Raw genomic sequence first — 47,681 nt, 5'->3', positions numbered from 1 at the left:
CGCGGCTGAGCCCATCCGGGGTCGCGCGGGACCGCGGCGGCCGCGCCGCTCCGCCGGGCGGCGCCCGCGCGCGGCCCGACCCGCGGGTCCCCTCAGCCCGTGGTCGCGGGGGCGCCGGGGACGAGCTCCGGCGGCAGGCGCTCGAAGAGGTCGGTCAGCATCCGCCCCGTCGCGCCCCACACGACGTGGTCGTCCACGACGTAGGCGTCGGTGGTGAAGGGGACGCCACGCCGGACGAGCCGGCGGCGCTCGTAGCCGGCCCGCAGCGCGCCGAGCTCGAGCTCGAGGACGACGTCGACCTCGCGGGGCGACAGCTGCCACTCGCCGGGGTGGTCGACCCAGCCGACGACGGGGTACACCGCGAAGCCGGTGACGAACGTGCCCACGGGGGAGAGGGCGCCGAGGATCTCGACGTTCTCCGGCGGCAGGCCGACCTCCTCGTGCGCCTCGCGCAGGGCGGTCGCGGTCGGCGAGGCGTCCTCGGGGTCCGAGCGGCCGCCCGGGAACGAGATCTCCCCGGCGTGGCGCCGCATGTCGCTGCGCCGACGGGTGAGGACGACGTGGATCCGCCCGTCGAGCTCGACGAGGGGCACGAGCACGGCCGCACGCGTGGATCCGTGGGCGGCGAGCTCGGCGGCGTCCTCCGTCGGGAGGAGCCGGCTGCGGATGCGCTCGCGCGCGTCAGGCGACGTGGGCAACCCGCTCGACGCGCTCGTCGAACATGACCTCGCCGTCGAGGACCCGGTGCACCGGGCACTTCGTCGCGATGACGCGCAGGCGCTCGAGGTGCTCGTCGGTGATCGCGCCGTCGACGCGCATGACCAGCTCGAAGCGGGTCGGGCAGCCGCGCTCCGGGGCGGGCTTGTATGTGCACTCGACCTCGATGTCGCCGATGTCCCAGCCCTTGCGGTCCGCGTACATCTGCAGCGTGATCGCCGTGCAGGACGCGAGGCTCGCGGCCATCAGCTCCTGCGGCGTGGGGCCGGCGTCGTCGCCACCCATGTCGGCCGGCTCGTCGACGGTGGTGCTGTGGTGCCTCATCCGCACGGTGTGGCGGAGATGATCGTCGCGGTTGGCGCGAGCGTTGACCTGCATCGTCATTCCCCTGGGTTCCGGGATCGAGGCCGAGAACCCAGTATGCCACCGCCGCGGCCGCCGCCCGCCGCGGCGCCCGACGGCCGCCCGCCGGCACCGCCGAATCGCCCTGCGGCCCCGGTCTGCCCCTATACTCGGCCGGCAACCACGGGGCGTGGCGCAGCCTGGTAGCGCACCGACTTTGGGTGTCGGGGGTCCCCGGTTCGAATCCGGGCGCCCCGATCGTTCGTCAGCACGACGGCGGGCGGGACCGGGCGGGAGTCCGGGACCACCGCCGTCCTGGCGGCCCCCGACGCGCGCGACGATCGACCCGCTCCCGTCCGACCGCCGGGAGCGACCTGCGAAGATGAACAGGTGTCGACCGACGTGCAGGACCCACCCGCGACCCCCTCGCCGGTGACCCGGACGGACGTGCTCCGGGCGTCCCCGCCGATGTTCCGGACGCCGGCGGTGGACCGCGTGACGCGGGTCCACCCCCTCGTCCCCGTGCTGATCTTCGTGCCGGCCATCGTCGTCGTGGCGCTCCTGGCGGAGCACCGCGTCGGCGTGCCCGCGTTGCTGGGCCTGGCGGTCGCCGGCTGGGCCTTCTGGGGTCTCGTCGAGTACTGGACCCACCGGGTCCTCTTCCACATCGAGCCGGAGGAGGGCTTCGGCGCCCGCCTGCACTGGATGGTCCACGGGGTCCATCACGACCACCCGAACGACCCGCTGCGGCTCGTCATGCCCCCGGCCGTCTCGGTGCCCGGGTCCGCCGCGTTCGTCGCGGTCTTCGTCCTGCTCGTCGGCCTGGGGTCGGGCCTGGCGATCGGCGTGGGCTTCCTCCTCGGCTACCTCGTCTACGACATGACCCACCACGCGCTGCACCACCACACCCCGCGCACGGCGTTCGGTCGTCGGCTGCGGGAGAAGCACATGCGCCACCACTTCCAGGACGACACCCGCGGCTTCGGCATCAGCGCGCCGTGGTGGGACCTCGTGTTCCGGACGGCGCCGGGGCGACCGGGCTCCCGCGCGCGCTAGGTTGGCGGACGCACGCCCCTGTAGCTCAGCTGGATAGAGCAGCGGCCTTCTAATCCGCAGGTCCTTGGTTCGAATCCAAGCGGGGGCGCTCTCCGCATCGCTCGCGCTCGTCGCGGGCGGAGCCCTCGTCGGCTGTGGCGGGTCGGACGGCGGGCCGCGGCCGGCGCGGGACGACCTGCCGACGGTCACCGAGGGCGGGCGGGTCTCCGCGCCGGACGTCGCGGCCGCCGACGTCCTGTGCCGCCGGTACCAGCGCCGCCCGCCCACCGGGGTCACCGAGGTGCGCATCCGGATCGCGGGCAGCCCGTCGGTCACGTGCGTCGTGCGCTGAGCGGGGCACGGGGGAGCGGGACGGCGGGGGAGGGACGGCGGAGGGCCACGCTCCCGGGGAACCCGGTACGCTCCGGAGCGCGCGGCGGACGTAGCTCAGTTGGTAGAGCTCCTGGTTGTGGTCCAGGCGGTCGCGGGTTCGAGCCCCGTCGTTCGCCCCTCGCGCAGACGGCGTCGCTGCCCCGCAGCGGCGCCGTTCGTCGTCCCGGGGCACCGCCCCGCCGGAGTCGCTCCGGGGGAGCGGCCCGCCACGCCGGGCGGCCGGTTGCACCATCCAGGCATTTCGCGCCGGACCGCAACTCCGTCGTCCCCGCCCGGTTGGTTCCGGTGTACCGCATCCCCCAAGCACAGGAGACACCCCCATGTCCCGCATCACCAACGCCTTCTCCGGCCGCCCCACGGGCCGCGTCGTCACCGTCCTCGCCGCCGCCACCGTCTCGGCCGCGATTGCGGCCCCGATGGCCATCGGGTCCAACGAGGGCGAGCCCATGAAGGGCGGCCAGCGCAACGGCACCTACAGCTCCGAGACGAAGGTCATCGCGAACAACTCCGTCTTCGGCACGCGCCAGTCCAACCTGGGCGGCGGCGGCGGCGCGATCTACGGCTGCCGCGCCGCGACCGGCGCCGAGGGCTGCATCGAGGCCTCGAACCTGAACAACGGCCAGGCGTTCAACTTCCGGTTCAACGGGGCGCTCGGCGGCTCCATCAACACGGACCTGGCGAAGAAGGACGACGCCCGCCCCTTCACCACGAACGCCACCGGCGTCGCGACCGGCCTGAACGCCGACCGCGTCGACGGCAAGGACGCGCAGCAGATCCAGGACGAGACCCTCGCCGCGGCGAAGGCCGGCACGAAGACGACGATCGTCACGTCGCAGGGCGCCCTGGCCAACCAGCGCGGCTTCACGGCCGCCGCCCGCGAGGCCGAGGGCAAGTACCTGGTGACGGCCGACGCCGACATCTCGAAGTGCATCCCGCAGGTCACGGTCTACGGCACGGACGCGACGCCGGGCTCCAACGCCACGGTCGAGGCCGTCTCCGCGAACCAGATCCGCGTCCGCACGCAGAGCGCCGGCACCGCCGACACGAACCCGGCCCCGGTGGACCGTCAGGTCGCCCTGACGGTCACCTGCTGAGGCGACCCGAGCACCTCGCCGCGTTGACCGCGGCGGGCACCGGGGCGGCCGATCGGGCCGCCCGCAGCACGAAGGACCACGCGGCGCCCTGACGGGCGCCGCGGCCGTTCCTGCGGGGTCGGTGGCACGACGACCGGATCCGTCGACGGTCGGCGCCGGGACGACCCGAGGACCGGTGGATCCGGGGTCAGGCGCCGCGTCGCCCGGTCAGGCGGGCCCGGACCCGCCGCGCGAGGATCCCGGCGACGGTCGGGCCGACCTCCAGGGCCGTGCCGACGAGATGCCCGAGCGGTCCGGAGACGAGGGCGAGGACGGCGCGGTCCAGCCGCGTGGGAGCCCCGGGGCGCATCGCGACGCTATCGTTGCCGATTCTCATGTCCGCTGTCTCCACGACCGTCACCGAACTCCCCGATTCCCGCGTCAAGGTCGAGGCCGAGGTGACCACCAAGGCTGTCGAGCAGGCGATGCTCGACACCGCCAAGGTGCTCGCCCGCGACCTCCGCATGCCGGGCTTCCGTCAGGGCAAGGTCCCGCCCCCGGTGGTGATCCGGCGCTACGGCCGGGAGACGGTGCTCGACGAGACGCTCCGCCGCACGATGGGCACGTGGCTCGTCGCGGCGATCGAGGAGGCCGGCATCAAGACCGTCGGCGAGCCCGAGGTCAACATCGGCGAGGCGCCGGCCGCCGGCACGCCGCTGACCTTCGACTTCGAGATCAGCGTCCGCCCGACCGCGACGCTCGGCTCCCTCGAGCCGTTCGAGGTCGGCCGCCGCGAGGCCGTCGCCGACGCCGAGCGCGTCGACAAGGAGCTCGAGTCCCTGCGCGAGCGCCAGGCCAAGCTCACCGCCGTGGACCGGGAGGCGAAGGAGGGCGACACCGTCCTCATCAGCTTCGTCGGCCGCATCGACGGCGAGGAGTTCGACGGCGGCGCCGGCCGCGACCAGCTCGTCGAGCTCGGCTCCGGCCGCCTCGTCCCCGGGTTCGAGGACCAGCTCCAGGGCGCCAAGGGCGGCGAGGACCGCGACGTCACCGTGCAGTTCCCGGACGACTACGGCGCCGAGCAGCTCCAGGGCGTCGAGGCGATCTTCTCCGTCACCGTCCACGAGGTGCAGGAGAAGCAGCTGCCCGAGCTCGACGACGCGTTCGCCGAGGAGGCCGCCGGCGTCGACACCCTCGACGAGCTGCGCGAGGACATCGGCCAGCGCATCAGCGAGGAGGACGGCACCGCCGTCGAGCGCGAGTACCGCGAGGCGGTCATCGACTCGCTCATGCTCAAGGCCGAGGTCGAGATCCCGGACTCCCTGGCCAAGGCCCGCGCGAGCGAGCTCCTGGACCGCACGCTGAACCAGCTGGCGCAGCAGGGCATCCAGCGCGAGCTGTACTTCCAGATGTCGGGCAAGTCGGAGGAGGAGCTCATCGCCGAGGCCTCGCCCGAGGCGTCCCGGTCGCTCCGCCGCGAGGCCGCCGTCGAGGCGTACATCGCGCAGGAGGGCATCGAGCCTGCGGACGGCGACCTGCTCGACGTCCTGAACGCCCCGGCCGCCCAGCAGGGCACCACGCCGGAGAAGCTGCTCAAGCGCCTCGAGCGCGACGGGCACCGTGACGAGCTCGTCTCGGACGTCGCGCAGCAGCAGGCGATCGAGAAGCTCGTCGAGCACGCCACCGCCGTCTCCGTCGAGGACGCGAAGTCCCGCGGCCTGCTGTGGACGCCGGAGCCCGGCGAGGACCCCGCCACCGGCGGCGGCCGCCCGTGGGCCGAGGACGAGGCGCCGGCCTCCGACGACGCCCCGGCCTCCGACGACGCCCCGGCCGACGCCGACGACGACGCCGCGTCCGACGACGACGCCGCGTCCGACGACGCCGCCTCCGACGACGCCGCGTCCGACGACGCCGGCGAGTCCACCGACTCCTGAGCGCCGGGCGCGTCCCTCGCGGACGCGCAGGCACGGACGGCGCGACGGCGCGTCGTCCGCCCCGCCGCCGCCCCTCGCCCCCGCCGGGCGGGGGCGGCGGCGTCGGTTGGTAGGCTCACGAGCAGGTCATTCGCAGTCCCCTCCGAGGCCGCTCCGGCGGTCCGCAGGACCAGTCCTCCCCACACCGAAGAGGGAACCCCAGCATGAGTCCGATGGTCCCCATGGTCGTCGAGCAGACCGCCCGCGGCGAGCGCGCGTTCGACATCTACAGCCGCCTCCTCAACGAGCGGATCATCTTCCTGGGGACGCCCGTCGACGACCAGATCGCCAACCTGATCGTCGCCCAGCTCCTGCACCTCGCGTCGGACGACGAGGACAAGGACATCTCGATCTACATCAACTCGCCGGGCGGCTCCGTCTACGCGGGTCTGGCGATCTACGACACGATGCAGATGATCAAGCCGCAGGTGCGGACGATCTGCGTCGGCATCGCGATGTCGATGGGCGCGGTCATCCTCTCGGGCGGTGCCCCCGGCAAGCGCATGTCGCTGCCGAACTCGAAGATCCTGATCCACCAGGTCTCCTCCGGCTTCCAGGGCCAGGCCACCGACGTGGACATCCACGCCCGCGAGATCATCGAGCTGCGCGGCAAGCTCGACCAGATCATCTCCCACCACTCGGGCACCCCGCTCGAGAAGGTGAAGAAGGACACCGAGCGCGACTACTTCATGGATCCCGAGGAGGCCAAGGCCTACGGGATCATCGACAACGTGGTGTCGAAGGCCTGAGGGCCCGACCACCTCGAGACCCCGGAACGGACGCGACCATGGCCCGAGCCACCGAGAGCGGCGAGCAGCTCCTCTGCTCGTTCTGCGGCAAGTCGCAGCGCCAGGTCAAGAAGCTGATCGCCGGTCCGGGCGTCTACATCTGCGACGAGTGCATCGAGCTCTGCAACGAGATCATCGATGAGGAGCTCTCGGCGCAGCCGGGCTTCGACGTCGAGCACCTGCCCAAGCCACAGGAGATCTTCGGCATCCTCGACGAGTACGTCGTCGGACAGGACGCCGCCAAGCGCACCCTCGCGGTCGCGGTCTACAACCACTACAAGCGGGTCCGTCTCGCGCAGCGCGCCGACATCGAGGTCGAGCTGCAGAAGTCGAACATCCTCATGCTCGGGCCCACGGGCTGCGGCAAGACGCTGCTCGCGCAGACCCTCGCCCGCATCCTGAACGTGCCGTTCGCGATCGCCGACGCCACGGCGCTGACCGAGGCCGGCTACGTGGGCGAGGACGTCGAGAACATCCTCCTCAAGCTGATCCAGGCCGCCGACTTCGACGTGAAGAAGGCCGAGACCGGGATCATCTACATCGACGAGATCGACAAGATCGCCCGCAAGGCCGACAACCCGTCGATCACGCGCGACGTCTCGGGCGAGGGCGTGCAGCAGGCGCTCCTGAAGATCCTCGAGGGCACCCAGGCATCGGTGCCCCCGCAGGGCGGGCGCAAGCACCCGCACCAGGAGTTCCTCACCATCGACACGACGAACATCCTGTTCATCTGTGGTGGGGCGTTCGCCGGCTTGGACGACGTCGTCAAGCGCCGCACCGGGCAGCGCTCCGTCGGCTTCGTCGACTCGTCCGCCGAGAAGCACGAGGACCTGCCGGCGGACCGCCTCTTCGAGCACGCGCTGCCCGAGGACCTCGTCGAGTACGGCCTGATCCCCGAGTTCATCGGTCGCCTGCCGGTCGTCACCGCGGTGCGTCAGCTCTCCCGCGGCGACCTCATCACCATCCTGACCGAGCCGAAGAACGCGCTGGTCAAGCAGTTCCAGGCGTCGTTCGACTTCGACGACATCGAGCTCGTCTTCGCCGACGAGTCGCTCGACGCGGTCGCCGACAAGGCGCTCGAGCGCGAGACCGGGGCACGAGGCCTGCGGTCGATCCTCGAGGAGGCGCTGCTCGACGTCCAGTTCGAGCTGCCCAGCCGCCGCGACGTGCGCAAGTGCGTCGTGACGCGCGAGACGATCGCGGACGGCCGCCGGCCGACCCTGGTCACCGAGGCCGTGGCGGGCGACGACCGCGACGACCTCGAGGCGTCCGCCTAGCGCGTGCGGGCGGCGCCAGGCGTCCGTGGACGCTTCGGATCCCGGCACGGGCGACACTCGGCAGTGCGCGTGCACAGCTCTCGCATCGCCCGCACCGGCCTCCTTGGTCCACGGACACCTGACATCCACCCGCAGGGTGTAGGAGGGGCCGGGTGGGTAGCGTCTCCCGCATGTCGCTGATCAGCCGCACCCCCGCCCGCATCCTCGGCCGCCGTGCCGTGCCGTGGCTCCTGGTGCTCGACCTCGCCCGCGAGGGGCACGCGCACTGGCAGGCGCAGCTGACGCCGAAGGAGCGCTCGCGGATGTTCGAGCTGCTGAAGGCCAGCAAGGGCCGACCCTCCGCGCTTGGGCCGAAGGAGCAGGCCGAGCTGAAGGCGCTGGGGACCAAGCTCGACGTCAAGGCGCTGGGCAAGCGCGCCGCGATGACGGGCGTCGGCGTGCGCGCCGCCCGCAAGAAGAACCGCAAGCGGTACTAGGACACGCGCCGCGCCCACGCCGGGACGGGGACGCGGCGCGCCGACCGCGGAGGCTCAGGCCGCCGCGGTCGCGCTCGTCCGGGCGTCCCGGACCCGCTGCTCGTCGGCCGCGGCATAGCCCGGGGCCGCGTAGACCTCCTGCACGAGCTCGATCCGCCGCTCCTGGAAGCCGGCCTGCACGTAGGCGAGGTAGAGGTCCCACAGACGGATGAACCGCTCGTCGTAGCCGAGTGCGCGCACGTCGGCGAGGCGGGCGTTGAACGTCTCGCGCCACCGGGCGCACGTCTCGGCGTAGTGCGGCGTCAGGTCCTCGACGTCGACGGTCCGCAGCCGGGTGTCGCTCGTGACCAGGCGCCCCATGACCTGCTGGGAGGGCAGGCAGCCGCCCGGGAAGATCATCGTGTTGATGAAGCTGCGCTGGCGCTTCTCGATCTCGTAGGCGCCGTCGTCGATCGTGATCGCCTGGACGGCCATCAGCCCGTTGTGCTTCAGCAGCGCGTCGCAGCGCTGGTAGAACGTCGGCAGATCGCGCCAGCCGACGGCCTCGATCATCTCGACCGAGACGAGGCGGTCGTACTGGCCCTGCAGGTCGCGGTAGTCCTCCAGGCGCAGGTCGATCCGGTCGGCCAGGCCGGCCTCGTCGATCCGCGTCCGGGCCAGGGCGTGCTGCTCGCGGCTGATCGTGGTGGTCGTGACGTGCACCCCGTACTCGCGTGCGGCGTGGATGGCCAGCGCACCCCACCCGGTGCCGATCTCGACGAGCGTCATGCCCGGCTCGAGCCCGAGCTTGCGGCACAGGCGGTCGATCTTCTCGACCTGTGCGGTCTCGAGGTCGGTGCCCGGCTGCTCGAACACGGCGCAGGAGTAGCTCATCGTCGGGTCGAGGAAGAGCCCGAAGAGGTCGTTGCTGAGGTCGTAGTGGGCCGAGATCTGCCGACGCGCGCGGGCGACCGTGTTGCGGGCTCCGTTGCGGACGTGCTGGACCGGCAGCAGGAGGTGCTTGAAGCGCCCGCGCAGGCGGTCGAAGGCGGGCATGTTGCGGGCGCCGAGCGACACGAGCGAGACGAGGTCGGGGCTGCTCCAGCGGCCCTCGGCGTACGTCTCGCCGACGCCGAGGGATCCGCGCAGGAACTGGCGCCAGACCCCCTCGTCGTGGAGCTGGATCTCGCCACGCAGCGGGGAGCCCACGACGCCGAAGCGGTGCTCCCGGCCGTCGGGCTCGCGGACGACGAGCTCACCGTGGTCCGTGGCGCGCAGGATCCGCAGCGAGATGGAGCGGGCGGTGTCGTCGGAGAGGATTCGGGGCATGCTCGGTGCTCAGCGGTCGGGGTGCGGGAAGTGGGGGACGCGCTTGACGGCCAGCGCCAGGGCGTGGCCGTAGATGCGGGTGACGTCGGCGATCGTGCCCAGCGGCTGGCGGCGGACGAACGCCCGGAGACCGGCGGCGTCGAGCGCACGCCGGCGCAGGGTGAGGGTGGCGTCGAAGACGCGCTCGCCTCCGCGGTGGCTCTCGAGGTGCACGACGAGACGCTCGTCGGGCACGCTCAGGCGCCAGCGGTAACGGTGGTCCATCGCCATGAACGGCGAGACGTGGAAGACCTTGTCGAGCTCCCAGGTGAGCTGCTCGCCCAGGCGACCGGCCCGCACGGGGCCGACGGCGGCGGGAGCGTGGCGCTCGGCGTCGTCGACGTCCACGACGTAGGCGTGCGTCTCGCCCCACGGCGTGTTCGTGACCTCGGCCAGCACGGCCTGCAGGGTCGTCCCGTCGGCGGCGTAGCAGTAGGCGAACGTCACCGGGTTGAAGTCCCGGCCGAGGATCCGCGGCTTCGTCAGCAGCCGGACGGGGCCCGGAGGACGACGGCCCGTGCGCTCCTCCACGGTGCGCCGGACGGCCTCGGCCAGCGGCACCGCCGGATCACCGTGGTGGTCGACGCGCCGGAAGGAGAGCGGCGCCCGGCGCTCGACGCCCCAGCCGCGGTGCCGGTCCAGCGACCCGGGGAGCTCGTCCAGGTCGAGCAGCAGCATCGCGGTGGGGTACGCGAAGGCGTGCTCCCGAGGTGCGTGCCGGCGGTGGCGGACGTCGCCCAGGTAGACCGCGGAGCCCGCGGTCGGGGCGGGCGGCACCGGGCCGGCCGCTGCACCGCGCTCCGGCGCGGGGGACGGGGCGACCGCCTGGGGCACCGCGCTCACGTCAGCGCCCGCTGCGGCTCGTGCAGCGGCACGGTCGACCCGAGGCTGCGCGCGACGCGCAGGCCGCTCCACACGCCGTCCTCGTGGAAGCCCCAGCGCCAGTAGGCACCGGCGTAGTGCGTGCGGCCGTCGGGGTTCGAGATCTCGGACCAGCGACGCTGGGCGGCGAGCCCGGGGGTCGTGAAGACGGGGTGGTGGTAGACCATCCGCTCGAGGACGCGGTCCTCGGCGATCGCCTCGTCCATGTTCAACGTGACGAGCAGGCGGGTGGGCGTGTCGAAGCCCTGCAGCCGATTCATGTCGTAGGTCAGCGTGGCGCGGTCCTTCGGCTCGCGCAACAGGTGCGCGTTCCAGCTGGACCACGCGGCGCGCCGCCGCGGCATGATCGACGTGTCGGTGTGCAGCGTGGCCGCGTTCTCCTGGTAGGGGATCGCGCCCAGCACCTCGCGCTCGGCGTCCGTGGGGTCCTCGAGCATCGCGAGGGCCTGGTCGCTGTGGCAGGCGAGCACGACGTGGTCGAACTCGGTCGTCGTGCCGTCGGCCGTCCGGACCGTCGCACCGTCGGCGTGGCGGGAGACGCCCGTCACGGGCGCCCGCAGCTCGAGGCGGTCGCCGAAGGGGGCCAGGAGCGCGTCGACGTAGGCCCGGGAGCCGCCGACGACCGTCATCCACTGCGGGCGGTCGCGGAGCGAGAGCATCCCGTGGTTCTCGAAGAACCGGATGAGGAAGATCGCCGGGAACTCCCAGAGCTGCGCGGGGTCCGCGGACCAGACCGCGCTGGCCTGCGGGACGATCAGCCGCTCGGCGAACCAGGCCGAGAAGCGCTCACGGCGCAGCAGCTCGCGCAGGGACGTCGTCTCGTCGCCGGAGGCGAGGAACCGACGGGCGACCCGGTTGAAGCGCACGTACTCCGCGACCATCCGCAGGAACCGCGGATCGAGCGCGTTGCGGCGCTGTGCGAAGAGGCCCCCCAGCGACTCGGCGTGGTACTCGAAGTCGTACTCGCGGGCCGTGACGCCGAAGCTCATGTTCGTCGGCCGGAGGGCCACGCCGAGCTCGTCCATCAGGGCGAGGAAGTTCGGGTACGTGTGGTCGTTGCAGACGATGAAGCCGGAGTCGACCGGGAAGCTGCCGCCGTCGACGTGGACGTCGCGGGTGTGCGTGTGACCGCCCGCCCGGTCGGCGGACTCGAGGATCGTGACGTCGTGCTGCTCGGCGAGGCGGTGCGCACAGGCCAGGCCCGCGCTGCCCGTGCCGACGACGGCGACGCGCATCAGGCGCCGTCCCGCGGGCCGGTCGACGGACGCGGGGCGGGGACCGGGCCGCGACCGGCGCCGGGGGTCATCGCGTCCGAGCGGGGGGCCGTCCGCCGCTCAGGACGCTCGAGGAGGTCGACCATCACCTCAACCTACGACCGGCACGGGGCTGCGGATGCCGCGGCGCACTGTGCGCCTGGACGTCCGGCCGACCCGGGCACGGACGGACGACGGGACCTGGACTGGGAGGAGCGGGCTCATTTCCAGGGGGGATCCTAGACTGGACCGCGATGCCCGAAACGCCCGATCCCCCGCGCTCCGAGCCCTCCTCCGCGGAGGCGGAGGTCTTCGCGCGCTGGGAGGACGCCGGCGTCTTCTCCTCCGACGCGTCGGCCGCCGCGGGCGAGACGTTCTCGATCGCGATCCCGCCGCCCAACGTCACCGGCGCGCTGCACATGGGCCACGCCCTGAACGGGTCGATCCAGGACGCCCTGATCCGCCTGAACCGGATGCGCGGCAAGAACGTCCGCTGGACGGTCGGTACCGACCACGCGGGCATCGCGACGCAGACGAAGGTCGAGCAGGCGCTCGTCGCCGAGGGGACCTCGCGCGAGGAGGTCGGTCGCGAAGCGTTCCTCGAGCGCACGCAGGCCTGGCGGCAACAATACGGCGGCACGATCATCGGCCAGTTCCGGCGGCTGGGCTGCTCCGCGGACTACGCGCACGAGCGCTTCACGATGGACGAGGGCTACCACGAGGCGGTCCTGAAGGTCTTCGTCGCGCTCTACGAGCAGGGCCTGATCTACCGGGACACCTACCTCGTCAACTGGGACCCGGGCTCCCGGTCGGCGATCTCCGACCTCGAGGTCGAGGACCGCGAGGAGACGGACACGCTCTTCGAGATCGCCTACCCGCTCACGACCCCGGTGGGCGACCTCACCGAGGTCGTCGTCGCGACGGTCCGCCCGGAGACGATGCTCGGCGACGTCGCCGTGGCCGTCAACCCGCAGGACGAGCGCTTCGCGCATCTGATCGGCTCGACCGTGACGCTGCCGTTCGTCGGCCGCGAGCTGCCGATCATCGGCGACGACTACGTCAAGACGGACTTCGGCACCGGCTGCCTGAAGATCACCCCGGCGCACGACCCCAACGACTTCGAGATCGGGAACCGCCACGGGCTCGAGCCGCTGAACGTCATCGGCGAGGACGGCCGGATCACCGGCGGGTACGCGCCGCAGTTCGAGGGCCTGAGGACCGCCGAGGCGCGCTCCGCCGTCGTCGACGCGCTCCGGGAGTCCGGCGCGCTGCGCGGCGAGGAGCCCTACGTCCACACCGTCCCGTTCTCGCAGCGCTCCGGCGAGCGCATCGAGCCGCTGATCTCGCTGCAGTGGTTCATGCGGATGGAGGAGCTCGCGAAGCCGGCGGCCGACGTCGTCCGCGACGGCCGCGTGCGGATCCACCCCGAGAGCCAGTCGCGGCGCTACCTGACCTGGCTGGACGAGATCCGCCCGTGGGTCCTCTCCCGCCAGCTCTGGTGGGGCCACCAGATCCCCGTCTGGTACCGCGAGGACCCCTCCGCGCCCGGCGGCACCGAGACGTACTGCGGCACCACGGCCCCGGAGGGCGAGGGCTGGGAGCGCGACCCCGACGTCCTCGACACGTGGTTCAGCTCGGCCCTCTGGCCGTTCGCCACGCTCGGCTGGCCCGAGGAGACGCCCGAGCTGCAGGCGTTCTACCCGACCTCGGTCCTGTCGACCGCGCGCGACATCCTCTTCCTCTGGGTCGCCCGGATGGTCATGACCGGCCTGCGCTTCGCCGGCGACGTCCCGTTCACCGACGTCTACTGCCACTCCGTCATCCAGTCGCCCGACGGCCGGCGGATGAGCAAGTCGCTGGGCACCGGCATCGACCCGCTCGACCTCATCGACGGCGGCCCCCGTCCGGCGGTCTTCGCGAAGAAGGGCAAGAACGGCAAGCTCGAGGATCCCGGGCAGTTCCCCGCCTACGGCGCCGACGCGGTCCGCTTCGGCCTGCTCGCGATGTCGTCGACGCAGGACGTGCGGTTCTCCGAGGAGAAGATCGCCCAGGGCAAGCAGCTGACGACGAAGCTCGGCAACGCCGTGCGCTTCGCCGCCCTGCGCCTGCAGGAGAACCCGGGCGGGGCGGGGGAGGGCGTCACCGGCGCCACGCTCCCGACGCGCCTGGAGGACCGCTGGATCGTCTCGCGCACCGAGCGGATCGCCCGCGAGACCGCCTCGCGGATCGACGAGTTCGACTTCGCCAAGGCCGCTCTGGGCCTCTACGACTTCGTCTACGGCGAGCTCTGCGACTGGTACCTCGAGCTCGTCAAGGGCCGCGACGCCGCGACCGACGCGGACCTCGCGCGGGTCCTGGGCTGGGCGCTGCGCCGCACGCTGCAGATCGCGCACCCGATCATCCCGTTCGTCACGGAGGAGGCCTGGGGCGGCCTGCCGGGCGCCGGGGACGGCTCGTCCTCGGACGCCGACGGGCTGCTCGCCGTGTCGCGCCTGCCGGAGCCCGACGACGCCCTGCTGTCGACGGACGCCGAGGAGCGCCTCGGGCGGGTCATCGACGTCATCGCGACCGTCCGCTCGTGGCGCAACGGCGCCAACGTGCCGCCGGGCCCCGTCCTGCCGGTGCGGCTGGAGGCCGACGGCTACGACGACGAGTCCCTCGCCCTGATCGCGCGGCTGGCGCGCCTGGAGCCGACCGCCGACGCGGGGGACGCCGTCCCCGTCGCGATCCCGGGCGGCCAGGTCGCCATCCTCGCCGGCGAGCACGTGGACCCCGAGGCCGAGCGCGCCCGCGTGGAGAAGCGTCGTGCCGAGGTCGAGAAGCAGATCGCCTCGACCGAGGCCCGCCTGTCGAACGAGAAGTTCGTCTCCCGCGCCCCCGCCGAGATCATCGCCTCCGAGCGGGCGAAGGTCGAGGCGCTGCGCGAGGAGCTGCGCACGCTGTGAGCGGCGACGTCGCCGCGGACCCTGCGGGCCCGCAGGACGAGGAGCGGCTCCGGCGCGCCGAGGCGTGGCTCCTCGGCCGCGAGCTCTTCGGCATCAGGCCCGGCCTCGAGCGGATGGTCGTCCTGCTCCGTGCGCTCGGCGACCCCCAGACGGCGTTCGACGCGATCCACGTCGTCGGCTCGAACGGCAAGACCTCGACGGTCACGATGGCCGCCGCGCTGCTGGAGCGTCGCGGCATCCGCTCCGGCGCCTACGTGTCGCCGCACCTCGTCTCGTTCCGCGAGCGGGTGCTCGTCGCCGGGGCCCCGGCCGGCCCGGCGGTCTTCGCCGCGGCCGTGGAGCGGGTCCGCGGGGCGGCCGAGGCGCTCGAGGGGCTGCCGGTCGGCGCGGAGGGGGCCCTCGACGGGCCCGTCACGCAGTTCGAGGCCGTCACCGCCGCCGCGTTCCTCGTCCTGGCCGACTCCGGCGTGCGGTGCGCCGTCGTCGAGGCGGGGCTCGGCGGCCGGTGGGACGCCACGAACGTGCTCCCGCGCCCCGATCCGCACGTCGGCGGTCCCGTCCCGCCCGGCAGGACCGGCGTCACCGTGCTGACGTCGATCTCGCTCGAGCACACCCGCTGGCTGGGGGACACCGTCGCCGCCATCGCGGGGGAGAAGGTCGCCGTCCTGCGTCCCGGCGGCACGCTGGTCCTCGCCGCCGGCCTCCCGCCGGCCGCCCACGACGTCGCCGAGGCGCGGGCCGTGGAGCAGGGCGGGACCCTGGTGGAGGCGACGGCCGACCCGGGCCCGGACGTGCCGACCCCCGGCGCGGCGCAGTACCAGCGGCGCAACCTCGCCACGGCGATCGCCGCCGTCGGCGCGTACCTGGCCGCCTCCCGGGTCCCCGGAGCGGGCCGTGATCCCGAGGCGGAGCGCGACGTGGCCACGCGCGTCGTCGTGCCCGGCCGGTTCGAGGTCGTCGAGGGACCGGCCCCGGGCGCGACCGACGCCGCGGGCGGCCCGACGGTCATCCACGACGGCGCCCACAACGAGGCGGGCTTCCTGGCGCTCGGCGACGCGCTGGACGCCGCCCGACCCTCCCGTCCGCTCGTCGCGGTCGTCGGGGTGCTCGACGACAAGGACCCCGCCGGGATGCTGGCCGCGCTGGAGGGCCGGTGCGACGTCCTTGTGCTCACCGCGCCGTCGAACCCGCGGCGGCTCGAGGCCGACGGTCTGGCCGCCGTCGCGGCGGTCGTGCTCCCGGACCGGGAGACCCACGTCGTGCCGGGGGCACACGACGCGCTCGCGCGGGCCCGTACACTGGCTGGCCCGCGCGGTACGGTGCTCGTCACCGGCTCGCTGCACCTCGTGGCGGACCTCCGCCGCGGACCGGACGCCGCCCCGGGTGCCCGCTTCTGACCATGCCCCCGTCGCCACCACACCACGACGACTCCATCCCGGTCCTGCGGATGGTCCTGGCGGTCGCCGCCGTCGTCGCGGTCGTCATCCTGGTGTTCTTCGGTGTCGGCTACGGCCTCGGGCAGGCGTTCGTCTGACCGGATGTCGTCGGTTGGAGGGAACATCCCCCTGCGCGGCGAACAACCACTCCTGTGATCCCCATGACTGATCCCCATGCCTGATCTGCTCGCCGTCTTCGGCATCGACAACGCGACGCTCGACATCGTCGTCAAGCTGCTCGTGCTGTTCGTCGTCCTGATCTGGCTGGCGCTCGTGTACTACACGTGGGCCGACGCCCGTCGGCGCATCACCGACCCCGTGCTCATCGGCACGGCGACGGTCGCCGCCCTCGTCCTCCCGTTCGCCGGCACGGTCATCTACATGGTCGTGCGGCCTCCCGAGTACCTCGACGACGTCCGCGAACGCGAGCTCGAGATGCAGGCCGCCGAGGCACGGCTGCTGCAGTCCGGCGTCCTGCTCTGCCCGCACTGCGAGTACCAGGTGCAGAAGGACTTCCTCCGCTGCCCCTCGTGCCTGAAGAAGCTGCGCGACCAGTGCACGGGCTGCGCCCGTCCGCTCGACCCCGAGTGGCGCATCTGCCCGTACTGCGAGACCGAGATCCCGGGCCGCACCCCGCGCCGCCGGCGCCGTGGGCGGGCCGAGAGCCCGGCCACCGAGCAACAGGCCTAGGAAGAGCGGGGCCGGGCCCCGACCCGTGCTTCTCGGGCCGGACCGCGTCGGACGTCGGCGCGGCACGGCCCACCCGGGAGGAGGGGCCGGGCCCCGACCCGTGCTTCTCGGGCCGGACCGCGTCGGACGTCGGCGCGGCACGGCCCACCCGGGAGAGGGGCCGTGCCCCGACCCGTGCTTCTCGGGCCGGGGCCGCGTCGGACGTCGGCGCGGCACGGCCCACCCGGGTGGGGCCCGGGCCCCGAGCCGCCTCGAGTGCCCGCCGCCCGCGAACCCGCGGGCGGCGGTCGTTCCCGGGGACCGCACGGCGGGGGCGTGGCCGCTGCTGCTTGACTGTCCGGCGTCCGCTGACCCCGATGCGCCGCGCCGCGCAGAGAGCGACCCCACATGTCCCGCACCCTCATCCTCGTGAAGCCGGACGGCGTCCAGCGCCAGCTCGTCGGCGACGTCCTCGGCCGCTTCGAGCGCAAGGGCCTGAAGCTCCAGCAGCTCAAGCTCGTCGCGCTGGAGACCTCCGTCGTCGAGGAGCACTACGCGCACCTCAACGACAAGCCGTTCTTCGGCGAGCTCGTCTCCTTCATGGTCCAGAGCCCCGTCGTCGCCGCGATCCTCGAGGGCCCGAAGGCCGTCGAGGTCGCCCGTCAGATCATCGGTGCGACGAACCCGCTCGAGGCCGCCACGGGCTCGATCCGCGGCGACCTGGCCATCGAGGCCGGCGAGAACGTCGTGCACGGCTCGGACTCGGACGAGAACGCCGAGATCGAGATCAAGCGCTTCTTCCCCGAGGTCGGCTGATCCCGGTGCGGCGCGCGACCCGTCCGGCCGCGGTCGGCAGGACGGGCTCCGGGCCGCACCACCCCGCCGGGACCCGCGGCGCATGAGCGCGCTGGTCCTGGCGTCCGGATCGCCCCAGCGTCGGGCGATCCTGCAGACCCTCGCGGTGGAGCACCGCGTCCGCGTCCCGCACGTCGACGAGGGCACGGAGGGCGAGCCCGTCCGCGTCGCCGTCCAGAACGCGGTGCTCAAGGCCCGCGCCGTCGCGGCCGACGAGCCGGCCGGCACCTTCGTGCTGGGCTCCGACACGGTGATCGTCGACGGCTCCGACGGCGGACCGCCCCGGGCGGTCGGCAAGCCCGAGGACGCCGCCGGTGCCGCCGGGATGCTGCGCCGCTGGTCCGGCTCGGGGCACCACGTCGCCTCGGCCGCCGCCGTCGTCCGCTCCGCCGGACCGGGCGCGGAGCCGTCGACGCTGCTCGCCGAGGCGGACACCACCCTCGTCCGGTTCCGCGTGCTCACCGCCGACGACGTCGACTGGTACGTGGGCACGGAGGAGTGGCGGGGCCGCGCCGGCGGCTACGCGATCCAGCTCCGCGGCTCGCTGCTCGTCGAGGGCATCGAGGGCGACTGGTGGACGGTCGTCGGTCTGCCCGTGGCGCTGCTCTCCCGCCGCACGCCGTACCTGCTGCGCTGAGCGGGTGGCGCGCCGCCGATCCGACCGACGGTAGGCCCGTCGGGGACAGGCGATCCGCCGCGACCTGCACGCCCGGATGCATCGGCGGCCGGGCGACGGGGCTCCGATACACTCGGGGACCGATCCGCGGCGGCGGGACGGCACCACGCCCACGACGGCGAGTGCCGCGTCCCGCCTGACCTCCGCGGTCAAGAGACCTGCCTCGATGAGCATCTTCAGCTACCTGACCGGGATCGGCAGCCGCGACATGGCTGTGGACCTCGGGACCGCCAACACCCTGGTCTACGTCCGGGGCCGCGGGATCGTCCTGTCCGAGCCCTCGGTCGTGGCGATCGACTCGCGGTCGGGCGAGGTGCACGCGGTGGGCATCGAGGCCAAGCGGATGCTCGGGCGCACCCCGGGCACGATCCAGGCCATCCGCCCGCTGAAGGACGGCGTCATCGCCGACTTCGACGTGACGGAGGAGATGCTCCGGCACTTCATCCAGAAGGCGCACCAGAACCGCTTCGCGCATCCGCGCGTGGTCGTCTGCGTGCCCTCCGGCGTCACCGGCGTCGAGAAGCGGGCGGTCGAGGAGGCCTCGATCTCCGCCGGCGCCCGTCAGGCGTACCTCATCGAGGAGCCCATGGCCGCCGCGATCGGCGCCGGTCTGCCGGTCGCCGAGCCGACGGGCTCGATGGTCGTCGACATCGGCGGCGGCACCAGCGAGGTCGCCGTGATCTCGCTCGGCGGCATCGTCGTCTCGCAGTCCGTCCGCGTCGGCGGCGACGAGTTCGACGAGGCGATCGTCGCCTACGCCAAGCGCGAGTACAAGCTGCTCATCGGCACCCAGATGGCCGAGGACGTCAAGCTCGAGGTCGGGTCCGCGTACCCGATGGTCGAGGAGGTCCAGACGGAGATCCGCGGCCGCGACATGGTCTCCGGCCTGCCGAAGACCGTCGTCATCACGTCCGAGGAGGTCCGCACGGCGCTCGAGGAGCCCCTGTCGACCATCATCGAGGCCGTGAAGGAGACGCTGGACCGCACGCCGCCCGAGCTCTCCTCGGACATCATGGACCGCGGGATCATGCTCGCCGGCGGGGGATCGCTCCTCCGCGGCCTGGACGAGCGCCTGCGGGAGGAGACGCAGATGCCCGCACACCTGGCAGAGTCCCCGTTGACCTGCGTCGCCGTCGGCTCCGGCCGATCCCTCGAGGAGTTCGAGGTCATCCACCGGATGAACCGCGGCCACTCCCGCCGCGGCGGGCGACGCAACCGCTACTAGTCCCCCGCGCCGACCGGCGTCCCCCCGGCCGCGCACCCCCTGTCGTGATCGATCCCGCCGCCCGCCGCCGACGCCGCCTGATCCTCGCCGCCCTCGTGGTGGTGTCGCTCGTGCTGATCACGGCCGGCTTCGGGGCGTCCGGCGGCTCCTCCGGCGGCCCCGTCGGCGCGCTCGGCGAAGGGGCGTCGAAGATCGCCAAGCCCGTCCGGGACCTCGTCCGCTGGTTCGGCGACACCGCCGACGCGAAGGGCGACGTCGAGGACCTCCGCAAGGAGGCCGCCCGGCTGCGCGCCGAGAACGGCGACCTGAAGGCCCGCGAGAGCCGGATCCCGCAGATCCGCCGCCTGCTCGAGTTCGACCAGGACGCCGCGCTGCGGATCTCGTCGATGGATCCCGTCACGGCGTCCGTGGTCGGACAGAGCCCGACGGCGTGGGCCAGCACCATCCGCATCGACAAGGGCACCTCGGACGGCATCGAGGTCGACCAGCCCGTCGTCGGCCCCCAGGGCGCGGGCGCCGGCCTCGTCGGGTTCGTCACGACCGCCCGGGCCTCGAGCTCGGTCGTGACGATGCTGCCCACGCCCGGCCAGAGCATCGGCGCGAAGCTCGACGGGCGCGGCACCGTCCTCACCGTCCAGGGCGCGGGTGCGGGCACGAGCACCGACCTCGAGCTGCAGTACGCGCCGTCGAGCGTCTCGATCCGCCGCGGCGCCCTGGTCGTGACGTCCGGCACGAACGTCGACCCGAACGCGCCGGAGTCCAAGGCCCCGGCCGGCATCCCGATCGGCAGGATCACGAGCGTCTCGAAGGCGGGGGAGGACGGCCAGGTCGGCCACCTGCGCCCGCTGGTGGACCTCAAGGCCCTGGAGGTCGTCCAGGTCCTGACGAAGCGCGTCGACGGCAACCGTGCCGCCCCGCGCCTCCCCCGGACGACGACCACGACCACCCAGACCACCCCCGCACAGCCCGGCACGGCGACCCCGTCGACCGGGACCGGCGGACGGTGAGCCGCCGACCCGTCGTCACGCGGACCAGGTCCCGTCCGCGGCGCCTTCCGCGCCTGCCCGACCACGCGCTCCTGGGCCCCGCACCGGTCCTGCGCCTGGGGCTCCTCGGGCTGCTCGTGGCCCTGCTGCAGATCGCGGTCTTCTCCCGCGTCGCCTTCTTCGGCGCGCAGCTGGACCTCGCGCTCGTCACCCTCCTGATGGTCGCCCTCCTGACCGGTCCGGTCGGGGGCGCCTCCTTCGGCTTCGGCGTCGGGCTGCTGATCGACCTGATGGCGGGGCAGACGCCCGGGATCTCGTCGCTGGTCTACGTCGTGGCGGGGTACGCCATGGGCCGCCTGGGGGAGCTGCGCGACCCCGAGTCGGCCGTCGTGCCGCTGCTCGTGGGGCTCGTCGGGATCCCCGTCGTGCTCGTGGTCTACGGGCTCGTCGAGCTGCTCCTGACCCAGGGGACCCGCGTCAGCCCGTCCATGGTGTGGGTCATCGCGGGCACCACCGTGATCGGCACGCTGCTGGCGCTGCCCGTGCATAATCGGACGCGGCGTTGGCTCCTGCCGATGCTGCCCGAGGAGGCCCGCCGGCGCCGCAGACGCCGAGCCTACGGCCGGCGCCAGCCCCCCTCCTCCGACGTCGACGTGCGCATCAGATGAGCTCCCGTGACCGCACCACCCCGACCCCGCAGCTCGCGCTCCGCGTCGCGGCGTTCGGGATCATCGCCTTCGGGGTGTTCGCGGTCCTCTTCCTGCGCCTGTGGTTCCTCCAGGTGCTGCAGGGCGACCAGTACGTCGCCCAGGCCAACGAGAACCGCGCCCGCATCGTCCGCGTCGCGGCCCCCCGCGGCACGATCGTCGACCGCAACTCCAAGGACGGCTCCGGCACGCTCGTCGACAACAAGCTCTCGACGATCGTCACGCTGCAGGCCGACGCCGTCCCGCGCCAGGACGTCACGACGATCAACGAGTGGGGCCAGAAGCGCGGCCGGTACGAGGCGCAGGTCGACGACCTCGTCGACGAGCTGATGGCCCCGACGACGTCGGGCCAGCGCCGCCGCTACGCCCGCGAGACGGAGGCCCAGACCGACCGCCGACGCCGGGTCGTGACCCGGGACGCCGAGGCCCGCCTGGAGTCCCGCAAGGTCCCCGACCTCCGCGTCAGCCGGGACGCCTCGCCGCTCCTGCGCTCGCGTCTGCAGGCCGTCTCGTCGCTCCTGGACAGCTCGACGCGGGTCCTCTACGAGCGCGTCGTCTCCAGCGTCGTCCAGCTGCCCTACGCCGGCGTCCCGCTGAAGACGCAGCGCGTCAGCTCCTCCGTCCGCAACTTCATCCTCGAGAACCCGCAGAAGTACCCCGGGATCACCGTCACGAAGGAGTACCTGCGGCAGTACCCCGCCAAGCAGCTCTCCTCGCAGCTGTTCGGGCAGGTCGGCGAGATCGGCGACGACGAGCTGAAGGACCCGCGCTACCGCGGCCTCGTGCAGGGCCAGCGCATCGGCAAGAGCGGCCTGGAGTACGAGTACGACTCGTTCCTGCGCGGCAAGGACGGCGAGCAGCGGATCGAGGTCAACGCGGCGAACCAGCCGACGGGGCGCGTCACCGAGACCGCGCCGACCTCGGGCGACCGCCTGCGGCTGACCCTCGACGCCGAGCTCGACAAGACCGCCCAGTTCGGCCTGCGCCGGCAGATCGGCACCCGCGTCGACGACAAGACGAACAAGCGCGCCGGCGGCGCGGTCGTCGCCATGGACCCCCGCAACGGCGAGATCCTGGCGATGGACTCCTACCCCTCGGTCGACCCCGGCGTCTTCAACCGCATCAGCCCGTCGAAGCTGCGCCGCCTGACGGGCGCGAAGAACGGCAGCCCGCTGTTCAACCGCGCCGTCGCCGCGGCGTACCCCGCGGCGTCGACGTTCAAGCTCGTCACCGCCACGGCGGGCCTGGCGTCGGGGACGATCGGGCTGAACACCGTGCAGGGCTCCGGCTCCTGCGTCACCCTCGGCGCGAACGACCAGAAGTTCTGCAACGCCGGCGACGTCGACCACGGCGCGCAGAACGTGACGGACGCGCTCACGGTCTCGTCGGACACGTTCTTCTACCTCATCGGCTGGAACCTCTTCGTCAAGCCCGACGCCCCGCTGCAGCGCTGGGCGCGTCTGCTCGGCTTCCAGCGCAAGACCGGGATCGACCTGCCCTCGGAGAACGCCGGCGTGGTCCCCGACAGCGCCTGGCGCAAGGGCCGCGACAAGGCCGAGCTCGACTGTCGCAAGGAGGAGAAGAAGGCCAGCTGCGGCCTCGTCGCCCAGATCGGCGACACCTACAAGCGCGGCGACAACGTCAACCTCGCGGTCGGGCAGGGCGACCTGCAGATCACGCCGCTGCAGCTGGCCAACGCCTACGCCGGGTTCTACGACCCGCAGGGCCAGGTCCGCGAGGGCCTGAACTTCCCCACCCCGCACCTGGCGATGCAGGTCGAGACGCCCAACGGCGTGCTGCAGCAGCGGTTCAAGCCCAAGGCTCCGCGCCGCGTCCAGTTCCCCGCCGAGTTCAAGGCCGCGATCAAGAAGGGCCTCGCCGGCGTGACCGTCAGCGGCACCGCCGCGTCGATCTTCACCGGCTGGGACCAGGGCGCCTACCCCGTCTTCGGCAAGACCGGCACCGCCGAGCGCTGCGACTCCTCGACCGGCACGGCGTGCCGCGACCAGGGATGGTTCGTGGCCATGGTCCAGGACCCCGAGCGCCCGATCGTCGTCGTGGCCACCGTCGAGGACGGCGGCTTCGGCTCCGACTCCGCCGCGCCGATCGTCTGCAAGATGCTCCGCAAGTGGTACGACCAGCCGCCGAGCCAGGTCCCCTGCCAGGCCAACACGAACGCCTCGAAGATCGACTGATGGCCACCGACCGCTCCATCGCCCCGCCGCGGATGCGTGCGCCCCGGCGCCGCAGGGCGCTGTCGGACGTCGTCGACCTCCGCCTGCCGTTCGACCCGATCCTCGCCTTCGCCGCGATCGCGCTGACGATCGCCTCGGTCGTCACGCTCGACGGCGCGCAGGGCAGCTCCTACGTGACCCGGCAGGCGCTCTACGGCGTCCTGGGCATCGGCATCGCCGTCGTCGTCTCCCGCTTCGACTACGCCCGCTGGCCGCGCTACCGCTGGGGCCTCTACGGCTTCATGATCGCCTCGATCCTCGCGGTCGCGGCGCTCGGCCAGTCGGTCAACGGCTCCACGCTGTCCCTGAACCTCGGGTTCTTCAGCTTCCAGGCGTCCGAGCTGGGCAAGGTGCTCGCGGCGGTCGTCGGCGCGAGCTTCATCGTCATGCGCGGCCACGCGGTCTCGTCCTGGCGGACCACGCTCGGTCTGCTGGCCATCGTGCTGCTGCCCGCCGCGCTGACCCGCGACTTCGGCACGAGCCTCGTGTACGCGGCGATGGCGCTGTCGCTGCTCTTGATCGGCGGCACGCCCGGTCGGCACCTCGCCGTCATCGGCGTCTCCGCGATGGTCGTGATCGTGTCGGTGCTGGGCGTCCTGCCCGCCGCCGGCGTCGACGTCCTCAAGCCGTACCAGGTGGACCGCTTCACGGCGTTCCTCAGCCCGGGCGGCACGAACGAGGCGGTCGACGGGAACGACCCGACCTACCAGCTGCGACAGTCCAAGGCGGCGATCGGGTCGGGCGGCAAGACCGGCAAGGGCGACGACGCGACCCAGCAGAAGCTCGGCTTCCTGCCCGAGAGCGAGACGGACTTCGTCTTCGCGTCGGCGGGTGAGCGGTTCGGCTTCGTCGGGGTCGCGGCGATCCTCTCGCTGTTCGCCCTGATCATGTGGAGAGGGCTCCGGATCCTCTCGACGGCCAGAGACTTCTACGGCGCGGTGCTCGCGGCGGGTATCTTGGCCATGCTGTTGTTCCAGGTCCTGGTCAACGCAGGGATGAACGTCGGCATCATGCCGATCACCGGCATCCCGCTCCCACTTGTGAGCTACGGAGGGTCCTCCGTGCTGTCCACCTATCTCGCGATCGGCCTCCTGCAGGCCATCTACGCGCAGGGCAGGGCAGCTGCGAGACGCGGCCCGACCGTGGACAGAACAGATTGAGGCAACCATGAGGAAACAGGTCCTCGTGAGCGTGGACCGCGGGGAGACCCGCGTCGCGCTCCTGGAGTCCACCGAATCCGCCGGAAGCGGCCAGGGCGCCAAGGGCGCCGGGTCGCAGAACGGCGAGAGCACCTCCACCGGCGGCGGCCGTCGCCGCCGGGGTCGTGGCGGCGGGGGCGGTGGCCGTGGCGGTCGCGGCGGGTCCGGCGGCGCCGGCGACTACCGCGTCGCCGAGCTGTACTTCGAGCGCCGCTCGAACCGCTCGATCGTCGGCAACGTCTACAAGGGGCGCGTCGACAACGTCCTGCCCGGCCTCGAGGCCGCCTTCGTCGACATCGGCCTGGAGAAGAACGCCTTCCTCCACGTCGACGAGATCCGCCTGCCGGGCGTCAAGGTCGTCCGCCGCGGTCACGGGGGCGGGGGGGACCACGTCAAGATCTCCGACCTCATCAAGCCCGGCGACGAGCTCGTCGTGCAGGTCACGAAGGACCCGCTGAAGACGAAGGGCGCGCGGGTCACGATGGACCTGACCATCGCGGGCCGCTACCTCGTCTACGCGCCGAAGGGCGAGGGCGTCGGGGTCTCGAAGAAGGTCGACGACGCCGAGCGCAACCGCCTGCGCAAGGAGGTCAAGGACCTCGAGCTGAACGGCGGGGGCGCGATCGTGCGCACCGCCGCCCGCGGCGCCGTCCGCGTCGACTTCGAGCGCGAGCTGCCGTACCTCTTCAAGCTCCACGACGTCCTGGAGCAGCGCGCCCAGGACTCCAAGGGCCCGTGCATGGTCTTCCAGGAGGCCGACCTCTCCGTCCGCGTCGTGCGCGACATCTTCTCGTCGGAGTTCGAGAAGGCGATCGTCGACGACCCGCAGCAGGTCCAGCGCCTGAAGTCCTTCTTCACGCGCACGGCCCCGGAGCTCGTCGACAAGGTCGAGCTGTGGGAGGAGTCCAACCCGCTGTTCGAGGCCCACGACGTCGAGGAGGTCATCGACGGCCTGCTCGGTCGCCGCGTCGACCTGCCCTCCGGCGGCTACCTGATGATCGACTACGGCGAGGCGCTGACGGTCATCGACGTCAACTCCGGGTCGTTCACCGGCAAGGGCAAGCAGGCCCGCCTCGAGGACACGATCACCCGCACGAACCTCGAGGCGGCCGAGGCGGTCGTCAACGAGCTGCGCCTGCGGGACATCGGCGGCATCATCGTCATCGACTTCATCGACATGGCGCGCGCCAAGAACCAGCGCGACGTGCTGAAGACGCTGCGCGACAAGCTCGGCGACGACCGCACGAAGACCTTCACCGCCGAGATCTCCAAGCTGGGTCTCGTCGAGATGACCCGCCAGAACGTCACGGAGGGCGTGCGCGAGGTCATCACCCGCGCCTGCCCGACCTGCGACGGCGACGGCGTCATCAAGAGCGAGGAGACCCTCGCGATCGAGTTCGAGCGGCAGCTGCGCGAGCTCGCCTCCCGCGCCCCGGAGTCCTCGCAGGCGTTCCTGGTGCGGATGCACCCGGGCGTCGTCGCGGAGTTCACCGGTCAGAGCGCCAAGGTGCTGCACCAGCTGGAGGCCCAGACGGGCCGCTACTTCGTCTTCGAGGGCACCGAGCGCCTGCCGCTCGACGACTTCGAGGTCGTGATGGAGGGCTCGATCGACGACGTCCGCGAGCGGGCGATCCCGTTCGGGGAGGGCGAGGAGGTCCTCGTCCAGATCGTCGAGCCGCACATGTACAACGTGGACGACGCCGTCGCCAAGGTCGGCGGCTACGTCGTCTCGGTGACCAACGGCGGCCGCTTCGTCGGCGAGAAGAAGCTCGTGCGCATCGAGCGCGCGGGTCGCACGTCGGCCAGCGCCGTCCTCGTCGGCCCCGACGCCGTGCTGCCCGCCGACGCCGGTGCGCCGGCCGCGGGCTCCGCGACGGGCACCACGAACAAGCGCTCGTCGCGTCGTCGCCGCGGCGCCCGGGCGAGGGCCGAGCAGCTCGAGGCCGTCGAGCGCGACGCGGACGAGCGCGCCGACGACGGCGTCGCCCGCGACGAGCGGGCCGAGCCGGACGCCGATCTGGACCTGCCCGACCGTGGGACGGACGCGTCGGACGACGCGGCCGACCTCGAGGACGCCGCCGACGAGGTGGCCGAGGCCGCACGCGCCGTGGTCGAGGCCGTCGAGCACGTCGGGGAGACCGACGAGGAGGAGGCCCCCGCGCCCCGCCGGCGTACCCGGACCCGCGGTCGCGGTCGCGGCGCGGCCGCCGCCCCGGACGACGACGGGGGCGCGGTCGAGGCCCCGCACCCGGCGGACGACGCGGACGCCGGCGAGCGGCCCGACGCCGACGCCGCGACCCCGGTGGACGGCGACCCCGAGCAGGACCCCTCCGACGACGAGGCACCGAAGCCGCGCCGGCGCTCCCGGGGCCGCGGTCGCCGTGGTCGGGGAGGCGCGAAGGCGGCAGCCGACGGCGAGGCCGGAGATGACGTATCGTCTCCTGTCCGGCGCCGCACCGATGGTGCGCGCCGCTCTGCCGCGTCCCCAGAGGACCTCGCCTCCGGTGAGACCGCAGAGCCCATCTCGTCCGAGTGAGTCGTAACCGCATGAGCCTCTACGCAATCGTCAAGACCGGTGGCAAGCAGTACCGCGTCGAGCAGGGCCTCGAGCTCCTCGTCGAGAAGCTCGACGTCGAGGTCGGCGGCACGGTCACGCTCGAGCCCGTCCTGGTCCGCGGCGACAGCATCACGGTCGCCCCCGACGCGCTGAAGTCCGCCTCCGTCGGCGCGACCATCGTCGAGCACGTCAAGGGCCCGAAGATCCGCATCTTCAAGTACAAGCCCAAGCGTGGCTACAAGCGCACGACGGGTCACCGTCAGCCGCTCACCAAGATCCGCATCGATTCGATCAAGGCCTAGCGGCCGGCCTCGAAGGAGCACCAGAACTCATGGCACACAAGAAGGGCCTCGGCTCCTCCCGCAACGGCCGCGACTCGAACTCCCAGCGCCTCGGCGTGAAGGTCTTCGGCGGTCAGTCCGTCACCGGTGGCGAGATCATCGTCCGCCAGCGCGGCACCGTCTTCCGTCCCGGCGTCGGCGTCGGCATCGGCAAGGACGACACGCTCTACGCGAAGGCCGTCGGCACGGTCGAGTTCACGCGCGGCTGGCGTGGCCGCACCGTCTCGGTGGTGCCCGTCGCGGCCCCCGAGGCCGTCGCCGCCGACTGAGCGACCCGGTCGCCGCGACGCGGCGACCGACGCAGGACCCGGCCGCACCGGCCCGGGAGCAGGACCGACGACCCGCCCACGGCGGGTCGTCCGCGTTCCGGGGCGGGGGCCGGCCTGGGTCCGCCGGGGGTCGGGCGGGGCGGACCGGGAGCAGGACGGACGGCCCGCCCCCCACGGTGGGTCGTCGTCGTTCTCAGCCCTGGCGTCGCAGCCACTCGCTGACGGCGACGCTCGCCGCCGCGGTGGCACCGCCCAGGGCCACCGTGCCCAGGACACCGGAGCGGGGGAGCAGGCCGCGGGCCGCGACGGTGGCGACGATGTCCGTGATGTCGCCGGCGGCGCTCGTCCGGGCCCAGCGGGAGCCGCGGTCGCGGTCACCGGCGGTGTGGACCATCGCCATGCCGATCACGGCGTCGCGGGCCCCGAGGCCGCGCAGGGCGACCTGCGCCGGGGCGCCCGCGCCGCCTTCGCCGAGCCACGACTCGCCGATCCTGGCGGGCACGGCGAGCAGGGCGGCGCCGAAGGCGATGCGGCCCACGCCGATGGCGCGTGCGGCGTTCTGGGGGGTGAGGAGGCTCATGACCGGCGGCTACCCGGTCGACGCCCCCGGCAGCCGGGACCTACGCCTCGGCCTCCATCCAGCGGCTGACGACGACGCCCGACACGGCCGCGCCCGTCGCGACGACGCCGATGGTGAGGACGCCCGATCGGGGCAGGTGCTTCGCCGCCGCGAGCGTCGCGACCAGGTCGACGGCGTCGCCGAGGGACGCCGTGCGCGCCCAGCGGTAGCCACGCTCGGGGTCCGACGCGGTGTGCGCCTGGGCCATCCCGACGAGCACGTCGCGGATGCCGAGCCCCCGCAGTGCCACCTGGGCCCCGGGGGTCGTGCCGTCGGCACCGAGCCACGACTCGCCGACCTTCGCGGGTACGGCCAGGATCGCGAGGCCGACGGCGACGCGGCCGAGACCGAGTGCACGGGCGACGTTGACGGGCGTGATGAGACTCATGGGCCGACGCTATCCGCGGCGCGGCGCCAGGGGTGAGGAGCTGGGGGGCTTGGGGCTTGGGGGCTTGCGGCTTGGCGGCTTGCGGCTTGCGGCTTGGCGGCCTGGCGGCCCTGCATCCCGGCGGTCCGGCGGCTTGAGGGCCTGGGGCCTGCGGGCCGGGGGCCTGGCGGCTTGGCGGCCTTTCGTCCCGGCGGTCCGGGGGCTCGGCGGTCCGGCGCCTCGGCGGCTCGGCGGCTCGGCGGTCCGGGGGCTCGGCGGGCGGCCCCCTTCTTTCGCCCGACGAGGGCGGTTGGACTCGTCGTCCCGGCGAAGCAACGGATTCGTGCGGAACCGACCCGGTTCGTGCGGGTTCCGCACGAATCCGTGGTTCGGGCGACGGCAAGGTGCGGCACGCCCCGCGCGGGCCGGGGTGTCGCACGTTCTCGTGCTGGCTTCGGCCCCACGCGCGTCGGGACTCGTCCCGGGTCGGCGAAGCGACGGGTTCGTGCGGAACCGAGCCGGCCCGTGCAGGCTCCGCACGAATCCGGCGTTCGGGCGACGGCGAGGTGCGGCACGCCCCGGACGGGCAGGGGTGTGGCACGTTCTCGTGCTGGCTTCGGCCCCGCGCGTGTCGGGACTCGTCCCGGGTCGGCGTCCTGCCCTGTTCTGTTCTGCCCTGCCCTGCCCTGTCCTGTCCCGTCTGGGCCTGTCCCGTCCCGTTCCGTCTGGGGCTGTCCCGTCCTGCCCCGTCCGGGCCTGTCCCGTCCCGTCCCTCCCGGGGCCGGCGGCGCGGTTGGCCACCGGCCGGTCACGGCCGGCGCCCGGTTGGTCGCGGTCCCGGGGCGGACGGCGTCCTGCCCCGGACCCGCGACCGGCCGCGGTCGGGAGCGCGGCGGTGCGGGACCCCGGCCTAGCCGTCCTGCGCCGTCGGGCGGATCAGGATGTCGTTGACGTCGACCCGCGCCGGCTGCGAGAGGGCCCACAGCACGGCGTTCGCGATGTCCTCGGGGTGCAGGGCCTCCATCTCGGGCTTCGTGTCGAAGAACGGCGTGTCGACCATGCCGGGGGCGACCAGGGTCACCCGTGCACCCGTGCCGTTGAGCTCCTGCCGCAGGGACTCCGCCATCGCACCGACGGCGAACTTCGTCGACGAGTAGAGGCTGCCCGGCAGCGGCCGACGCCCGGCCACGGAGCCGGTGATGACGAAGTGGCCGGCTCCCTCGCTCAGGTCGTCGATCGTCGCCCGGATGGTCAGCGCCGCGCCGAGGACGTTCGTCAGCACCATGTCGCGCCACTGCTCCGGCGACTCCTCGCGGAACCCGCGCGCCGCCCCGAACCCGGCGTTGGCGAACACGGCGTGGAGACCGCCGAACCGCTCCTTCGTGGCGGCGACGGCCGCCTCGAGGTCGCCGAACTCCGTCACGTCGCAGGTCGCGGCGAGCGCGTGCTCGGCCCCCAGCTCCTCGACGAGCGCGTCGAGCTTGTCCCGCGACCGGGCCGCGAGCCCCACGTTCCAGCCGGCCTCGACGGCCGCCCGGGCGGTCGCGGCCCCGATGCCCGTGGACGCGCCGGTGATGAGGAGGGTCTTGCGGTCGGTCATGGCTCGAGTGTCGCAAAGGGGCGGCGGCGGGTCGTCGCGAGGCCGTGACGGGGCGGATCGACGTGGTGTGCTGGTCGTGCCGATCCCGTGCCGGGGCCGACGGGCCCGGATCGAGGTGGGAGCCTCGCCGCGTGACTCGGGCTCCAGTGGTCTCCGGCGGACGGGCGGGCGGTCCCACGTCGCGGCCCGGCGCGGTCGTGGCCGCCGTTCGGGCGCCCGCCGGGCTGCGGGGTGACGCGGCGGTCGCTCGGGTCGCCTCGCAGCAGCACGGCGTGGTGTCCGGCCGACAGCTCACCGCCGGCGGACTCTCCGAGGCGGCGGTCGGGCATCGCGTCGGGAGAGGGCGTCTGCACCGGCTCCACTGCGGCGTCTACGCGGTGGGCCACGACGCGGTCCCGCCGGCGGGACGGATCATGGCGGCCGTGCTCGCGGTCGGGGACGGGGCGGTCGCGAGTCGGGCCAGCGCGGCCCGCCTCCTCGACGTGCTGCCCGCGGAGGCCGACGCGTCCGTCGGGGTCGACCTCGTCGACGTGACCCTCGCCGGCGGTCGCCATCGGCGCACGCGAGCGGGGATTCGGTGCCACGAGACGCGAACGTGGAGCTCACGAGATCTCCGATGGGTCGGGCCCGTGCCGGTGACCTCCGCCGCGCGGACCGTGCTCGACGTGGCCGGTGCGGACGGCCGTCGGGCCGCCGAGCGGATGCTCGCGGAGGTGCTGCGCTCGCGCCTGACGACCGAGCACGACGTCCGGTCCCTGGTCTCCCGGTCGCGCGGGCATCACGGCGTGGGCGTGGTCACCGCGCTGATCGACGCCGGGCCGGCGTTCGACCGGTCGCTCGCCGAGCGCCTCCTGCTCGAGCTCCTGCGGCGCGCCGGCCTGCCAGAGCCCCGCACCAATGCGCGCGCCGCCGGGTTCGAGGTCGACGCGCTGTGGGCCGACGTCGGCCTCGTCGCCGAATTCGACAGCTTCACCTTCCACGGCGACGTGCTCGCCTTCCGCACCGACCGGCGCAAGCTCGCCCGGCTCCAGGCGGCGGGGTTCGGCGTCGTGCCCGTGCTCTGGGTGGACCTCCAGGATGCGCCGGAGATCGTCGTGGCCAACGTGGCGTCTGCGCTCGCGGTCGCCCGGGAGCGCACCCGTCGCAACGGCTGACGCGGGTGTCTGCCGGGGGGCGAACCCGACGCAACGGCTGACGCGGGTGTCTGCCCGGCGGCGAACCCGACGCAACGGCTGAGGCGGGTGTCTGCCCGGCGGCGACGGGCCCCGGCAGTCGACGCGGACGTGCTCGGTGTCGACGGGAGCCTGCCACCCCGGTGAGGCCATCGCGGTCCGGACGAGTGGAACGTGCGGAACGCCTGGGCCCGCCAGAGGTTCCGCGCGTCTTCGGTGTCCCGGCGACGGTCATGTGCGGCACGACCGACGGGGCGAGAGGTGCCGCACCTTTCCGGCGCGGAGCGGCGTCGTCCTCCCGGCCACACGACCCCTGCCGCCCTGCTCGGGCGATCCTGGCTCCGCGTCATGGCCTCGCCCAGTCCCGCCACCCCGTCCTGCCCCGGCCCCGCTTTGGCGATACCCCTGCCGTACCGCCCGCCCCGCGCGTACCGCCGTCTTGCGCATACCGCCGCCCCCCGCGTACCGCCCGACGAACGAGGCAGCGACTCGCCGCAGCTCCGGGTGGCGCCTCGTTTGCGTGCACGCGGCTCGCCGGGCCCAGCCCGCGCCCTCGCCCGCCCTCGCCCGCACCGTGCCGCCCGACGCGCACGTGCGACCATCCCTCGGTGCTCTCCGACTCCGCGCACATCTTCGTCCAGGGCGGCAACGGCGGCGACGGGTGCACCTCCTTCCGGCGCGAGGCCCACGTGCCCATGGGCGGGCCCGACGGCGGCGACGGCGGCCGGGGGGCCAACGTGGAGTTCCTCTGCGACGACTCGTTCCGCGACCTGCAGTCCTTCGGGCGCCGGGTGCACTACAAGGCGCCCCGCGGTCGCCATGGCGAAGGGGCGCTGAAGAAGGGCCACGACGGCGAGGACCTCGTCGTCCCCGTCCCTCCCGGCACCCAGATCACCGGCCTGGACGGCACGACGCACGACCTGCTCGTCCCGGGCCAGCGGGTGACGATCGCCCGCGGCGGGTCCGGCGGTCGCGGCAACGCCCGCTTCGCGTCGGCCACCCGGCAGGCACCGCGGTTCGCCGAGAAGGGCCTCCCGGGCGACGAGGGCTGGATCGACCTCAAGCTGAAGCTGCTGGCCGACGTCGGGCTGATCGGCGTCCCCAACGCGGGTAAGTCGTCGCTCATCACCCGTGCGACGCGGGCCCGCCCGAAGGTCGCCAACTACCCCTTCACGACGCTCGAGCCCGCCCTGGGCACGATCGACGGCGAGCGCCGGCAGCTCATCCTCGCCGACATCCCCGGCCTGATCGAGGGCGCCAGCGAGGGCAAGGGCCTGGGCCACGAGTTCCTCGCGCACGTCGAGCGGTGCCGGATGCTCGTCCACGTCCTCGACCTGATGCCGTTCGACGGCTCAGACCCCGTCGACAACCACCGGACGATCGAGGCCGAGATCGCCGCCTACGACCCGCGCCTGGCGACGCTGCCCCGCGTGCTCGTCCTGAGCAAGGCCGACCTCGTCACCCCCGAGCAGGCCGAGCAGGCCAAGGCCGAGTGGCGTGCCCGCCTCGACGGTCCGGACGTCCCGGTCCGGGAGGAGTGGGAGGACCCCGTCGAGCCCGACGTCCCGATCGTCGTGACCTCGGCGGCGACCGCGCAGGGGATCGACGAGCTCCGCGCGCTGCTGCTGCGCACCGTCCCGGAGCGGCCGGTGGGCGGCGCCGACGGCGTCGACCTCTCCGACGCGCCGCTGGCGGACCACAAGGTCTACAAGCCCCGCGTCGCCCGCGACTGGGCCGTCGAGCGGTCCGAGGACGAGGGCTTCCGCGTCGTCGGCGACGGCGTCATGCGGCTGCTCTCCCGGCACGACCTCGAGAACGAGGAGTCGCTGGAGTACGTCGAGTCCCGCCTGCGCAAGATGGGCGTCATCGAGGCCCTGCAGGAGCAGGGCTTCCTGCCGGGGGACGACGTCGAGATCGCCGGCGTCCTCTTCGAGTTCGACCCCGAGGGCTGAGCGCCCCCGCGGCCGCGGATCGATCGTCCCCGGGACGCCTTCGGTCGACCCGCGTCGGACGTCTCAGGTCCTGGGCCGGTGCCCGGCGTCCGGGCGTCCTGTCTCTGACGTCTTGGGTCGTGGACCGGTCGGGCGGCCGTCCGCTCGTCCGGCGTCTGTCCGCCCGTTCCGGCGTCCGCCCGTCCCGGTGTCCGCCCCTCCCGGCGTCCGCCCCTCCCGCGTCCTACGTCGGGCGTCGCGGCAGGTCCCCGTCGGACGTCGTGCGGGCCCCGAGCAGCCGGGACAGGCGCGTCGCGCCGGCCGCCAGCGAGGTCACGACCTCGTCGAGCCGTGGCTCGACGAGCCGCCGCTCGCCGCTGACGTTGATCGCGGCGACGCGCTCGCCGCGGAAGTCGTACACCGGGGCCGAGACGCCGATCGCGCCCTCCTCGTGCTCCTCGCGGACCACGGACGTCCCGGCGGTGTGCACCTCGGCGAGGACCGCCGCGAGGTCGTCGGCGCTCTGGACGCGGCTGCGCGGCGCGGTCCCCGCGAGCTCGGCGGCGCTGTAACGGTCGCGGAGCGCGGCGGGGGAGAGGCCGGCCAGGAGCACCCGGCCGGCGCTCGTGGCGTGCGCGGGCGCGGTCTCGCCCTCCCACGCGCCCCAGGCGGTCGCCCGCGCGGGCGGGGACTCGGAGCGGAGGGTCAGCACGTCGATGCCGTGCAGCGTGCAGAGGTGGACGGTCTCGTCGAGCTGACCGGCGAGGTGGCGCAGGACGTCGGGGGCCACGGAGAGCAGTCGGCGCTGGGCCGTCGACGCGGCGAGGGCGTAGAGCTCCAGGCCCAGGTGGTAGCGACCCGTGACCGGGTCGCGCTCGACGAGGCCGGTCTCCACCAGCGCGCGGAGGCTGCGCGAGACCTGGCTCTTGTCGCGCCCGATCTGGGTCGCCAGGCGCACGACGCCGAGGCCCTCCCCGGTGACGTCCGCGGCCAGGCCGCGCAGCAGGTCGAGGTCCTTCGTCAGGCGCATGGCCCGGGACCGACGGGCGGTCGCGTTCGGCGCGGACGCGACCGCGTGCGCCCCCGCAGGCCCGACGCCGTCGTCCAGCGCCGGGACCCCGTGCTCGGCCGCGTGGTCGTCCTCCGCCGGCCCGCCGACGCCGGCCCCCGGGACCCCGTGCTCGGCCGCGTGATCGTCCTCCGCCGGCCCGCCGACGCCGACCCCCGGGACCGCGTCGCCGACGGACGCTGCGACCGCCGGCACCGCCGTCACGTGGTGTGCTCCCGGGCCCGGGACGTCGTCGTGCCCGGCCTCGCCGGGCGGCAGCTCGAGGGACCCGTCCGTGCTCACGGAGACAGTGTGACGCGTCGCGCGACCGGGGTCCACGCGCCGGTCCGCCGGCCCCGCGCGGCCGGTGTGTGACGGCGCTCCGGTCCGGGTACGAGCGAACGTCGGCGTTCTTCGTTGCGCGAACGGCAACACCCGATGCGCGGTCCGCATCGGGTACGGTTGCCCCACGTGCCTGTCCCACCACTCGCGTCCAGCTTCTTCACCTACGTCGGTGACAACAGCGACTCCGTGCTCCGGCTGGCCTGGGGCCACGTCTGGGTCGTCGCGCTGTCGATCGGCATAGCGGTGGTGATCGGCGTCCTCCTGGGCGTCCTCACCTATCGCTCACCGCTCGCGTCGTCGATCGCCCTGACGGTCTCCGGGCTCTTCCTGACGTTCCCGTCGTTCGCGCTGCTGGGCATCCTGCTCGCGATCCTCGGACTCGGGGTGACGCCGGTCGTCATCGCCCTGGTGCTCTACGCGCTGCTGCCGATCGTGTCCAACACGATCACCGGGCTCCGCGAGGTCGACGCCGTCGTCCTCGACAGCGCCCGCGGCCTGGGCATGAGCCCGGTCGGGCGGCTGATCCGCGTCGAGCTGCCCATCGCCTGGCCGGTGATCCTGGCCGGGCTGCGCACCGCGACGCAGCTCGTCGTCGGCATCGCCGCGATCGCGGCGTACGTCAACGGCCCGGGGCTCGGGCGGTTCATCTTCTCCGGGCTCTCCCAGCTGGGCGGGGCCAACGCGACCAACCAGGTCGTCGTCGGGACCCTCGGCATCATCATCATCGCGCTCGTGTTCGACCTGCTGCTGTCGGTCGTCGGCCGCCTGACCATCTCGAAGGGGATCCGTGCCTGACACGACCACCGCACCCACCTCGCTCCGCGACGCCATGGCCAAGGGCCAGGCCGTCGAGATCGACCTCCAGTCGGTCACGAAGGAGTACGCCGGCAGCTCGGTCCCCGCCGTCGAGAACTTCTCGCTGACGATCCCGGCCGGCGAGATCGTCGTCTTCGTCGGGCCGTCCGGCTGCGGCAAGACGACGACGATGCGGATGATCAACCGCCTCGTCCGTCCGACCTCGGGCCGCATCCTCATCGGCGGCGAGGACGCCGCGGAGATGAAGCCCGACGTCCTGCGGCGTCACATCGGCTACGTCGTGCAGCAGGCCGGGCTCCTCCCGCACCTGACGGTGCGCCAGAACATCGAGACCGTCCCGAAGCTCCTGGGCTGGAAGCGCGATCGCGTCGCCGCCCGCTCCCGCGAGCTGTTCGAGCTCGTCGGCCTCGACGAGCAGGAGTTCGGCGGGCGCTACCCGCGCGAGCTCTCCGGCGGCCAGCAGCAGCGCGTCGGCGTCGCCCGCGCCCTCGCCGCCGACCCGCCGATCCTGCTCATGGACGAGCCGTTCGGCGCGCTGGACCCGATCACCCGCGACCGCCTGCAGTCCGAGCTGCTGAAGATCCAGCGCCGCGTGCGCAAGACGATCGTCTTCGTCACGCACGACATCGACGAGGCGATCAAGCTCGGCGACCGCGTCGTCGTCCTGAAGGAGCGGTCGAAGATCGCGCAGGCCGGCGCGCCGGACGAGATCCTGGCCGAGCCCGCCGATCGGTACGTCCGCGCCTTCATCGGCGGTGGCGCCGCCGTCAAGCGCCTGCACCTCGTGCGCGTGGAGGACCTCGACCTCGAGCCCTACCCCTCGTTCACGCAGGCCGGCGGCTACGAGGAGATCATCCGCGAGGTCGGCACCGGTGGCCTCGACTACGCGCTGCTGCTCGACGACCAGCGCCGGCCGCAGCGCTGGCTGCACCGCGACGAGCTGCAGGACCGCCCCACCGATCCCGGTGCCGTCGGACAGGCCGTGCAGGGCGTCGTCATGGCGACCACCACGCTGCACGACGCGATGGACGAGATGCTGAGCTCCGGCACCGGCGTCGTGCCGGCCGTCGACGACCGCGGCGCCTACATCGGCACCGTCCGGCTGTCGCAGGTCACCGACGCGCTGGAGGAGACCCACCACCGCACGGTCGCCGATCAGTCCGACGCCGCCCCGGTCCGCACCCTCGCGGAGATCACGGGCGAGATCGACCGACGCGACATCGAGGCGGAACGCGACCGGCAGGCGGCGGCGAAGGCGGGCGACGGCGCGTGACCCGCACGCTCCTGCGCCTCCTGGCCACTCCCGCGGCGATCGTCGTCGCGCTCGTCGTCCTCTACTGGCAGGTCGGCGAGCAGACCAACAGCATCGCGGTGTCGGCGCTCGCCGGCCCGGACGCGACGTCCGCCCACGCCTTCAGCTCGAACGTCATCACGAAGATCGGCGAGCACCTCAAGCTCGTCGGCATCTCCGCGGTCTTCGTGCTGGCCATCGGCGTGCCGCTGGGCATCGTGCTGACCCGCACCCGCTCCCGTCTGATCAGCATCCCGATCAACGGGCTGTTCAACGCCGGTCAGGCCGCCCCGGTCATCGGCGTGCTCGTGCTGCTCGTCTCGATCTTCGACATCAAGAGCTGGGTGCCGTACGTCGGCCTCGTCCTCTACGCCGTGCTGCCGGTCATGCGCAACACGGTCGAGGGCATCCGCAACGTCGACCCCGGCCTGATCGACGCCGCCCGCGGCCAGGGCTTCTCGCGCAGGCAGGTCCTGACGCGGGTCGAGCTCCCGCTCGCCGTGCCGATCATCCTGTCGGGCATCCGCACGTCGCTCGTGCTGCTCGTCGGCACCGCCACCCTGGCGACCTTCATCAACGCCGGCGGGCTGGGCGACATCATCAACGACGGCATCAAGAACCAGCGCGACGCCGTGCTGCTGACCGGCGCCGTGCTGGCGGCCGCGCTCGCGGTGACGATCGACTGGATCGCCGGGATCGCCGAGCGCTACCTCAGTCCCAAGGGCCTCCGGGGAGAGCGCACCGCATGAGCATCCGCACCAGACTCGTCACCGGCCTCGCCGCCGCGGCGCTCGTGCCCGCGCTCGCGGGCTGCGGCGCGCAGTACAGCGGCGGGGGCGAGGGCCCGCTGAAGGGCGCGAAGATCGCCTTCGGCTCCAAGGACTTCACGGAGCAGAAGGTCCTCGGCCAGATCGCCGTGCAGTACCTGCGCTCCCAGGGCGCCGCCGTGTGGGACCAGACGGGGCTCGTCTCCTCCCAGGCCGTGCGCGGCTCGCTCGAGCGCGACGACATCAACGCCTACTGGGAGTACACCGGCACCGCCTGGATCACGTACTTCGGCAAGGAGAAGCCGATCCAGGACACGAAGGAGCAGTACGACGCGGTCAAGGCGTTCGACCTGAAGAAGAACCAGATCGACTGGGTCGACCCGGCGCCGCTGAACAACACCTACGCGTTCGCGATCAAGGCGTCGAAGGCGAAGGAGCTCGGGATCACGAAGCTCGGCGACATCAAGGACCTGCTCGCGAGCCCGAAGGGCAAGGACCTGACGTTCTGCATCGAGTCGGAGTTCGCCAACCGGCCCGACGGCTTCCCGGGCGTCCAGAAGACCTACGGGTTCAAGGTCGCCTCCGATCGCGTCAAGCGGCTGGACACGGGTCTCATCTACTCGCAGACCGGCAACGGCACCTGCACCTTCGGTGAGGTCTTCACCACCGACGGCCGCGTCGAGGGCCTCGACCTGCTGCCGCTGACGGACGACAAGAAGTTCTTCCCCGTCTACCAGGCGGCGATCTCGATCCGCGAGGACCTGCTGAAGGAGCACCCGCAGATCGAGCGCGTGATGAAGCCGATCGCCGCCAAGCTGACGACGAAGGAGATGCTGAAGCTGAACGCGGAGGTCGACATCGAGGGCGTCCTGCCCGACAAGGTCGCCCGCGACTGGCTGAAGGACGAGGGCTTCACCGACTGAGCCCGTCGGGGGGCCGGGCACTACGCTTCGGCCCGCATGTCCCTGACCGTCATCAAGCTCGGGTCGAGCGTCGTCGTCGACGACCGCGGCCGCCTGCGCCGGGATCTCCTGGCGCGGCTCTGCGCCACCGTCGGCGCCCGGCACCGGGACGGCGAGCGCTACGTCCTGGTCTCCAGCGGGGCGATCGCCCGTGGGATCGACGAGCTCGGCCTGCCCGGCCGGCCCACCGCCATCGACGCCCTGCAGGCCGCCAGCGCCGTGGGCCAGGGCCGGCTGTTCCGCTCGTGGGACGACCTCTTCGGCGCGGAGTCGCTCATCGCCGCCCAGGTGCTCCTCACGCTCTACGACCTGGGCGACCGCGAGGCCTTCGTCAACGCCCGCCGCACCCTGCTGAAGCTCGTCGAGCTCGGCACGGTGCCCGTCATCAACGAGAACGACACCACGACGACCGAGGAGATCTCGTTCGGCGACAACGACCTGCTCGCGGCGCAGGTGGCGATCATGCTCGGCGCCGACCGGCTGGTGCTGCTGACGTCGACGGACGGCCTGTTCTCCGCCGACCCGCGGCAGGATCCGGGGGCGACGCTCGTACGCGAGGTCCACGACGTCGAGCAGGCGTTGACCGACAACGACGTCGGCACCACGACCTCGACGCTCGGGACCGGCGGCATGCGTTCGAAGGCCCTGGCCGCCGAGATGGCCGCGGCGGCCGGCATCCCCACCACGGTGGCCTCGGGTCTGCGGCCGGAGGCGCTCGTGAACGTCCTGGCCGGCGAGGAGGAGGGGACCCGCTTCGTCGCCGGCGACGCGCGCTGGTCGAGCTTCAAGCTGTGGCTGCGCTACGCCAAGCCCGCGCGCGGGACCATCGAGGTCGACGACGGGGCGCGGCGGGCCATGTCGCGGGACGACACGTCGCTGCTGCCCGTCGGGATCGTCGGGGTCACGGGCGACTTCAAGATCGGCGACGCCGTCGACGTGGTGCACGGCGGCGAGCTCGTGGCCAAGGGGCTCTCGGGCTACGCCTCCGGCGCGCTCCGCCTCGTCATGGGCGAGCGCACCGCCCGGATCCGGGAGCTGCTGCCGCAGGCGCCCGAGGAGGCGGTCCACCGGGACCGCCTCGTGGTGCTCTGAGTCGACCGGGCACCGGCGGCCGGCCACCGCGGTCGGTGCGACCGTCGCCGTGGGACGCGGCCGGCCCGACGGCTGCGGCGGGATGGGCGGCGGGCCGTCAGCCGCAGTCCGGGCGCTCGTAGCTCTCCGAGGCGTAGACGAACCAGAGCTGCTGCCGGTCGCCGAACGCGGGGACCGTGACGCGGTAGTCGTCCGTGCCGCCGCACTCGTCGCCGTCACCGCCGACGGAGAGCTCGAGGCGCGAGGCCACCGACGCGGCCTGCGCCGGGCCCGCGTCGCCGAGCACGAAGCGGCGACCGACGTGGAAGGGCACCGTGCCGGGGTGGCCCTCCCCGTACATCGTGGTGGCCTCGTCGTCGTACGTGCGGACCGCGGCGGCGACGACGCCCCGGCCCGTCACCCAGGTCGTCACGCGGCCGTCGGTCAGGAGCCGCAGCACCACGTCGTCGGCGGCCGGCGTGGAGGCGCTCGCGGCGGGGACCGCCCGCACCGTCGAGAGCCAGGTCCGCCCGGTCCGCACGTCGCGCGTCGCGAGCCGGTCCGTGGGCGCCTCGGCCGTCCCCGTCGGCGTGGTCCACGCGACGCTCGTGCCGCCGACGGCGACCTTCGTGGCCGTGGACCACGAGCCGAGGGTGCGCAGGTATCGGCGCTGCCCGGCCTTGCGGGTGCACGCCTTCAGGGTCGCGCCCTCGCGCCAGACGCGGACGTTGGGGCCCGTGGCCTTCACGAGCGTCGTCCCGGTCGTCGGGCACGGTGCGTGCTTCGCCGCGGCGGCGGTGCCGGTCGCGGGCCCGAGGAGGAGCACGGCGGTGCCGACGGCGGCGAGGGGGAGCGTGCGGACGAGGCTGCGGTTCATGGTCGTGCTTCCGGGTGGTGGGACGGGCGGTGCAGGCGGCGGTGGCGGGGCCCGGAGCGTGCGATCGACGTGCGGGGCGGCCTCCGGAGCCCATCCGGGGAGGTGGGTGGGTGGTGGGGGCACTCTCGCGGCCCGGTGCCCCTACGAACACGTCAGGGGTCACGTTCGGAGTGGTCCGGAGGTCACGTCCGCGTACGGGGTCCGCGGTCCGTGGGCGTCCGGCGCACGGCCCGGGTCCGCCGGGTGGTCGCACCCGGCTCCCCGTGACCGGGTGCTCACCGTCGCCCCGGGCCCGCTCCGGACGTCGCGTACCCTTGGGACATGGCCACCACCGCCGTCGAGGTCCCGTCCGTCGTGGACATCTGCCGCAGCGCCCGCGCCGCGGGCCGCCGGCTGGCCGCGCTCGACACGGGGACGAAGGACGCCGCCCTACTCGCGATCGCCGACGCGATCGTCTCCCGGTCCGGCGAGATCCTCGCGGCCAACGCGAAGGACCTCGAGGCGGGCGCCGAGGCCGGGCTGCCGACGGCGCTGATGGACCGCCTGAAGCTGACGGACGCACGACTGGCCGGGATGGTCCAGGGGGTCCGCGACGTCGTCGCGCTGCGCGACCCGGTGGGGGAGACGATCGAGGGCTACCGGCTGAAGAACGGCCTCGACGTCCAGCGTCAGCGGATCCCGCTCGGCGTCGTCGCCGTCGTCTACGAGGCGCGGCCGAACGTCACGATCGACGCGCTCGCCCTCGCGCTGAAGAGCGGCAACGCGATCGTGCTGCGCGGCTCCTCGAGCGCCCTGCACTCCAACCGCATCCTCGCGACCGTCGCCTCCGACGCGGCCGCCGCGGCCGGGATCCCCGCCGGGGCGATCGGCCTGGTGTCCGGCGGCGGCCGGGAGGAGCTCACCGAGCTCGCCACGCAGGACCGCTACGTGGACCTCATCGTCCCCCGCGGGGGCGAGGGCCTGAAGAACGCGCTGAAGGGCGTGGCGACCGTCCCGGTGATCTTCGCGGCGGCGGGCATCGGCCACGTCTACGTCGACGCGTCCGCCGATCTCGAGCAGGCGCTGTCGATCGTCGAGAACTCCAAGGTGCAGCGCCCGAGCGCCTGCAACGCCGCCGAGACGGTCCTCGTCCACCGCGAGGTCGCCGAGGACTTCCTGCCGTCGCTCGCCGGCCTGCTCGGCGCGCGCGGCGTCCAGCTGCGCGCCGACGAGGGCAGCCTGCCGCTCGTCTCCGGCCACGGCGCCGAGGCCGTCCCCGCGACCGACGAGGACTGGGACACGGAGCATCTCGCGCTGATCCTCGGCGTCCGGCTCGTCGACGACGTCTTCGCGGCCATCGACCACATCGAGGATCACGGCTCGGGGCACAGCGACGCGATCGTCGCCCGCGACCACCTGGCCGTGCGCGCGTTCGAGCGCGGCGTGAACTCGGCGGCGGTGTACGTCAACGCGTCGACCCGGTTCACCGACGGTGCCGAGTTCGGCATGGGCGCGGAGATCGGGATCTCGACCCAGAAGCTCCACGCGCGGGGTCCGATCGGCCTGCGCGAGCTCACGACCTACCGCTACCTCGTCCACGGCGACGGGCACGTCCGGGCCTAGCGCCGCGGCCGGGCGGAGGACGGTCGGGTGACGCAGGAGGGCACCCCGCCGGCCGGGCCCCGCATCGGGCTGCTCGGCGGCACGTTCAACCCGCCGCACCTGGGGCACCTCGTCCTGGCGGAGTGCGCCCGCGACGAGCTCGGCCTCGACGAGGTCCGGCTCGTCCTCGCCGCGAGGCCGCCGCACAAGGACGTCGAGGACGACCCGGGCGCCGAGGAGCGGCTGGCGCTCTGCCGGGCGGCGGTCGCAGGCGACGAGGGCCGCCTGGCGGTCTCCGACGTCGAGCTGCGTCGCGACGGCCCGTCGTACACGGCGGACACGCTGGAGGGCCTCCACGCGGAGCAGCCGGGGGCGTCGTTCGTCCTCCTCCTGGGCGGGGACGCGGCGGCGGGCCTGGACTCGTGGCACCGCCCGGAGGACGTCCTGCGCTTCGCTGCGATCGGGGTCGCGGAGCGGGGCGCCGACACCCACGAGCGGGCCCGGGAGACCGTGGGGCGCCTCGGGTACCCGGATCGGCTGCTGCCCTTCTCCATGCCCTCGCTGGAGCTGTCCTCGACGGCGATCCGGGCCCGCGTGCGGGCCGGCAGGACCATCCGCCACCTCGTCCCGGCGGGAGTCGAGGCGCGCATCGACCGTCTGGGGCTCTACCGTGGGGGGCGAAGCACATGAGCAAGCGCACCTACATCTCCCAGAACGCGTCGCCCGACGTCGACGACGCGGTCCTGCCCCCGGACCCCGAGCTCGAGGGTCTGGTGCGTCGCATCGCCACCGCCGCCGGGGACCGCAAGGCCCTCGACGTCGTCGCCGTCGACCTGCGCGGCGCGTCGGCCTACACCGACGCGTTCGTCATCTGCACGGGTCGCACGGACCGGCAGGCCAAGGCGATCCACGACTCGATCCACGAGGGCCTGAAGCACGACGGCGAGCGCCTGCTGCCCAAGCGCACCGAAGGCGTGCAGGAGGCCCGCTGGATCCTCCTGGACTACGGGGACGTCGTCGTCCACATCTTCGTGCCGGAGACGCGGGCGTTCTACCGGCTCGAGAGCCTCTGGGGCGACCGGCCCCGGTTCGACGTCTCCGACGTCGCGGGCGAGACGTCGGTCGGCGGCGACGCCGCGGCCGACGACGCCGAGCCGCACTACGAGGGCTGACGCCCGGCCGGGCCGCGCCCCGGAGCCGCTGTACACCTGGCGCGGTGCCGCTCGCCGCCGGGACCGCGGGAACCGGCACGCGCCCCCGCGACGTGCCCTATCTTTCCGCGGGTGCGTCACACAGCTCCAGCGTCCCCCCGCCACCTCTCGCCGTCCCGCAGGGCCCTCCTGGCCTTCCTCGTCCTGCTCGCGTCCGCCGTCCCGCTGCTCGTCGCAGCACCCCACGCGTCGGCCCTGAGCAAGGGTCTGATGGACGAGAACCTGCCGCGCAGCGACGACCCCGCCCAGCGCGCGGAGTTCTTCGACGTGGCCAAGCGCGGCGGCGTCAAGTTCGTCCGCACCTACATCCAGTGGGAGGGCAAGACGAGCCACCCCGCCCCGCACGAGATCGACTCGATCATCCGTTACGCCCTCGAGGCGAAGGCCAACGGCATCGACACCGTCTTCATCGGGTTCAACGGCCTGATCGCGGCGGACGAGGGCGGCGGCTTCGACGACGCCCGCGACATCAGCCTGAAGCGCTACCGCACCCTGGTGCAGCGCTCCGTGGCGGCGCTCAAGCCGCTGCAGGCCGCCGGCGTCCGGCTCGTCTGGGAGCCGATGAACGAGGCGAACATCTACACGCTCTTCCCCAGGAAGAACGGCCCCGAGGTCTGGCGCGAGATGCAGAACATCGCCTACGACGAGGTCAAGAAGCAGACCCCCGACGCGATGGTCGTCGCCGGCGAGCTGGCGCCGTACGCCCGCAACCCGAAGTCCACGAACCCGGGCACGTGGGTCCAGCGCGCGCTCGGCCTGGACTCGAAGTTCAAGCCGAAGAAGGGCACCCGCGCGAAGGACTACGCGATCAAGGCCGACGGCTGGACGCTGCACGCCTACGACTACAAGGTCGACCCCGCCAAGACGCTGAAGAGCGACACGATGTGGACGATCCGCAACGTCGCGCGCACCCGCGCGATCCTGCGCAAGATCGCCCGCACCAAGCGCGTCCCGAAGTCCGCGGTCGAGAAGGTCTACATCACGGAGTTCGCCTACATCGCCGAGGGCGGGCAGTCGACCTCCGAGGAGAACGCGGCGAAGTGGACGAAGACCGCCTGGGACATCGCGAAGAAGAACAAGCTCCGCGGGTTCCTCTGGTTCCAGGTCCGCGACCCGCAGGACATCTTCTACTCCGGCCTGAAGACCATCGACGGGGACGAGCGCAAGGTCTTCCCCGTCTTCCTCGACCTGAAGTGATCGGGTGCCCGGGGCTGCGCACGCGGCCCCGGGGCAGGACCGACGCGGGTCGGGTCGCCTGCCCGGCTGTCATGATGGGCCGATACGCCCGGGTCTCTCGACAGCCGCGCAGCACCCGCCGGCCACCGGGCGGCGCCCGTGAGGGTCGATCGCTGCTTCGCGTTCATCGACCTCTGCGGCTTCAGCGCCTACACGGAGGAGCACGGGGACGAGGAGGCGGTCTCGGTGCTCTCCATGATGCGCTCCGTGGTCCGCCGGGCCGCGGACCGGCGGGGCGTGCGCGTCATGAAGTGGCTCGGCGACGGGGCCATGCTCTCGGGGGCCGAGCGCGGGTCGATCGCCGCCGCGACGCTGGAGATCCGCCATCACCTCGGCGGCGCGTCCCCGCTGGACGTCCGCGTGGGGATCTGTCGCGGCCCGGTGCTCGTCTTCGACGGCGACGACTACGTCGGCTCGGTCATCAACGTCGCCGCGCGGCTGTGCGACCGCGCGGGACCGGGGCAGCTCCTGATGGCCGAGCACCCCGACGCCACCGTGCCCTCGTGGGCGGCCACGCGACCGTTCGGCACGATCGAGGTGCCCGGGCTGACCCGCAGCCTCGTCGTGCGGGAGGTCGACATGCGGCGGACCCCCGACGTGACGCCCGTGATGGACCCCGTCTGCGGACTGCCGATCGACCCCGCCGTGGCCGTCGCGCCGGCAGGCGTCGAGGCGGAGCACCTGCGGTGCTTCTGCTCGAGCACCTGCGCGGAGCACTGGGGCCGTGCGTCGGCCCGTCGCGTGCGCGTGGCCTGAGCGACGGGCCGCGCCGTCAGACCCCGACGGTCTCGCGGTCCTCGGCCCCGACCGGCGTCACGTCGTAGCTCTCCTCGTCGAACGACCTGACCCGGCGCCGGTAGAGGAACGTGAAGTCGGGCCACAGCGTCGTGTTGCGCCCGCGCGCGTCCTGGTACCACGAGGCGCAGCCGCCGTCGGTCCAGACCGTGCCCTGCAGGCGCCGCTGGATCTCCTCGTTCTCCGCCGCGACCACGGGCTCGCGCGGGACGAACGCCCCGATGCCCTTCTCCCGCGCCTTGCGCAGCGCGTCGCGGACGTAGGCGACCTGCGACTCGATCATGTAGATGATCGAGTTGTGCCCCAGGCCCGTGTTCGGGCCGACGAGCATGAAGAGGTTCGGGAAGCCCGCGATGGTGGTGCCGCGGTAGGCCTCCATGCCCCGGTCCCAGTGCTGGGCGAGCCGCCGGCCGTCGGCGCCGACGAGCCGGTCGGCGATCGGCTGGTCCGTCACGTGGAAGCCGGTGCCGTGGATGATCGTGTCGACCTCGTGCTCGACGCCGGCACCGTCGACGACGGAGTGCGGACGGACCTCGCGGATGCCGGTCGTGTTGACGTCGGCGTTCGGCGCGTTCAGCGCCGGGAAGTACTCGTTGGAGATCAGGACCCGCTTGCAGCCCACCTGGTAGTCGGGCGTGAGCTTGGCGCGCAGCTCGGCGTCGTCCGGGATCTGGCGCTTGAGATGCGCCATCCCGATGACGCGCGGGAGGCCGCGCAGCTGCGACAGGTGGTTGAACGAGAGGACGAAGCTCTCGCGGCCGAGGTAGACGCCGAGCCGGGCGAGCTTCTGGGCCAGGGGGAAGCGCCGGAAGAGCGACCGCTCGACCCCGGTGATCGGGCGGTCGGGGCGGGGCAGGACCCACGGCGGCGTGCGCTGGAAGAGCACCAGCGACGCCGCCTGCGGCTGGATCCGCGGCACGAACTGGATCGCCGAGGCCCCCGTCCCGATCACCGCGATCCGCTCGCCCGTCAGGTCGTGGTCGTGGTCCCAGCGGGCGGAGTGGAAGACGGTGCCCTCGAACGTGTCGAGGCCCGGCAGGTCCGGGTACTTCGGCTCGCAGAGCGGCCCGGTGCCCGACACGAGGAACTGCGCCACGACCGTGCCCCGGACGGTCTCGACGATCCAGCGCGCGCGGTCGGCGTCCCAGGTCGCGTTCGTGACCTCGGCCCCGGTGCGGACGTAGGGCCGGAGACCGAACCGCTCGACCACGCCCTGCTGGTAGGCCCAGATCTCGGGCTGGGTGGCGAACGACCGGGTCCACTCCGGGTTCGGGGCGAACGAGAACGAGTACATGTGCGACGGGACGTCGCAGGCGCAGCCCGGGTAGACGTTGTCCCGCCAGGTGCCGCCGATGTCGTCGGCCTGCTCGAGGATCACGAAGTTGCGCTCGTCGTCCTCGAGGAGGCCCACGGCCATCCCGATGCCCGAGAACCCGCTGCCGACGATGGCGACGCGGACCTCCGGGGGGAGGGGCGCGGCGGTGACGGACGGCGGCGCGGCGGCGGTGGTGCTCATGCGGCGGATCGTAGGGCACCTCGAGGGGTTACTCAAGAGTAGGCTACGATCCCGTAGGAATGAGTGCGCGGTGGTCCCGGACGGGGGTCACCATCGGCGCCCCGGCGGAGACCTTGAGGGCCGGTGGACGGGCGTTGAGGCGCCGGACGGACGTCCGTGGACGGACGGTGTACGGAGGTTGCCGGGCCCGGGCCGACCCCGGAAGGTGGTCCCATGGCCGCCCCGCGCACCGCTCCCCAGCGCCCGGCCCCGGCCCGGAACCTGCCGACCGCGGGGTCCGTCCGATGATGATCGGGCGCACGCGGCTCGGCGTCGGGCCGTTCCGCGACCTGGCGCAGCTCGAGGCCACGATCGCGTTCCTCCGGCGGATCCCGGGCGTCGGGTCCGTGTCCGTCGACGCGTTCGACGACCGGAGGGCCCTGCTCGCCCTCCAGGTGCTCCGCCCGATCGATCTCACGGTCGAGCTGCGGAAGGTCCTCGGCGCCCGGCTGCGGTCGTGCGAGCTCGGCGCGGACCGCGTCGAGGTGGAGCTGACGGACGCCCCGGGGTCCGGCTCGCGCGTCAGCGCGGCCGCGGCCCGCGGGGCCCGCGGCGAGCGCGACGCCGAGCGTGGGGGAGCCCCCTGGCGGCGCGGCGGCTGGGCGGACCCGGCGGACTCGCCGTGGCCGGTCCACGAGCAGGTCTGGGACGCGGTCGCCGCCACCGTCGCGGTGGGCGACGGCGACGGTGGTGCCGAGCCCCGAACCGCCCTGGGCGGCCGACGCGACCCGGTGCCGCGGGGCATCCCGGCCGTGCCGCCCGCGGGGGCCGGCGTCGAGGGC

At 73.3% G+C, this 47,681-nt stretch carries 46 protein-coding genes, 3 tRNA genes and 1 pseudogene; 38 read left to right on the top strand and 12 right to left on the bottom strand.

The window, feature by feature from the left end; translation table 11 throughout:
* Positions 1-92 precede the first annotated feature (92 nt).
* Together Q7T67_RS08540 and Q7T67_RS08535 are read right to left on the bottom strand one after the other, a co-directional pair.
* The gene (locus Q7T67_RS08540) at positions 93-698 is read right to left on the bottom strand and encodes a CoA pyrophosphatase (RefSeq protein WP_304788045.1); all 606 of its coding nucleotides are present in this window, start codon (positions 696-698) and stop codon (positions 93-95) included.
* Positions 682-1,041 (bottom strand): OsmC family protein, encoded by a 360-nt coding sequence (locus Q7T67_RS08535; protein WP_304788043.1) that lies wholly within the window; start codon positions 1,039-1,041, stop codon positions 682-684. Before Q7T67_RS08535 ends, Q7T67_RS08540 begins: the two co-directional genes overlap by 17 nt.
* A 202-nt stretch (positions 1,042-1,243) precedes the next feature.
* Between Q7T67_RS08535 and Q7T67_RS08530 the strand changes: the two genes are divergently transcribed.
* The 6 genes from Q7T67_RS08530 to Q7T67_RS08505 all read left to right on the top strand — a co-directional run bounded on the left by Q7T67_RS08530 (position 1,244) and on the right by Q7T67_RS08505 (position 3,581).
* A tRNA-Pro gene (locus Q7T67_RS08530) sits at positions 1,244-1,317 on the top strand.
* 132 nt (positions 1,318-1,449) lie between these two features.
* Positions 1,450-2,115 (top strand): sterol desaturase family protein, encoded by a 666-nt coding sequence (locus tag Q7T67_RS08525; RefSeq protein ID WP_304788041.1) that lies wholly within the window; start codon positions 1,450-1,452, stop codon positions 2,113-2,115.
* 14 nt (positions 2,116-2,129) lie between these two features.
* Positions 2,130-2,203 (top strand) — tRNA-Arg (locus Q7T67_RS08520).
* On the top strand, positions 2,180-2,446 hold the full coding sequence (locus Q7T67_RS08515; protein ID WP_304788039.1) for a hypothetical protein: 267 nt from the start codon (positions 2,180-2,182) through the stop codon (positions 2,444-2,446). The genes Q7T67_RS08520 and Q7T67_RS08515 overlap by 24 nt, the downstream gene beginning before the upstream one ends.
* Before the next feature lie 84 nt (positions 2,447-2,530).
* Positions 2,531-2,603, top strand: a tRNA-His gene (locus Q7T67_RS08510).
* A 204-nt stretch (positions 2,604-2,807) separates the two neighbouring features.
* Positions 2,808-3,581, top strand: a complete 774-nt coding sequence (locus Q7T67_RS08505) for a hypothetical protein (RefSeq protein ID WP_304788037.1) — start codon at positions 2,808-2,810, stop codon at positions 3,579-3,581.
* Positions 3,582-3,768: 187 nt separating this feature from the next.
* Here Q7T67_RS08505 and Q7T67_RS08500 read toward each other — a convergent pair whose 3' ends face one another.
* Complete coding sequence (locus Q7T67_RS08500) at positions 3,769-3,930, bottom strand: hypothetical protein (protein WP_304788035.1); 162 nt, start codon at positions 3,928-3,930, stop codon at positions 3,769-3,771.
* A gap of 25 nt (positions 3,931-3,955) precedes the next feature.
* Between Q7T67_RS08500 and tig the strand changes: the two genes are divergently transcribed.
* From tig to Q7T67_RS08480, 4 genes are all read left to right on the top strand, one after another.
* Positions 3,956-5,494, top strand: a complete 1,539-nt coding sequence (tig, locus tag Q7T67_RS08495) for a trigger factor (RefSeq protein WP_304788033.1) — start codon at positions 3,956-3,958, stop codon at positions 5,492-5,494.
* A gap of 203 nt (positions 5,495-5,697) precedes the next feature.
* Complete coding sequence (locus Q7T67_RS08490; protein ID WP_304788031.1) at positions 5,698-6,282, top strand: ATP-dependent Clp protease proteolytic subunit; 585 nt, start codon at positions 5,698-5,700, stop codon at positions 6,280-6,282.
* Between the two features lie 38 nt (positions 6,283-6,320).
* The gene (gene clpX, locus Q7T67_RS08485) at positions 6,321-7,598 is read left to right on the top strand and encodes an ATP-dependent Clp protease ATP-binding subunit ClpX (RefSeq protein ID WP_304788030.1); all 1,278 of its coding nucleotides are present in this window, start codon (positions 6,321-6,323) and stop codon (positions 7,596-7,598) included.
* Positions 7,599-7,768: 170 nt separating this feature from the next.
* On the top strand, positions 7,769-8,074 hold the full coding sequence (locus Q7T67_RS08480) for a hypothetical protein (protein ID WP_304788028.1): 306 nt from the start codon (positions 7,769-7,771) through the stop codon (positions 8,072-8,074).
* Between the two features lie 54 nt (positions 8,075-8,128).
* On the opposite strand, the gene Q7T67_RS08475 is transcribed toward Q7T67_RS08480, so the two are convergent.
* Genes Q7T67_RS08475 through Q7T67_RS08465 form a run of 3 tightly spaced genes read right to left on the bottom strand, consistent with a single transcriptional unit; the run spans position 8,129 to position 11,538 of the window.
* The gene (locus Q7T67_RS08475) at positions 8,129-9,382 is read right to left on the bottom strand and encodes a cyclopropane-fatty-acyl-phospholipid synthase family protein (protein WP_304788026.1); all 1,254 of its coding nucleotides are present in this window, start codon (positions 9,380-9,382) and stop codon (positions 8,129-8,131) included.
* 9 nt (positions 9,383-9,391) lie between these two features.
* The gene (locus Q7T67_RS08470) at positions 9,392-10,264 is read right to left on the bottom strand and encodes a DUF1365 domain-containing protein (protein ID WP_304788024.1); all 873 of its coding nucleotides are present in this window, start codon (positions 10,262-10,264) and stop codon (positions 9,392-9,394) included.
* Positions 10,261-11,538 (bottom strand): NAD(P)/FAD-dependent oxidoreductase, encoded by a 1,278-nt coding sequence (locus Q7T67_RS08465; RefSeq protein WP_304788022.1) that lies wholly within the window; start codon positions 11,536-11,538, stop codon positions 10,261-10,263. The genes Q7T67_RS08470 and Q7T67_RS08465 overlap by 4 nt, the downstream gene beginning before the upstream one ends.
* A 272-nt stretch (positions 11,539-11,810) precedes the next feature.
* On the opposite strand from Q7T67_RS08465, the gene Q7T67_RS08460 reads away from it, so the two are divergent.
* The 14 genes from Q7T67_RS08460 (at position 11,811) to rpmA (ending at position 27,655) form a co-directional block, all read left to right on the top strand.
* Positions 11,811-14,501 (top strand): valine--tRNA ligase, encoded by a 2,691-nt coding sequence (locus Q7T67_RS08460; protein ID WP_304788020.1) that lies wholly within the window; start codon positions 11,811-11,813, stop codon positions 14,499-14,501.
* Positions 14,498-15,898 carry a folylpolyglutamate synthase/dihydrofolate synthase family protein gene (locus tag Q7T67_RS08455; RefSeq protein WP_304788018.1) on the top strand — a complete coding sequence of 467 codons (1,401 nt, stop codon included), beginning with the start codon at positions 14,498-14,500 and terminating at the stop codon, positions 15,896-15,898. The genes Q7T67_RS08460 and Q7T67_RS08455 overlap by 4 nt, the downstream gene beginning before the upstream one ends.
* A 2-nt stretch (positions 15,899-15,900) precedes the next feature.
* On the top strand, positions 15,901-16,035 hold the full coding sequence (locus tag Q7T67_RS08450; RefSeq protein ID WP_304788016.1) for a hypothetical protein: 135 nt from the start codon (positions 15,901-15,903) through the stop codon (positions 16,033-16,035).
* Positions 16,036-16,111: 76 nt separating this feature from the next.
* Complete coding sequence (locus Q7T67_RS08445; RefSeq protein ID WP_304788014.1) at positions 16,112-16,627, top strand: zinc ribbon domain-containing protein; 516 nt, start codon at positions 16,112-16,114, stop codon at positions 16,625-16,627.
* 387 nt (positions 16,628-17,014) lie between these two features.
* Positions 17,015-17,422 carry a nucleoside-diphosphate kinase gene (gene ndk, locus Q7T67_RS08440; RefSeq protein ID WP_304788012.1) on the top strand — a complete coding sequence of 136 codons (408 nt, stop codon included), beginning with the start codon at positions 17,015-17,017 and terminating at the stop codon, positions 17,420-17,422.
* Between the two features lie 82 nt (positions 17,423-17,504).
* Positions 17,505-18,098: a nucleoside triphosphate pyrophosphatase gene (locus Q7T67_RS08435; RefSeq protein ID WP_304788010.1), complete on the top strand. Its 594-nt coding sequence runs from the start codon at positions 17,505-17,507 to the stop codon at positions 18,096-18,098.
* Between the two features lie 223 nt (positions 18,099-18,321).
* Positions 18,322-19,362 carry a rod shape-determining protein gene (locus Q7T67_RS08430; RefSeq protein WP_051472446.1) on the top strand — a complete coding sequence of 347 codons (1,041 nt, stop codon included), beginning with the start codon at positions 18,322-18,324 and terminating at the stop codon, positions 19,360-19,362.
* 44 nt (positions 19,363-19,406) lie between these two features.
* Entirely contained in the window at positions 19,407-20,369 is a 963-nt protein-coding gene (gene mreC / locus Q7T67_RS08425) for a rod shape-determining protein MreC (protein ID WP_304788005.1), read from the top strand.
* A complete protein-coding gene (gene mreD / locus Q7T67_RS08420; protein WP_304788003.1) occupies positions 20,366-21,016 on the top strand; it encodes a rod shape-determining protein MreD in 651 nt (216 codons plus the stop codon). Before mreC ends, mreD begins: the two co-directional genes overlap by 4 nt.
* Positions 21,013-23,250 carry a penicillin-binding transpeptidase domain-containing protein gene (locus Q7T67_RS08415; protein WP_304788001.1) on the top strand — a complete coding sequence of 746 codons (2,238 nt, stop codon included), beginning with the start codon at positions 21,013-21,015 and terminating at the stop codon, positions 23,248-23,250. Before mreD ends, Q7T67_RS08415 begins: the two co-directional genes overlap by 4 nt.
* Positions 23,250-24,449, top strand: a complete 1,200-nt coding sequence (locus tag Q7T67_RS08410; RefSeq protein WP_304787999.1) for an FtsW/RodA/SpoVE family cell cycle protein — start codon at positions 23,250-23,252, stop codon at positions 24,447-24,449. Before Q7T67_RS08415 ends, Q7T67_RS08410 begins: the two co-directional genes overlap by 1 nt.
* A gap of 7 nt (positions 24,450-24,456) precedes the next feature.
* Complete coding sequence (locus Q7T67_RS08405; RefSeq protein ID WP_304787997.1) at positions 24,457-27,024, top strand: Rne/Rng family ribonuclease; 2,568 nt, start codon at positions 24,457-24,459, stop codon at positions 27,022-27,024.
* An 11-nt stretch (positions 27,025-27,035) separates the two neighbouring features.
* A complete protein-coding gene (gene rplU / locus Q7T67_RS08400; RefSeq protein WP_304787995.1) occupies positions 27,036-27,347 on the top strand; it encodes a 50S ribosomal protein L21 in 312 nt (103 codons plus the stop codon).
* A gap of 29 nt (positions 27,348-27,376) precedes the next feature.
* A complete protein-coding gene (rpmA, locus tag Q7T67_RS08395; protein ID WP_304787993.1) occupies positions 27,377-27,655 on the top strand; it encodes a 50S ribosomal protein L27 in 279 nt (92 codons plus the stop codon).
* Between the two features lie 193 nt (positions 27,656-27,848).
* Here rpmA and Q7T67_RS08390 read toward each other — a convergent pair whose 3' ends face one another.
* The 3 genes from Q7T67_RS08390 to Q7T67_RS08380 form a co-directional block, all read right to left on the bottom strand.
* Positions 27,849-28,235: a hypothetical protein gene (locus tag Q7T67_RS08390; protein WP_304787990.1), complete on the bottom strand. Its 387-nt coding sequence runs from the start codon at positions 28,233-28,235 to the stop codon at positions 27,849-27,851.
* Positions 28,236-28,275: 40 nt separating this feature from the next.
* A complete protein-coding gene (locus Q7T67_RS08385; protein WP_304787988.1) occupies positions 28,276-28,662 on the bottom strand; it encodes a hypothetical protein in 387 nt (128 codons plus the stop codon).
* 889 nt (positions 28,663-29,551) lie between these two features.
* Positions 29,552-30,241, bottom strand: coding sequence for an SDR family oxidoreductase (locus Q7T67_RS08380; protein ID WP_304787986.1), 690 nt, complete (start codon positions 30,239-30,241; stop codon positions 29,552-29,554).
* A 44-nt stretch (positions 30,242-30,285) separates the two neighbouring features.
* Here Q7T67_RS08380 and Q7T67_RS21200 point away from each other — a divergent pair.
* From Q7T67_RS21200 to obgE, 3 genes and pseudogenes are all read left to right on the top strand, one after another.
* Positions 30,286-30,609: pseudogene (locus Q7T67_RS21200) on the top strand (type IV toxin-antitoxin system AbiEi family antitoxin domain-containing protein); the annotation flags it as partial.
* A 261-nt stretch (positions 30,610-30,870) separates the two neighbouring features.
* Positions 30,871-31,395 (top strand): hypothetical protein, encoded by a 525-nt coding sequence (locus Q7T67_RS08375; RefSeq protein WP_304787984.1) that lies wholly within the window; start codon positions 30,871-30,873, stop codon positions 31,393-31,395.
* A gap of 626 nt (positions 31,396-32,021) precedes the next feature.
* Positions 32,022-33,365 (top strand): GTPase ObgE, encoded by a 1,344-nt coding sequence (gene obgE / locus Q7T67_RS08370; protein WP_304787981.1) that lies wholly within the window; start codon positions 32,022-32,024, stop codon positions 33,363-33,365.
* A gap of 223 nt (positions 33,366-33,588) precedes the next feature.
* Here obgE and Q7T67_RS08365 read toward each other — a convergent pair whose 3' ends face one another.
* Positions 33,589-34,695 (bottom strand): IclR family transcriptional regulator, encoded by a 1,107-nt coding sequence (locus Q7T67_RS08365; RefSeq protein ID WP_304787979.1) that lies wholly within the window; start codon positions 34,693-34,695, stop codon positions 33,589-33,591.
* A 168-nt stretch (positions 34,696-34,863) separates the two neighbouring features.
* On the opposite strand from Q7T67_RS08365, the gene Q7T67_RS08360 reads away from it, so the two are divergent.
* The 5 genes from Q7T67_RS08360 to proB are packed head-to-tail and all read left to right on the top strand — an operon-like array spanning position 34,864 to position 39,665.
* Entirely contained in the window at positions 34,864-35,532 is a 669-nt protein-coding gene (locus Q7T67_RS08360; protein WP_304787977.1) for an ABC transporter permease, read from the top strand.
* 34 nt (positions 35,533-35,566) lie between these two features.
* Positions 35,567-36,826, top strand: a complete 1,260-nt coding sequence (locus tag Q7T67_RS08355; RefSeq protein WP_370695378.1) for a betaine/proline/choline family ABC transporter ATP-binding protein — start codon at positions 35,567-35,569, stop codon at positions 36,824-36,826.
* Entirely contained in the window at positions 36,823-37,593 is a 771-nt protein-coding gene (locus tag Q7T67_RS08350; protein ID WP_304787973.1) for an ABC transporter permease, read from the top strand. Before Q7T67_RS08355 ends, Q7T67_RS08350 begins: the two co-directional genes overlap by 4 nt.
* On the top strand, positions 37,590-38,534 hold the full coding sequence (locus Q7T67_RS08345) for a glycine betaine ABC transporter substrate-binding protein (RefSeq protein ID WP_304787971.1): 945 nt from the start codon (positions 37,590-37,592) through the stop codon (positions 38,532-38,534). The genes Q7T67_RS08350 and Q7T67_RS08345 overlap by 4 nt, the downstream gene beginning before the upstream one ends.
* A 36-nt stretch (positions 38,535-38,570) precedes the next feature.
* Positions 38,571-39,665: a glutamate 5-kinase gene (gene proB / locus Q7T67_RS08340; RefSeq protein WP_304787969.1), complete on the top strand. Its 1,095-nt coding sequence runs from the start codon at positions 38,571-38,573 to the stop codon at positions 39,663-39,665.
* A gap of 97 nt (positions 39,666-39,762) precedes the next feature.
* Here proB and Q7T67_RS08335 read toward each other — a convergent pair whose 3' ends face one another.
* A complete protein-coding gene (locus Q7T67_RS08335) occupies positions 39,763-40,521 on the bottom strand; it encodes a hypothetical protein (RefSeq protein ID WP_304787967.1) in 759 nt (252 codons plus the stop codon).
* A 321-nt stretch (positions 40,522-40,842) separates the two neighbouring features.
* Between Q7T67_RS08335 and Q7T67_RS08330 the strand changes: the two genes are divergently transcribed.
* The 5 genes from Q7T67_RS08330 (at position 40,843) to Q7T67_RS08310 (ending at position 45,305) form a co-directional block, all read left to right on the top strand.
* Complete coding sequence (locus Q7T67_RS08330; RefSeq protein ID WP_304787965.1) at positions 40,843-42,123, top strand: glutamate-5-semialdehyde dehydrogenase; 1,281 nt, start codon at positions 40,843-40,845, stop codon at positions 42,121-42,123.
* 27 nt (positions 42,124-42,150) lie between these two features.
* Entirely contained in the window at positions 42,151-42,792 is a 642-nt protein-coding gene (nadD, locus tag Q7T67_RS08325) for a nicotinate (nicotinamide) nucleotide adenylyltransferase (protein WP_304787963.1), read from the top strand.
* On the top strand, positions 42,789-43,274 hold the full coding sequence (rsfS, locus tag Q7T67_RS08320) for a ribosome silencing factor (RefSeq protein WP_304787961.1): 486 nt from the start codon (positions 42,789-42,791) through the stop codon (positions 43,272-43,274). Before nadD ends, rsfS begins: the two co-directional genes overlap by 4 nt.
* Before the next feature lie 111 nt (positions 43,275-43,385).
* Positions 43,386-44,510 carry a hypothetical protein gene (locus tag Q7T67_RS08315; RefSeq protein ID WP_304787959.1) on the top strand — a complete coding sequence of 375 codons (1,125 nt, stop codon included), beginning with the start codon at positions 43,386-43,388 and terminating at the stop codon, positions 44,508-44,510.
* A gap of 138 nt (positions 44,511-44,648) precedes the next feature.
* Entirely contained in the window at positions 44,649-45,305 is a 657-nt protein-coding gene (locus Q7T67_RS08310) for an adenylate/guanylate cyclase domain-containing protein (RefSeq protein WP_304787957.1), read from the top strand.
* A 16-nt stretch (positions 45,306-45,321) separates the two neighbouring features.
* Here the strand turns inward: Q7T67_RS08310 and Q7T67_RS08305 are convergent, their stop codons facing one another.
* Positions 45,322-46,860: an NAD(P)/FAD-dependent oxidoreductase gene (locus Q7T67_RS08305; RefSeq protein WP_304787955.1), complete on the bottom strand. Its 1,539-nt coding sequence runs from the start codon at positions 46,858-46,860 to the stop codon at positions 45,322-45,324.
* Positions 46,861-47,147: 287 nt separating this feature from the next.
* Here Q7T67_RS08305 and Q7T67_RS08300 point away from each other — a divergent pair.
* Positions 47,148-47,681: hypothetical protein (locus Q7T67_RS08300; RefSeq protein ID WP_304787953.1), on the top strand; the 534-nt coding region annotated here is incomplete at its 3' end.

It is taken from the genome of Patulibacter sp. (genome assembly GCF_030655195.1).
Lineage (GTDB): Bacteria > Actinomycetota > Thermoleophilia > Solirubrobacterales > Solirubrobacteraceae > Patulibacter.
Note: the sequence above shows the minus strand (reverse complement) of the source record. Positions and strands in the feature narration are given on the sequence as shown.

Excerpts from the sequence above, each read along its gene's own strand:
- Q7T67_RS08380 (WP_304787986.1), bottom strand. The coding sequence starts at position 30,241 with ATGACCGACCGCAAGACCCTCCTCATCACCGGCGCGTCCACGGGCATC.
- Q7T67_RS08445 (WP_304788014.1), top strand. The coding sequence starts at position 16,112 with ATGCCTGATCTGCTCGCCGTCTTCGGCATCGACAACGCGACGCTCGAC.
- Q7T67_RS08535 (WP_304788043.1), bottom strand. The coding sequence starts at position 1,041 with ATGAGGCACCACAGCACCACCGTCGACGAGCCGGCCGACATGGGTGGC.
- Q7T67_RS08505 (WP_304788037.1), top strand. The coding sequence starts at position 2,808 with ATGTCCCGCATCACCAACGCCTTCTCCGGCCGCCCCACGGGCCGCGTC.
- rplU (WP_304787995.1), top strand. The coding sequence starts at position 27,036 with ATGAGCCTCTACGCAATCGTCAAGACCGGTGGCAAGCAGTACCGCGTC.
- Q7T67_RS08500 (WP_304788035.1), bottom strand. The coding sequence starts at position 3,930 with ATGCGCCCCGGGGCTCCCACGCGGCTGGACCGCGCCGTCCTCGCCCTC.
- Q7T67_RS08345 (WP_304787971.1), top strand. The coding sequence starts at position 37,590 with ATGAGCATCCGCACCAGACTCGTCACCGGCCTCGCCGCCGCGGCGCTC.
- Q7T67_RS08405 (WP_304787997.1), top strand. The coding sequence starts at position 24,457 with ATGAGGAAACAGGTCCTCGTGAGCGTGGACCGCGGGGAGACCCGCGTC.
- Q7T67_RS08415 (WP_304788001.1), top strand. The coding sequence starts at position 21,013 with ATGAGCTCCCGTGACCGCACCACCCCGACCCCGCAGCTCGCGCTCCGC.
- Q7T67_RS08460 (WP_304788020.1), top strand. The coding sequence starts at position 11,811 with ATGCCCGAAACGCCCGATCCCCCGCGCTCCGAGCCCTCCTCCGCGGAG.
- Q7T67_RS08435 (WP_304788010.1), top strand. The coding sequence starts at position 17,505 with ATGAGCGCGCTGGTCCTGGCGTCCGGATCGCCCCAGCGTCGGGCGATC.
- Q7T67_RS08385 (WP_304787988.1), bottom strand. The coding sequence starts at position 28,662 with ATGAGTCTCATCACGCCCGTCAACGTCGCCCGTGCACTCGGTCTCGGC.
- Q7T67_RS08490 (WP_304788031.1), top strand. The coding sequence starts at position 5,698 with ATGAGTCCGATGGTCCCCATGGTCGTCGAGCAGACCGCCCGCGGCGAG.
- Q7T67_RS08355 (WP_370695378.1), top strand. The coding sequence starts at position 35,567 with ATGGCCAAGGGCCAGGCCGTCGAGATCGACCTCCAGTCGGTCACGAAG.
- rpmA (WP_304787993.1), top strand. The coding sequence starts at position 27,377 with ATGGCACACAAGAAGGGCCTCGGCTCCTCCCGCAACGGCCGCGACTCG.
- Q7T67_RS08480 (WP_304788028.1), top strand. The coding sequence starts at position 7,769 with ATGTCGCTGATCAGCCGCACCCCCGCCCGCATCCTCGGCCGCCGTGCC.
- tig (WP_304788033.1), top strand. The coding sequence starts at position 3,956 with ATGTCCGCTGTCTCCACGACCGTCACCGAACTCCCCGATTCCCGCGTC.
- Q7T67_RS08450 (WP_304788016.1), top strand. The coding sequence starts at position 15,901 with ATGCCCCCGTCGCCACCACACCACGACGACTCCATCCCGGTCCTGCGG.
- Q7T67_RS08390 (WP_304787990.1), bottom strand. The coding sequence starts at position 28,235 with ATGAGCCTCCTCACCCCCCAGAACGCCGCACGCGCCATCGGCGTGGGC.
- ndk (WP_304788012.1), top strand. The coding sequence starts at position 17,015 with ATGTCCCGCACCCTCATCCTCGTGAAGCCGGACGGCGTCCAGCGCCAG.
- Q7T67_RS08335 (WP_304787967.1), bottom strand. The coding sequence starts at position 40,521 with ATGAACCGCAGCCTCGTCCGCACGCTCCCCCTCGCCGCCGTCGGCACC.
- rsfS (WP_304787961.1), top strand. The coding sequence starts at position 42,789 with ATGAGCAAGCGCACCTACATCTCCCAGAACGCGTCGCCCGACGTCGAC.
- clpX (WP_304788030.1), top strand. The coding sequence starts at position 6,321 with ATGGCCCGAGCCACCGAGAGCGGCGAGCAGCTCCTCTGCTCGTTCTGC.
- Q7T67_RS08475 (WP_304788026.1), bottom strand. The coding sequence starts at position 9,382 with ATGCCCCGAATCCTCTCCGACGACACCGCCCGCTCCATCTCGCTGCGG.
- Q7T67_RS08410 (WP_304787999.1), top strand. The coding sequence starts at position 23,250 with ATGGCCACCGACCGCTCCATCGCCCCGCCGCGGATGCGTGCGCCCCGG.
- Q7T67_RS08465 (WP_304788022.1), bottom strand. The coding sequence starts at position 11,538 with ATGCGCGTCGCCGTCGTCGGCACGGGCAGCGCGGGCCTGGCCTGTGCG.
- proB (WP_304787969.1), top strand. The coding sequence starts at position 38,571 with ATGTCCCTGACCGTCATCAAGCTCGGGTCGAGCGTCGTCGTCGACGAC.
- Q7T67_RS08330 (WP_304787965.1), top strand. The coding sequence starts at position 40,843 with ATGGCCACCACCGCCGTCGAGGTCCCGTCCGTCGTGGACATCTGCCGC.
- Q7T67_RS08305 (WP_304787955.1), bottom strand. The coding sequence starts at position 46,860 with ATGAGCACCACCGCCGCCGCGCCGCCGTCCGTCACCGCCGCGCCCCTC.